Below are 57,671 nucleotides of genomic sequence, written 5' to 3'. Positions count from 1 at the left end.
GCGCCAGCCGCGGCATCGGCCACGCGACGGTTAAGCACTTCAACGCGGCTGGCTGGCGAGTCTTCACCGCCTCTCGCCAGGACCTTGGCGAAGGCTGCCCATGGGCTGAAGGCCTCGCAAACCACATTCACCTCGACCTGGGCAACATCGAGGACGTCCAGGCCAGGCTGCCGGAGATCCGCGAAAAACTGGGTGGCCGCCTGGACGCGTTGGTGAACAACGCCGGCATTTCACCCAAGGGCGAGCACGGCGAGCGCCTGGGTGTGCTGGAGTCCGACTACACCACCTGGCTGAACGTGTTCAACGTCAACCTGTTCTCCACCGCCCTGCTCGCCCGCGGGCTGTTCGAGGAACTGAAGGCTGCAAAGGGTTCGGTCATCAACGTCACCTCCATCGCAGGCTCCCGGGTACACCCCTTTGCAGGCGTTGCCTATGCCTGTTCCAAGGCGGCGCTGTCTGCACTCACCCGTGAAATGGCCCATGATTTCGGCCAGCACGGCGTAAGGGTCAACGCCATAGCACCCGGTGAAATCGACACGTCGATCCTGTCTGCAGGCACCGAGCTGATCGTTGAGCGTTCGATCCCGATGAAGCGCATGGGTAAACCGGAGGAAGTCGCAGCGCTGGTGCATTTCCTGTGTACCCACGGGGCGTCTTACGTGAACGGTGCAGAAATACATGTGAATGGTGGGCAACATGTTTGAGTTATTCGATAATCTGCCGTGGAAGGTTCCCCTCCGCCGCCGGTCCTGTGCCGTACACGAGTAAGCAATGAACTACCCCATCGAGAACCTGAAACACTCCTACTTGGGCAGCGGCATCTATGGCCTGTTACGCGAGGCGTTGATTACCGGTCGCTTCCAGCCCAACGACAGGCTGCGTATTCGCGACCTGGCCGAGCAACTGGGCACCAGCGTTACGCCGGTACGGGATGCGATTCTGCAACTGGCCAAGGAGCAGGCGCTGGTTCTCAAAACGCCCAGGGACATCCGCGTCCCGATGCTGACCTCCAAGCAGTTTCTGGAAATCCGCCGTATCCGCCTTTCCCTCGAAGGCCTGGCGGCCGAAACAGCAGCCGCGCACGTGACAACGCCACAGCTCGAACGGCTCGAAAGCTGTATCGAGGACAACCTGGCTGCGATCCAGGCCAACCACCTGGCGGCCGCACTTACCCACAACCATGAATTCCACTATGCGCTCACCGAAATAGCCGACATGCCGATGCTGTCCAGCCTGCTGGATGGCCTGTGGATGCGCACAGGGCCGTTGATTGCGCGGGCGTATGGCAGCTTCAATGAACGCATGGCCATCGACCATCACTGGGAAGTGCTGGCGGCGCTAAAGAACAAGGACGGGGCTGCCGCCCGGGAGGCGATCTGTGCGGATATTCTGGATGGGAGCCAGAAGATGCTGGAGTATGTGCAGCTTGAGCATGATTGATGGAAAGGTTTGCATGATGGCACAACCACGAAAACAGCCTTTCAACCCATCGCCTGACGCAACGTGCCTTAGCTTCAGAAAATCTGGCACCTGAGCCGTCTTACTAGTACCCCTTCAGTCCACACCTTGTAGGCAGGGGCAAACGAGCACTTCCCCCCATACTCGGAATCGCGCCCGAAGCCATGTCTCGACGCCTCTTCACTCTGCTGGTGCTTTACCTGTTCGCTACCGCCTCGCTCGGCCACGCCGACCCCGTCACACTGGACGGTACCGAACAATGGCAGATGCAAAGCGCCACTGGCCGTACGTATCGCATCATGATCAGCCTGCCCGAAGGCAATGTGCCCTACACCGGGGGCTACCCGGTGATCTACCTGCTCGACGGCAATGCCTACTTTCCCACCTTTCATGCTGCCAAACGGGCGCAAGCAAACTTACGCGGCGCTATCCTGGTTGCCATCGGCTATCCGAGCGATACGCCGCTGGACTTTACGCGCAGAGCCTTCGACCTGACGCCCCCCGCGCCGCCAGAACGCAATAACCCGCCCCAGGGTGGGCAGGACCTTTTTCTTGATTTCATCGAGCAACGGCTCATGCCCAAGGTGGCCGAACGCTTCAAGGTCGACCCCGACCAACGCAGCCTGGTCGGGCACTCGTTCGGCGGCATGCTCGGTATCTACGCGCTTTTCACCCGGCCCACGCTGTTCCAGCACGTGGTCGCGGTGAGCCCAAGCCTCTGGTGGCGCGACCAGCACTTGCTGGCGCCCGAGCGGGCCTTCACCCAACGTGCATTGGCAGGGCAACTCCTGCTGACCCAAACCAGCCTGAGCATCGTCATGGGCGAGCGTGACTCCGTGCAGATGATCGACCACGCTCAAGCCTTGTCCTACCGATTGCAGGCGTTATCCGCCACAGGGCTGCGCACAGGTTTTCGGGTCGAAGCCGGTGAAGACCATACCTCGGTGCCGTTTCGCATTCCTAACCAGGTACTTGGCGAGTTGATGAGCAACCGCCGTTATTAAGGGATTCGCCAACTATCGGAAGGGGGCGGCTGGGCCCTGCCACATAAGCGTAAATGATTCTCTTTTGTGCTATTTTCCTGCGTCTGCTCCCCGCGTAACAAGGCCGCTTTCATGTCCGGTTCAGATCTCAAAGCGTTGTACCTCGCCCATCGCGGCGAAATCCAGGACTACCTGGACCGCCGCTTGCGCTGTAAGGAAACCGCCGCCGATCTGACCCAGGACACCTTCATCCGCTTGTCCGAGCAGATGACCCGTACCCCCATCGGCAACTTCCGGGCCTACCTGTTTTCCGCTGCACGCAACCTGTTCATCGATCACACGCGGCGCCAGTCACACCGCAACGCCAAGCCGTTGGACGAGCAGGCTGCGGCGATCTCCGAGCCTGCCACCCCAACCCTTGAGCAGGCTGCAATTGCCCACCAGCAACTGGCCGCGCTGAGCGCGGTAATTGCCAACATGCCAGCCCCATGCCGCGAAGTGTTTCTGCTGGTACGCGTAGAGGGCTTGACCTACGCCGAAATCAGCCAGCGCCTGGGCATTCCTGCGCAAACCGCCTACAGCCGCATGGTGCGTGCGCTGGACCTGCTGAAAAGCGGAATGACCGAATGAGCATCTCGCCCTCCCAAGCTGCAGGCGCGCATCGCCGCGTTGCATTACACTCTGCCGCCCGTGCCTACCGCAGCCCATTGCCATCCCTATGAGCGCCGAACCACCCCAGGCTCCACCGCTGCATGCCGATGACATCAGTCACGAGGCAAGCCGTTGGTTCGCTCTGATACACGGCGGCGAGCCCACCGACACCGAGCGCGAGCGCCTGGGCGCCTGGCTTGATGCCGACCCCCGGCACCGCATCGCCTACGTTCAGCTCGAACAGCTATGGGCAGCGACCGCGCAACTCCAGCCACCCGTGCCACCGGTGCCCAAGCCAGCTGCGACGCTGTCACGGCGACGCTTTGTAGGCATGGGCATCGCCGCCAGCGCGGTGGCCGTCACAGCGCCGACTTCGGTATGGTGGTTTACCGGCGGGGGCTCGTTGTTTGCCGACGTTCGCAGCGGCATTGGCGAGCGCCGTAACCTCGCGCTGCCCGATGGTTCGACAGTGGAGTTGGCTGGCAACACCGCGTTGAACCTGGATTTCTCCGCCGGCAAGCGCTCGGTAGAGCTGTTACAGGGCGAAGCCTATTTTGCCGTGCAACCCAGCGCCAGCGGTGAGTTCAAGGTCAACACACCCTACGGCCAGGTGTTGGCCGCTGACGGCGAGTTCTGTTTGTCCTGCGACCCCTCGTCAGCGCTTCTGGCGGTCAGCCGAAAAACGGCCAGTGTAGTCACCGCCAACCAGCGCACGGACATTGGTGAAGGGTTGTCGCTGCGTTTCACTGATGACAACACAGGGCCCATCCAGCACGCTGAGCTGGAACAGATGCTCGCCTGGCGTAGCGGGCGCCTGGTGTTCTTCGATAAACCGTTGGCCAGTGTGGTCGAGCAATTGCAGCGCTGGCGCCATGGCCGCATCTTCATCATGGATGAGCAACTGGGAACGCGGCGGGTGAGCCTGATTCTCAACCTCGACAAACCCGAGCAGATGCTTGACGCCATGACCACTGCGCTGGCAATACGCACCCAGCGTTATACCGACCTGGTCACGCTGATCTACCCGGCCTGATCGCACCTTCGCAAAAATAACTCACCGAGCCTCCAGAAATAGCGCGCGGTCATGCGTCTTCGCCTGAGTGATTGGTATTCGCATTCTGCGCCCTACTCGAGGAACACCCGCAATGGCCCTGCACCACTCCCCCTTTTTCCGACCCGATGGCCGCTGGCAGCGCAGCGCTTTGAGCACGGCACTGGCATGCAGCCTGCTTGTGGGTACGGCGCATGCGCAGGGTACCAAGACACCGGCGGCCGCTACGGCGATGCAAAAGCTGGCAGTAGACATTCCGGCCCAACCGCTGCGCCAGGCACTGCTGGAATTCAGCCAGCAGTCGGGCCAGAACATCATGCTCGATGGCAACCTCGACGCTACGCTGCGCAGCCCACGCGTGGTGGGCCGGTATTCAGTCGAAGAAGCCCTGAGCCAGTTGCTGCAAGGCAGCGGCTACAACTTCTCACGCACCGACGCGGTGACCTTGTACCTGGTGCCGACTCAGGCCTCGAGCGCAGGCAACCAAGTCATGCTGGCCCCTACACAAATACAGCAACAGCTAGCCGGCAGCATCAGCCCGTCGCGTAGCTACCGGGGCGAAGCCGCTTCCAGCACCACCCGCCTGGGCCTGACCGATAAACAAACGCCGCAAGCCATCACGGTGGTGACCCGCGAGCAGATCGACGACTTCAAGCTCAACAGCGTCAAGGATGCGCTGCGTAACGCGCCCTCGGTCACCGTCGAGCAGTTCGAGACTGACCGTACAGCGTTCACCTCGCGCGGCTTCAAGATTGAGAACTTCGAGTTCGACGGCATGAGCCTGCCGTTCTCCGGCGGTGTGCTGGTCGGCGATCAGGACATGACCGAATTCGAACAGGTGGATGTGCTACACGGCGCCAATGGCCTGATGAGCGGCACGGGGGACCCGTCGGCTACGGTCAACTTGGTGCGCAAACGCCCTACTGACACTTTTCAGGCCCGTGTCGACTCAAGCATCGGTTCCTGGGACAACCGTCGATTGGCCCTGGACCTCTCCGGCCCGCTAACCGAAAGCGGCAATGTACGCGGGCGCTTCGTCACATCCCATGACAAAGGCAACTCCTACCTCGACCAATACGGCCACGAGGTCAACGTCGCCGCCGGCCTGCTGGCCATCGACCTGACCGACGCCGACACCCTGACGGTGGGTTTCACCCAGCAGAACAGCTATTCCAACGGCAGCACCTGGGGCGCCCTGCCAATCGCGGACTACGCGGGCAATCGCATCCATTACGGCAGCCGCAGCTCCAGCGTTGGGCAACCCTGGACCTACTGGGACGTACACACGCAGCGCGCATTCGCCGAGCTAACCCATGCCTTCGATAACGGTTGGAACAGCACGCTGACCTTGACCGGGATGAAGCAGGACTCCGATACCAAGATGCTCTATGCCATCCCGTTCACGCCGGACAGTGTGCTTGCCTATGTCAATCGCACCACGAGCACCGAGCATCAGGTGACCGGCGAAGCGAAGCTGTCCGGGCCTTTCGCGTTTCTAGGGCGTGAGCACGAGTTGACCGTCGGCGCCAACTATGGCCGCACCCATCATAATGAGCGCGGCCACTACTTCAGCCAGGCCGGCTACATAACCGCCAGCCTCGCCGATGCCCTGGCCGGAAACGTGGTGCAGCCAGCATTCGACTACACCGACGACGTCAACACCCAGCTGTTCACCGACCGGCAAAAGAGCCTGTTCGCCGGCGCACGCTTCAGCGTGGCCGATGACCTGCACTGGATAGCCGGCGCACGCATGCTTAGCGCAGATGGCGACGGCGCAGGCTACGGCTCGCCCCACGACACCCGCGTGCATGGCAAGGTCACGCCCTATACCGGCCTGGTCTACGACCTGACGCCACAATGGAGCCTGTACACCAGCTGGACCAAAATCTTCAAACCGCAGTACGTGCGCAGCACTAGCGGCGGTGTGGTCGAGCCACTCGATGGCAAAAGCCTGGAAATCGGGCTGAAAGGGTTGCTATTGGATGATCGCCTGACGTTGACGGCGGCGGCTTTCAAGACCGAGCAGGACAACGTGGCGGAGCTGACCGGCGAGATCGTGGGTGGTCAGTACCTGTACCGTGGCACCAACTTCAAGAGCCGCGGGGTGGAGTTGGGCGTTTCGGGTGAAGTGCTGACGGGTCTGGATTTGTCAGGCGGCTACACCTATGTGGATATCGAGAACGACGAAGGCGAACATGCCCGCAAATACATTCCTACCCATTCACTGCGCGGGAGCCTGACCTATCGCCTGCCGGCGCTGCCGAAGGCCAAAGTGGGCACGCGAGTTCAGTGGCAGAGTGGAACCGAGCTGGATACCAACAGCAGGGTTAACCAAGCGGCGTATGCGCTGGTGGACCTGATGGCGAGTTACGAGGTGGATGAGCATTGGAGTCTGGGTTTGAACTTGAATAACGTGACAGACCGGAAGTACCTGTTGTCGTTGTATCAGTCGGCAGGCTCTACGAACTATGGCGCGCCGCGGAATTTGATGGCGACCGTGAGCTGGAAATACTGAAGTATCCGCGAAGGTAAAGCCGTTGCCGCACGCGAAGTGGCGGCAACGGCTCTACTGAACGATGGAGCACCCGGATCAAGACTCCCGCGCTTCATCGAAGAGGCTGCTCAGCGCTGCCTAGCAGACCCCGGCAGCGCAGATGATGGTCGCTTAGCCGAGCACGTGGAAAAACGCGTCTTCGAAGCGGCGCATCTGCGCCTCATCACCTACGCTGACGCGGATCCACGTCGGCCAGCTCGGCCACACCCGTCCGACCAGCACGTTCTGCTCCTTGAGGGCCGCCACAATTGCCTCGGCGGGTCGGCGTATATCTACCATGAAACAGTTGGCCTGCGACGCCGTGCAGCACCAGCCGGCACCAGTCAGCCGCGCCACGGTGGCGTCACGAAGTTGCTGGTTACCCTGCTTGCGCCGTGCCACCAGGGTCGCGTCCTCAAGGCTGGCCAGCGCGCCACGCAAACTTGGCTCAGCGGCCACGTTGTAGCCGTCGAACTTCTCCAGCGCCTCCAGCAGAGGCGCCTGGCCGATGGCCAGACCGACTCGGGCACCGGCCATGCCGTACAGCTTGGAGAACGTGCGCAGCACCAGCAGGTTGGCGTGGGCTTTGACCAACGGGATGCAACTGGGCACATCGCTGAAATGGATGTACGCCTCATCGACCACTATCACACTGTCGGCCGGCGCCCTGCGCAACAGGCGCTCGATGTCTGCGGCAGGCGTAACGCTGCCGGTGGGGTTGTTGGGGTTGCACAGGTAGATCAGCCCAGGGTTCGGGTCGGCAGCCAGCATGGCGTCGACATCGTGCGCCTGCTGCGTATTCAGCGGCACGCTGTGCACGGTCGCGCCACGCGCTTCGGCGGTCTGTGTCGGGGCTTCGTAGGAGGGTTCAGGCACCACCAGGCTGCGTGGGCCAATGAAAGCATGCACCGCATTTTGCAACGCCAGCTTCGAACCGCAGAACACCTGCACCTGATCCTCGTCCACGCCCTGCTGGCGCGCGAACACTTCGATCAGCTGATATTGCAGGGGATACGGGTAGCGGCCACAGCCGGCGACCCCCTGATGCATCGCCGCCTGGACCGCCGCGCTGGGGCCGAACGGGCTTTCGTTGTAGTTCAGGCGCACCGGCGCCGCGGCGCCAGCAGCGGCTGCCGGCGCCGCCCAGCTCACTTGCCCGAGCAGCGGCAGCGCCGCGCCCAGGCCGACCAGACGACGGCGAGATAGACCTTCCATGACTCTGCGTCTCCTGAAATAGCTTCACTGGAGGACGCATTCGTGGCACCGGTGTTTAGGGTGGCATGGTGCCATGCCTTTGCCGGTCAAGCCTGGATGCACCAATGCAAAGCGAGACCGCCCCACAGCATCGCCGGCCAAGACATCCACCATTGCGTCATGCAGGTCTAAGACAAGCAACCGATTCATCGTTTTGGATTTGGAGAGGCATGAATGAGCGTCGACACAGGGTTGCGGTGAGCGCAACAGCTGAGAGGAGGTGCGTTACGAAGAAGGGAGCCAGTTAAGGCTCCCTCCGTCAGCGACAGTTTTAATTCTCAGAATCCACGTTTTATCCCAACAACCCCCCCATCACTCCACCGTCACCGACTTCGCCAAATTCCGCGGCTGATCCACATCAGTCCCCTTGAGCACAGCCACGTAATACGACAGCAACTGCAGCGGTATGGTGTACAGGATCGGCGCCAGGGCATCGGCGATGTGCGGTACCTGAACCACATGGGTACCTTCACCATTGCTCAGCCCGGCCTGCTCGTCGGCAAACACCACCAGCTCACCACCGCGGGCACGTACTTCCTGCAGGTTGGACTTGAGCTTTTCCAGCAGTTCGTTGTTCGGCGCAACGGTAACCACCGGCATGTCGTTGTCCACCAGCGCCAGCGGGCCGTGTTTCAGCTCGCCGGCCGGGTAGGCTTCGGCGTGGATGTACGAGATTTCCTTCAGCTTCAGTGCCCCCTCCATGGCAACGGGGTACTGGGCACCACGGCCCAGGAACAGGGTGTGGTGTTTGTCGGCGAACAGCTCGGCGATTTTTTCGACGGTAGCGTCCATGGCCAGGGCTTCACCCAGGCGGGCCGGCAGGCGACGTAGTTCTTCAACCAGCTCGGCCTCAACGCCGGCCGCCAGAGTGCCGCGCACCTGGCCCAGGGCCAGGGTCAGCAGCATCAGCGACACCAGCTGGGTGGTGAAGGCCTTGGTGGAGGCCACGCCGATTTCCGGGCCGGCCAGGGTCAGCAGGGTCAGGTCCGACTCACGCACCAGCGAGCTGATGCCGACGTTACAGATGGCCAGGCTGCCGAGGAAGCCCAGCTCTTTGGCGTTGCGCAGGGCCGCGAGGGTGTCGGCGGTTTCACCAGACTGGGAGATGGACACGAACAGCGTGTCGGGCTGCACCACCACCTTGCGGTAGCGGAACTCGCTGGCGACCTCTACCTGGCAAGGGATCCCCGCCAGGCTTTCCAGCCAGTAACGGGCAACCATACCTGCGTGGTAGCTGGTGCCGCAGGCCACGATCTGCACGTTGCGCACCTTGGCGAACAGCTCGGCCGCCTGTGGCCCGAAGGCCTGGACCAGCACGTGGTCAGTGCCCAGGCGGCCTTCGAGGGTGCGCTGTACCACGCGCGGTTGCTCGTGGATTTCCTTGAGCATGAAGTGGCGATACTGGCCTTTGTCAGCGGCTTCTGCCCCTTCGTGGTACTGCACGGTTTCGCGCTGAACCTCACGGCCACCCTGGTCCCAGATGCGCACCTGGTCACGGCGGATTTCGGCGATGTCCCCTTCTTCAAGGTACATGAAGCGGTCAGTGACCTGGCGCAGCGCCAGTTGGTCGGACGCCAGGAAGTTCTCACCCAGGCCCAAGCCGATGACCAGCGGGCTGCCGCTGCGCGCGGCCACCAGGCGGTCGGGTTGGTGGGTGCTGATCAGCGCCAGGCCATAGGCGCCATGCAGGCGCTTGACCGCTGCCTTGAGGGCGTCGGCCAGGTCCGGGAGGCTTTTGAGGGTGTGGTGGATAAGGTGGACGATGACTTCGGTGTCGGTCTGCGATGCGAACACATAGCCCAGCCCCTTGAGCTCTTCGCGCAGCGCTTCGTGGTTCTCGATGATGCCGTTGTGCACCACAGCCACTTCATGGCCAGAGAAATGGGGGTGTGCATTGCCTTCGGTAGGTGCGCCGTGGGTAGCCCAACGGGTATGGGCAATGCCCAGGCGCCCGGCAACCGGCTCGGCCGCCACAGCGGCTTCCAGCTCGCTGACCTTGCCAATACGGCGGCGACGCTGCAGCTCGCCGTCCTGTGTCAGCACGGCCAGGCCTGCACTGTCGTACCCTCGGTATTCCAGCCGCTTCAGGCCCTCGATCAGGATGGCGGTGATGTTGCGCTCGGCGACTGCACCCACGATTCCACACATGTCTATTTACTCCTGGCTGATCGCGGCGCAGATCAGGTTGACGCCGCGGGCTTGAATTTGTTGGCGTGCCTCACTGGGCAGGCGTTCGTCTGTGATCAGGGTGTGCACCCTGCTCCAGGGCAGTTCGAGGTTGGGGATCTTGCGCCCGACCTTGTCGGACTCGACCATCACGATCACTTCACGGGCGACTTCGGCCATCACCCGGCTCAAACCCAGCAGTTCATTGAACGTGGTGGTGCCACGGCTCAGGTCGATGCCGTCGGCACCGATGAACAACTGGTCGAAGTCGTAGGACCGCAACACCTGCTCGGCCACCTGGCCCTGGAACGATTCCGAGTGGGGGTCCCAGGTGCCACCGGTCATCAACAACACCGGCTCGTGCTCGATTTCGCTGATGGCGCGGGCCACGTTGAGCGAGTTGGTCATCACCACCAGCCCAGGCTGGCGCCCCAGTTCAGGGATCATGGCCGCGGTGGTGCTGCCACTGTCGATGATGATGCGAGCATGCTCGCGAATAAGGCCTACCGCCGCACGGGCAATTGCCCGCTTGTAGGCAGACACCGGCTGGGCCGGTTCCACCAGCAGCTCCTGCGGTACCGGTACGGCACCACCATAGCGACGCAGCAACAGCCCGTTGCTCTCCAGCGCGGCCAAGTCTTTGCGGATGGTCACTTCGGAGGTATCGAAACGCTTGGCGAGAGCATCGACCGTCACCTCGCCGTGCTCGCTGAGCAGAGCCAGGATGTTGTGCCGACGCTGAGGTGTGTTTCGTTTCGACATTGGGCTGTTAAGTTTCGTTTCGAAAGATAATGGTTGCAATCAAAACCTAAGCCAGCGCGATCGTCAAGGTGTGGATAAAATTTCCTGACCAAAAGTAATGCAGCACCCCAGAAATAAAAAAGCCGACTTATTCACATAAATCGGCTTTGGCGTAGAAGGCTGTGGATAACTCAGCTCTTCTTGATTTTCTCCGGCCGCTTCCAGCCGCTGATATTACGCTGTCGGGCACGTGCCACGGCCAATTCACCCGCCTCGACGGCCTGATTGATGGTGGAACCTGCCGCAGTGGTTGCGCCGGCTTTGATTTCCACCGGTGCCACCAGCGAATTGTTGGAGCCGATGAACACGTCCTCGCCCATCACGGTCTTGAACTTGTTGGCACCGTCGTAGTTGCAGGTGATGGTGCCGGCGCCGATGTTGGTACGCGCGCCAACCTCGGCATCGCCCAGGTAGGTCAGGTGGCCCGCCTTGGCGCCTTCACCCAGGTGGGCGTTCTTCAGCTCGACGAAGTTACCCACATGGGCCTTGGCCTCCAGCACACTGCCTGGGCGCAGACGGGCGAACGGGCCAGCATCACTGCCCTCGCCCATCACCGCGCCGTCCAGGTGGCTGTTGGCCTTGATGATCACGCCCTTGCGCAAGGTGCTGTCCTTGATCACGCAGTTCGGGCCAATCTGCACGTCATCCTCGATGACCACCTTGCCTTCAAGAACGACGTTGATGTCGATCAGCACATCCCGGCCCACGGTCACATCGCCGCGCACATCAAAGCGCGCCGGATCACGCAGGGTGACCCCTTGGGCCATGAGCCGACGGCCTTCTCGCAACTGGTAGTGACGCTCAAGCTCTGCCAGCTGGCGGCGGTCGTTGGCGCCCTGCACTTCCATGGGGTCGTGAGGCTGCTCGGTGGCCACCTCGAGGCCATCGGCCACGGCCATGGCGATCACGTCAGTGAGGTAGTACTCGCCTTGGGCGTTGTTGTTGGACAACCGGCCCATCCAGTCAGCCAAACGTGCGGCAGGCAGGGCCAGGATGCCGGTGTTGCCCTCGTTGATGGCCTTCTGCGCGTCGCTGGCATCCTTGTGCTCCACGATGGCCGTAACCTTGCCGTCAGTGTTGCGCACGATCCGGCCATAGCCGGTCGGGTCCTGCAGCGTGACGGTCAGCAGCCCCAGGCGCTGCTCACTGGCCTTGGCCAGCAGCCGTTGCAGGGTCTGCACTTCGATCAGTGGCACATCACCGTAAAGCACCAGCACCGTATCGGCAGTAAGGGCCGGCAGCGCCTGTGCCAGTGCATGGCCAGTGCCCAGTTGCTTGTCCTGCATGACGAAGTTCAGGTCGTCACTCGCCAGCCGTTGCTGCACCAACTCGGCGCCGTGGCCAACCACCACATGAATGCCTTGTGGCTGCAACTGCCGGGCGCTGTGGATAACATGGCCGAGCATGGAGTTGCCGGCTACCGGGTGCAACACCTTGGGCAGCGCCGAGCGCATGCGGGTGCCTTGGCCGGCGGCGAGAATAACGATATCGAGTGACATTGACTGGCTACCAATCCTGGGCGGTCAGTGAAATGACCGGAGGGGAATTCGGAAAAAGAAAAAGGGTAGCCGAGGCTACCCTTTTACTCAATCGCAACAGCAGTGATCAGCGTGGGCCGATTACTTGCCTCTGCGCATTTGCTGGACGGTACGCAGCTGCGCTGCGGCCTCGGCCAGACGTGCGGCGGCGGCACCGTAGTCGAAGTCCGCGCCTTTCAGATTCAGGGCGTTCTCGGCAGCCTTGAGGGCTTCCTGAGCCTGCGCTTCATCCAGGTCTGCAGCACGTTGCACGGTATCGGCAAGCACCTTGACCATGTTCGGCTGAACCTCGAGGAAACCACCAGAGATGTAGAACACCTCTTGGGCGCCACCCTGCCTGGTCAGCGTGATCGGACCTGGCTTCAGATTGGTGATCAGCGGCGCGTGGCCTGGAGCGATACCAAGATCACCCAGGTTACCGTGCGCAACCACCATCTCGACCAGACCGGAGAAGATCTCTCCTTCCGCGCTGACGATATCGCAATGGACTGTCATAGCCATCTGCTTGCCTCAACCTGATAGCGCCCCTTGCGGGGCGCAGGAATTACAGTTTCTTGGCTTTCTCGATCGCTTCGTCGATGCTGCCGACCATGTAGAACGCTTGTTCTGGCAGGTGGTCGTAGTCACCTTTGAGGATGCCGCTGAAGCCAGCGATGGTGTCTTTCAGGGAAACGTACTTGCCTGGCGAACCGGTGAAGACTTCGGCTACGAAGAACGGCTGCGACAGGAAGCGCTGGATCTTACGAGCGCGGGCTACCAGTTGCTTGTCGGTCTCGGACAGCTCGTCCATACCCAGGATCGCGATGATGTCCTTCAGCTCTTTGTAGCGCTGCAGAACATACTGAACGCCACGCGCGGTGTCGTAGTGCTCGTTGCCGATCACGTTCGGGTCCAGCTGGCGCGAAGTCGAGTCCAGTGGGTCGACCGCTGGGTAGATACCCAGGGAGGCGATGTCACGGGACAGAACGACGGTGGCGTCCAAGTGGGCGAAGGTGGTCGCCGGCGATGGGTCGGTCAAGTCGTCCGCAGGTACGTATACGGCCTGAACGGAGGTAATCGAACCTTCCTTGGTGGAGGTGATGCGCTCTTGCAGAACGCCCATCTCTTCAGCCAGGGTCGGCTGGTAACCTACTGCCGAAGGCATACGGCCCAGCAGTGCGGATACTTCGGTACCGGCCAGGGTGTAACGGTAGATGTTGTCGACGAACAGCAGAACGTCGTTACCCTCGTCACGGAACTTCTCAGCCATGGTCAGGCCGGTCAGCGCTACGCGCAGACGGTTTCCTGGTGGCTCGTTCATCTGACCGTAGACCAAGGCTACTTTGTCGAGAACGTTGGAGTCCTTCATCTCGTGGTAGAAGTCGTTACCCTCACGAGTACGCTCACCCACACCCGCGAACACGGAATAACCGCTGTGTTCCATGGCGATGTTACGGATCAGTTCCATCATGTTTACGGTCTTGCCGACACCGGCACCACCGAACAGACCAACCTTACCACCCTTGGCGAACGGGCAAACCAGGTCGATAACCTTGATGCCGGTTTCCAGCAGGTCGTTGCCGCCCGCCTGGTCAGCGAACGAAGGCGCTGGCTGGTGGATACCGCGACGCTCTTCTTCACCGATCGGGCCGGCTTCGTCGATTGGGTTACCCAGGACGTCCATGATACGGCCCAGGGTGGCCTTGCCGACTGGAACCGAAATGGCCGCGCCGGTATCGACAACGCCCAGACCGCGCTTCAGACCTTCGGTCGAGCCCATCGCAATGGTACGAACCACGCCGTCGCCCAGCTGCTGCTGAACTTCCAGGGTGGTTTCCGCGCCTTGTACTTTCAGCGCGTTGTAAACACTCGGCACGACGTCACGTGGGAATTCCACGTCGATGACGGCGCCGATGATTTGAACGATACGTCCGCTACTCATAGCTGGATCCTCTGAATATGTGAACCGTTAAACCGCGGCAGCGCCGCCGACGATTTCCGAGATCTCCTGGGTGATCGCAGCCTGACGCGCCTTGTTGTAGATCAACTGAAGCTCTTTGATCAAATCACCGGCGTTGTCTGTGGCGTTTTTCATGGCGATCATCCGGGCCGCTTGTTCAGCAGCGTTGTTCTCGACCACCGCCTGGTACACCTGCGACTCCACATAACGCACCATCAAGCCGTCCAGCAGCTCTTTTGCGTCGGGTTCGTACAGGTAATCCCAGTGGTGCTTGAGATCCTGATCCGGGGTTGCCACCAACGGTACCAATTGCTCGACCGTTGGCTTCTGGGTCATGGTGTTGATGAACTTGTTCGAAACCACCGAAAGGCGATCGATACGGCCGTCCAGGTAGGCGTCCAGCATCACTTTGACGGAGCCGATCAGGTCATTGATCGATGGCTCTTCGCCCAGGTGGCTGATCGCGGCTACAACGTTGCCGCCAAAGATGCGGAAGAAAGTCGCACCCTTGCTGCCGATCACGCACAGGTCGATTTCCACGCCCTGTTCGCGGTTTACGTTCATGTCCTTGACCAAGGCCTTGAACAGGTTGGTATTCAAGCCACCGCACAAACCACGGTCACTGCTCACCACGATATAACCAACGCGCTTTACAGGGCGCTCGATCATGAACGGGTGGCGGTATTCCGGGTTGGCGTTGGCCAGATGACCGATCACCTGGCGGATACGCTCCGCGTAAGGACGGCTAGCAGCCATGCGCATTTGTGCCTTGCGCATTTTGCTGACCGCCACTTTCTCCATGGCGCTGGTAATTTTTTGCGTGCTTTTGATGCTCGCAATCTTACTGCGAATCTCTTTTGCGCCTGCCATGTATCACCTATCAGGTTAGCAAGCGGGGGCCTGAGCCCCCGCTGCGGCTTACCAGGTCTGGGTGGCCTTGAACTTCTCGATACCGGCTTTCAGGCCTGCGTCGATTTCGTCGTTGAAGTCACCCTTCACGTTGATCTTCGCCATCAGTTCAGCGTGATCACGGTGGAAGAAGGCGATCAGTGCTTGCTCGAAGCTGCCGACCTTGGAGACTTCTACGTCAGTCAGGAAACCACGCTCAGCGGCGTACAGCGACAGCGCCATGTCCGCGATGGACATCGGTGCGTACTGCTTCTGCTTCATCAGCTCGGTTACGCGCTGACCATGCTCCAGCTGCTTGCGGGTCGCTTCGTCCAGATCGGAAGCGAACTGGGCGAATGCAGCCAGCTCACGGTACTGAGCCAGAGCGGTACGGATACCACCGGACAGTTTCTTGATGATCTTGGTCTGAGCGGCACCACCTACGCGGGATACCGAAACACCGGCGTTCACTGCAGGGCGGATGCCCGAGTTGAACATGGCCGATTCCAGGAAGATCTGACCGTCGGTGATGGAAATCACGTTGGTCGGAACGAACGCGGAAACGTCGCCAGCCTGGGTTTCGATGATCGGCAGCGCGGTCAGGGAACCGGTTTTGCCAGTCACTGCGCCATTGGTGAACTTCTCTACGTACTCTTCCGAAACGCGCGATGCACGCTCCAGCAGACGGGAGTGGAGATAGAACACGTCGCCTGGGTACGCTTCACGTCCTGGTGGACGGCGCAGCAGCAGGGAGATCTGACGGTAAGCAACGGCTTGCTTGGACAGGTCATCGTAAACGATCAGTGCGTCTTCGCCGCGGTCACGGAAGAATTCGCCCATGGTGCAACCGGCGTAAGGCGCCAGGAATTGCAGTGCGGCGGATTCCGAGGCGCTGGCAACCACCACGATGGTGTTTTTCAGTGCGTCGTTTTCTTCCAGCTTGCGAACGATGTTGGCAACGGTCGAACGCTTCTGGCCGACAGCCACATAAACACAGAAAATACCGGAGTCTTTCTGGTTGATGATGGCGTCGATGGCCATGGCGGTCTTGCCGATCTGACGGTCACCGATGATCAGCTCACGCTGGCCACGGCCGACAGGGATCATGGCGTCGACGGACTTGTAGCCAGTCTGTACAGGCTGGTCTACCGACTTACGCCAGATCACGCCTGGAGCAACTTTCTCGACCGCATCGGTCTCGGTGTTGCCCAGCGGGCCTTTGCCGTCGATCGGGTTACCCAGTGCGTCGACAACGCGACCCAGCAGTTCCTTACCAACCGGAACTTCCAGGATGCGGCCGGTGCACTTGGCGCTCATGCCTTCGGCGAGGGTGTCATAGGCACCCAGGATCACTGCACCCACGGAGTCTTGCTCCAGGTTCAGTGCCATACCGTAGACGCCGCCAGGGAACTCGATCATTTCGCCGTACATGACGTCGGCCAGACCGTGGATCCGCACGATACCGTCGGAAACCGAAACGACGGTACCTTCGTTACGGGCTTGGGAGCTCACATCGAGGTTGTCGATGCGGCCCTTGATGATTTCACTAATTTCGGAAGGATTGAGTTGCTGCATTGCTCTGCTGCCCCTTCAAACTCAAGATTTCAATGCTTCGGCCAGTTTCGCGATTTTGCCGCGAACAGAGCCATCGATTACCAGGTCACCGGCGCGGATGACGACGCCGCCAATCAGGCTGGCATCCTCCGACGCGTGCAGGCGCACTTCCTGGCCTAACCGTGCACTGAGAACCTTGGCGAGTTTGTCTTGCTGTTCTTGGTTCAACGCGAAGGCACTGGTGACTTCCACGTCCACGGATTTCTCTTGCTCGGCCTTGTACAGGTCGAACAGAGCGGCAATCTCCGGCAGAAGCAGGAGACGGTCGTTTTCCGCGGCAACATGAATGAAATTCTGTGCCTGTGCATTGAACTTGTCACCGCACACGTCAATGAACGTGGCGGCCTTTTCTGCGCTCGTCAGTCGCGGGGCCTTGAGCAGGCGCTGCATGGTGTCGTCTTGCGACACCGCAGCAGCCAGGCCGAGCATGGCTGACCAATTGGCCAGTTGCTGATGGGCCTGGGCATGCTCAAAGGCAGCCTTAGCGTAAGGTCGGGCCAACGTGGTCAGTTCTGCCATGATCGCCCTCGCTTAAATTTCAGCGGCCAGTTTGTTAACCAGCTCCGCATGCGCGTTTTGATCGATTGTGGCGCCAAGGATCTTTTCAGCACCGCCAACGGCCAGGGCACCCACTTGGGCACGCAGGGCGTCTTTAGCGCTGTTCAGTTCCTGTTCGATCTCGGCCAGAGCCTGAGCCTTCACACGGTCAGCTTCGACGCGGGCCTGATCACGGGCTTCCTCGACAAGCTGAGCAGCGCGTTTCTTGCTTTGCTCAATGATTTCGGCTGCCTGTGCTTTAGCTTCGCGCAGTTGCTGACCCGCTTTTTCTTGGGCCAGCTCCAGGTCACGAGCTGCGCGGTTGGCAGCGTCCAAGCCGTCGGCAATCTTCTTTTGGCGCTCTTGCAGAGCAGTGATGACCGGAGGCCATACGTACTTCATGCAGAAGAGTACAAAAATCAGAAAAGCAACGGATTGGCCAATCAGGGTTGCATTAATGTTCACGCCAACACCTCGCTCGGTCTTAATTCATACAGCCATCAACTCGTGAAGACGAGTGATTAGCCGGCGATCTGACCAACGAACGGATTCGCGAAGGTGAAGAACAGAGCGATACCCACACCGATCATGGTGACGGCGTCGAGCAGACCGGCAACGATGAACATTTTGACCTGCAGCATCGGAACCATTTCAGGCTGACGAGCAGCGCCTTCCAGGAACTTGCCGCCCAGCAGGCCGAAACCAATGGCGGTACCCAGAGCACCCAGGCCGATCAGCAGAGCAACAGCGATAGCGGTCAGACCAACTACAGTTTCCATCTTTCCTCCCGACTTTTACGTCGTATTGGTTAGGTTTTTAGTTTGAAGCGGTAAAACAAATCGTTTGGTACAGCATGCCCTTGCGGACTTTTTAAGCCCTCCCCCCAAACGAGCGGGGAAGGCTATCAGACACGCCAGGCGGTCTTAATGGTTATCTTCGTGCGCCATCGACAGGTAGACGATGGTGAGCATCATGAAGATGAAGGCTTGCAGGGTGATGATCAGGATGTGGAACACAGCCCACGCCCATTGCAGCACGATGCCGAGGCCGCTGAGCCACAGCAGGCCCGAGCCGAACATGACCGCGATCAGGATGAACACCAGTTCGCCGGCGTACATGTTGCCGAACAGTCGCAGGGCCAGGGAAATTGGCTTGGCGATCAGGGTGACGAATTCCAGCAGGAAGTTCACCGGGATCAGCAAGATCTGCACGAAGATGTTCTTGCTGCCGAACGGGTGCAGGGTCAGCTCACCAATGAAGCCGCCCAGGCCCTTGACCTTGATGCTGTAGAAGATGATCAGGGCGAACACGCAGAAGGCCATGGCCAGGGTCGCGTTCGGGTCGGTGGTGGACACGGCACGGAACGGAATGTGCGGGTCACCGGAAATCAGGATGGCCAGCTGAGGAATCCAGTCGACCGGTACCAGGTCGACAGCGTTCATCAGGAACACCCAGACGAAGATGGTCAGCGCCAGCGGGGCGATCACCGGGCTACGGCCATGGAAGGAGTCCTTCACGCTGCCGTTGACGAAGTCCACCATCACTTCCACGAAGTTCTGCAGGCCGCCGGGTTGGCCGGAAGTCGCCTTCTTGGCCGCCATGCGGAAGATGAACAGGAAGATCAGACCCAGCGCGACGGACCAACCCAGGGTGTCCAGGTGGAACGCCCAGAAGCCCATTGCCTTGGCTTCTGCAGCCGAATGGGCGAAGCCCCAGCTGCCGTCTGGTAGTTGACCGTAGGTCAGGTTCTGCAAGTGGTGCTGGATATAGCCCGAAGCGGTTTCTGCTGCCATGGTTGCCTCAAACGCCCTAAGGTCTCGAAAGTCTTTTATTCATCAGCAGGGGCGCGAACCAGCTGACCAAAAGGGTCAGCACGAAGACGCCGAATACTGCTAACGGCGCCAATGGCTTCACTCCTGCAAAGGTCAGTGCAAACAGCACTGCCGTCAAAATCATCTTGCCTGCCTCGCCCGCGTAAAACGACTTGACGATGGCTTGTGCCGCCCGTGCCCCGCTGAAGCGAAAAGCCTTCCAGGCGAAATACACATTGGGTAGCCACGCGATCAGGCCTCCACAAAGGCCCGAATAACCGCTGACCGCCCCTCCCCACTGCCACAACACCAATGCTGCCAGCAGCAGTACAACAAATTGAGCCAGCAGTACTGGAAAAACCGCCCAGCGATGGAAAGGCAAGCGGTTTGGCGTGCGTATTTCCATCACAACTGCTCCCCGAAAGTCGACCAACCCGTCAGCTATGACTTGGCATAATTTGTGCCGACAAAATGCGCGCAGAGTATAGGGGTGGATTAACCCCTATTCAACTCTTCGTAGTGATTTACGGCCGCACGCTACAACGGGAATTGTTTCAGCGGATGTGAGCAAGCACGCCCTGCAACTCGTCCAGCGAGTTATAACGAATGACCAGCTGCCCCTTGCCCTTGTTGCCATGGCGAATCTGCACCGCAGAGCCCAGCCGCTCTGCCAGCCGCTGTTCAAGGCGTGCGATGTCCGGATCAGGTTTGCCCGGTTCTACCGGATCAGGTTTGTCACTCAGCCACTGACGCACCAGCGCCTCGGTTTGGCGCACGGTCAGCCCACGTGCGACAACATGACGCGCCCCCTCCTCCTGGCGATGCTCTTCCAGGCCGAGCAGGGCACGGGCGTGGCCCATTTCCAGGTCACCGTGCGCGAGCATGGTCTTGATCGCATCGGGCAAGGTAATCAGGCGCAGCAGGTTGGCCACCGTCACCCGCGACTTGCCCACGGCGTCGGCCACCTGTTGCTGGGTCAGCTCGAACTCCTGCTGCAGGCGCTGCAAGGCGAGTGCCTCCTCCAGCGGGTTAAGGTCCTCGCGCTGGATGTTTTCGATCAGCGCCATGGCGATGGCGGTTTCGTCGGGCACCTCGCGGACCATGGCAGGGATGGTGTCCAGGCCGGCCTGCTGGGTGGCGCGCCAGCGGCGCTCACCGGCAATGATCTCGTAGCGGTTGTCGCCGATCGGACGCACCACAATGGGCTGCATCACCCCGTGGCTGCGGATCGAATGGGCGAGTTCTTCGAGCGCCTGTGGATCCATGTCGCGTCGCGGCTGGTACTTGCCGCGCTGAATCAACTCCACGGGCAGGTGTTGCAGTTCCTTCTGGTCGATCTTTACAGCCTGCTCTTCGAGCGCGCTGACGGAAGGACCGCTGAGCAGCGCATCCAACCCACGTCCGAGACCTCGTTTCTTGACGGCCATGCGGATTCCTTAAGTTGTTTGTGCAGTGCGGGTTTGACGACGCTGACGGCGAACCAGTTCGCCAGCCAGGGCCAGGTAGGCCAGCGCGCCACGCGATTGCTTGTCGTAGGCCAGCGCCGGCATGCCGAAACTGGGCGCTTCGGCCAAGCGGATGTTGCGTGGGATCACGGTGTCGTACAGCTGCTGGCCAAAGTGCTCCTTCAGCTGCGCAGAAACATCGTTGTTCAGGCTGAGGCGCGGGTCGTACATGGTCCGCAACAGGCCCTCGATCTTGAGCTCGGGGTTCAGCCGTGCAGCGATGCGCTTGATGTTATCCACAAGGTCGCTCAGGCCTTCCAGCGCGTAGTACTCGCACTGCATGGGGATGATCACGCCATTGGACGCAACCAGGGCGTTGAGCGTGAGCATCGACAGCGACGGCGGGCAGTCGATCAGAATGAAATCGTAATTGTCGCGGATGGGCGCCAGTGCATTGCGCAGGCGGCTCTCCTTGACCTGCATCTCCAGCAGCACCACTTCGGCTGCGGTCAGGTCACGGTTGGCCGGCAGCAACTGGAAACCACCATGCTCGGAATAGTGCATGGCCTGGGCCAGGTCACATTCGCCGATCAGCAGGTCGTACACCGAGTGCTCGAGCTCGTGCTTGTCCACCCCGCTGCCCATGGTGGCGTTGCCCTGCGGATCGAGGTCGATCAGCAGCACACGGCGCTTGGTCGCAGCCAGCGAGGCCGCGAGATTGATACAGGTGGTGGTCTTGCCTACACCACCTTTCTGGTTCGCGATTGCGAATACCTTAGCCATTGTTGCGTGTGTTCCCAGTCAAGCCTTGCGGCGCAGTATCAGCAGATGGCGCTGGCCCTGGCAACCCGGAACGGTCAGGGCCTGCTCGCTTTCCACTGTGAAGTCTGCGGGCAATGCTACCAGTTCATCGGCAGGATGCAGCCCCTTCATTGCAAGCCATTGCGTCCCGGTGTCGCCCAGGTGGCGGGTCCAGTTGGTGAAGTTCTCCATGCTGCTGAACGCACGGGAGACGATGCCATCGAACGGACGTGCAGGCTCGAACGCCTCCACGCGGCTGTGGATAACCGTGAGGTTGTCCAGCTTGAGCTCCATTTTCACCTGGGTCAGAAAGCGCGTTTTCTTGCCATTGGCATCCAGCACCGTCACACGCTTGTGCGGATGCAGAATAGCCAATGGCACCCCAGGCATGCCACCGCCGCTGCCCACGTCCAGCCATTCATGGCGTTCGCTGTGGATAAACGGCATCACGCTGAGGCTGTCGAGCAAGTGGCGCGAAACCATCTCGTCGGGGTCGCGCACAGCGGTGAGGTTGTAGGCTTTGTTCCATTTGATCAACAGAGCAAGGTAGCCAAGCAGCTTGTCGTGTTGCTCCGGGCTCAGTGGCACCCCCAGTTCGCGGGCACCTGTGGACAACTCTTCGGCATGTTGCGGGGTGACCAGGGCACTCAAGCGCTTTGCTCCAACTCGCGGCCGGCGCCGCGTTTTTTCAGGTGAATGAGCAACAGGGAGATCGCGGCCGGTGTAACACCGGGGATGCGCGAAGCCTGGCCCAGGGTTTCGGGGCGCGTCTGGCCCAGCTTGCCCTGAATCTCCTTGGACAAGCCAGAAATGCTCGAATAGTCGATATCCACAGGCAGGCGCGTGTCCTCGCTGGCCCGCAGGCGAGCGATCTCGTCCTGCTGGCGGTCGATGTACCCGGCGTACTTGGTGCGGATTTCCACCTGTTCGGCAACCTGCGGGTCAATCGGCTCACCGTTGGTGGCCTCAATCAGCCCGGCGTAGTCGATTTCAGGGCGCGCCAGCAGGTTGAGCAGGCTGTATTCATGGCTGAGCGGCGTGCCGAACTTATCCACAATGGCCTGACCTTGTTCAGTATTCGGCCGCACCCAGGTGGTTTTCAGGCGCTGCTCTTCACGCTCGATATCGTCGCGCTTGGTGCAGAACGCTGCCCAGCGCTGGTCATCGATCAGGCCCAGTTCGCGGCCTTTTTCGGTAAGCCGCAGGTCGGCGTTGTCTTCGCGCAGAATCAGGCGGTACTCGGCACGGGAGGTGAACATGCGGTACGGCTCCTGGGTACCCAGGGTAATCAGGTCGTCGACCAGCACACCGATGTACGCCTCGTCGCGCCGCGGGCACCAGCTGTCGCGGCCCTGGGCACGCAGTGCGGCGTTGGTCCCGGCCAGCAGGCCCTGGGCGCCGGCTTCCTCGTAACCCGTGGTGCCGTTGATCTGGCCGGCGAAGAACAAACCGCCGATAACCTTGGTTTCAAGGCTGTACTTCAGATCGCGTGGGTCGAAGTAGTCGTACTCGATGGCGTAACCGGGGCGAACGATGTGGGCATTTTCCATACCCCGAATCGACCGTACCAGCTCCAGCTGCACGTCAAACGGCAGCGAAGTGGAGATGCCGTTTGGGTAAAGCTCATGGGTGTTCAGGCCTTCCGGCTCGATGAATACCTGATGGCTTTCCTTGTCGGCGAAGCGGTGGATCTTGTCTTCGATCGACGGGCAGTAGCGCGGCCCAACCCCCTCGATAACCCCTGAATACATGGGCGAGCGGTCGAGGTTGGAAGCGATGATGTCGTGGGTCCGCGCATTGGTGTGGGTGATCCAGCAACTGACCTGGCGCGGGTGCATGCCCGCATTGCCCATGAACGACATCACCGGAATCGGGGTATCGCCGGGCTGCTCGGTCATCACCGAGAAGTCCACGGAGCGGCCATCGATACGCGGCGGGGTACCGGTTTTCAGGCGACCGACCCGCAGCGGGAGTTCACGCATGCGGTGTGCCAGGGCGATCGAGGGTGGGTCACCGGCGCGACCGCCGGAATGGTTTTGCATGCCGATATGGATCAGCCCGCCGAGGAATGTGCCAGTGGTCAGTACCACGGCATCGGCGAAGAAACGCAGGCCCATCTGGGTGACGACACCCTTGACCTCGTCCTGCTCGACGATCAGGTCATCGCAGGACTGCTGGAATATCCACAGGTTCGGCTGGTTTTCCAGGATCTCGCGGACCACTGCCTTGTAGATGGCGCGGTCTGCCTGTGCCCGGGTTGCCCGAACGGCTGGGCCTTTGCGGTTGTTCAGCACACGGAACTGGATACCGCTCTTGTCGGTAGCCAGGGCCATGGCGCCGCCCAGGGCATCGATCTCTTTGACCAGATGGCTCTTGCCAATACCGCCAATAGCGGGGTTGCAGCTCATGTGACCGAGGGTTTCCACGTTGTGGGTCAGCAGCAGGGTTTTTACACCCATGCGTGCAGACGCAAGCGCAGCCTCGGTACCGGCATGGCCGCCGCCGATGACGATCACTTCAAAACGGGAAGGGAAATCCACCACGCACCTCGTGCCTGTTTTTGCGAATAGAGAAGGTAAGCCGACAAGTATAGGGACTTCCCCCCCCTTAAAGGAACCGCCTGAGCAAATTTTGACCAGTCTGTGGATGAATGGCAGACAACAGAAATCAAAGAAGAGAAATTTATAAAAGCTTTGTTTTTATGTTTATTCTTATGCACAGCCTTATCTGTGGATAAGGTTCTGCACGCCTTTCAAATAGCCATGTACAGAGAAATTAAACCCTGTGGCCTAGTACCCATGAGGGCTATGGATAAGCGGTTTTAGCCTGTGCATAAAAGGTCTGTTTATCCACAGGGCAGTTTACCCTCAACAAAAACGCCTGCTTATCAACTGAGCTCATTGAGGGTTTTCCACAGGGCTCCTGATACCAATTGAGCCCGAGCCGGCCAAAAAAAGCGCAAAAAAAAGCCGCTCCATGTGGAGCGGCTGTGCCCGAGGCTGCGGTGAACTACTTGCCGATGCAAAAGCTCGAGAAAATTCGGCCCAACAGGTCGTCCGAACTGAAGGCACCTGTGATCTCGCCCAACGCTTGCTGCGCCTGGCGCAGGTCTTCGGCCAACAACTCACCGGCCCCCGCCAGTGTCAGTTGTGCCCGCCCATGCTCCAGGTGCTCACTGGCCTGGCGCAATGCATCAAGGTGTCGCCGGCGTGCGCTGAAGCCGCTTTCGGCGGTTTGCTCGTACCCCATGCAGGCCTTGAGGTGATCACGCAGCAACTGCAAGCCGGCATCGTTACCTTTGGCACTGAGGGTGAGGGTGACGTGGCCATCCGTACTCTGCTCAAGCGCAATACGTTCACCACTCAGGTCTGCCTTGTTGCGGATGAGTGTGACCTTGGACGGGTCAGGCCGCTGGTCGAGAAACTCCGGCCACAGGGCGAAGGGGTCACTGGCTTCAGGCGCCGTGGAGTCCACCACCAACAGCACACGGTCCGCCTCGCCAATGGCCTTGAGCGCGCGTTCAACGCCAATTTTTTCTACCTGGTCATCGGTTGCGCGCAACCCTGCGGTATCCACAACATGCAGGGGCATCCCGTCGATGTGGATATGTTCACGCAGGATGTCCCGGGTGGTGCCGGCGATATCAGTGACGATCGCCGCTTCACGCCCCGCCAGCTGGTTTAGCAGGCTCGATTTGCCGGCGTTGGGCCGACCCGCAATTACCACAGTCATGCCATCGCGTAGCAAGGCGCCCTGCCCGGCTTCGCGCTGGACTGTGGATAACGTTGCTCGCACAGCATCCAGCATCGACAGCACGTGGCCATCGGCAAGGAAATCAATCTCTTCCTCAGGGAAGTCGATTGCAGCCTCCACGTAGATGCGCAATGCAATCAAGGCTTCAGTCAGGCTGTGGACACGTTTCGAGAATTCCCCTTGAAGCGACCGCAGGGCATTGCGCGCGGCCTGGCTGGAACTGGCCTCGATCAGGTCGGCAATCGCCTCTGCCTGCGCCAGGTCCAGTTTGTCATTGAGAAATGCGCGTTCGCTGAATTCCCCTGGCCGGGCCAGACGGCAACCCAGTTGTACGCAACGCTGCAGCAACATATCCAGCACCACCGGGCCACCGTGGCCCTGCAGCTCCAGCACGTCCTCGCCGGTGAACGAGTTGGGGCCAGGAAAGAACAAGGCAATGCCCTCGTCCAGCACCAGCCCATCCTCACCTCTAAACGCGCCGTAATGGGCGTGGCGCGGGGTCAGGTGACGGCCGGTGATCCATTCGCCGGCCCTGCCTGCCAGAGGCCCTGACAGCCTGACGATGCCCACACCACCGCGCCCTTGGGCGGTGGCAATGGCGACGATGGTTTCACGCACAGTATTCATGCTCGAAAGCCTCTACGACAAAAACGACAGATAGCAAAAACGCCCCACTGGGGGGCGTTTTTATTCACAGGCTAGCGTAGTAGCCCGTCAGGCAGCAGCTTTTTTGCTGGCTGCTTCGATGCTGCGGGTGATGTACCACTGCTGAGTGATGGACAGGCAGTTGTTCACAACCCAGTACAGCACCAGGCCAGCCGGGAACCACAGGAAGAAGAAGGTGAAGATGATCGGCATCATTTTCATCACCTTGGCCTGCATCGGGTCCGGCGGGGTCGGGTTCAGACGCTGCTGGATGAACATGGTGGCGCCCATGATGATCGGCAGGATGAAGAACGGATCCTTGATCGACAGGTCGGTAATCCACAGCATCCAGGGGGCCTGGCGCATCTCGACGCTTTCCAGCAGCACCCAGTACAGGGCCAGGAATACCGGCATCTGCACCAGGATCGGCAAGCAGCCGCCCAGCGGGTTGATCTTCTCTTTCTTGTACAGCTCCATCATCGCCTGGGACATCTTCTGGCGATCGTCACCGAAGCGTTCTTTCAGCGCGGCCAGCTTGGGCGAAACGGCACGCATGCGCGCCATGGAACGGTAGCTGGAAGCCGACAACGGGAAGAACAGGCCTTTGATCAGCATGGTCAGCACGATGATCGACCAGCCCCAGTTACCTAGCAGGCTGTGGATATGTTGCAGCAACCAGAAAATCGGCTGGGCAATGAACCACAGGAAGCCGTAGTCCACCGTCAGTTCCAGGCCTGGGGACAACTCCTTGAGCTTGGACTGGATCTTCGGACCGGCATACAGCATGGCACTGGTTTCGGCCTTGCCGCCCGCAGGCACGCTGAGTGCCGGGCCGGTGTAGCCGATGATGTAGTTGCCCTGGCTGTCCTTGCGGGTCTGGACGACATTGTTGTCCGACTTGGCAGGGATCCACGCGGTTACGAAGTAGTGCTGCAGCCAGGCGACCCAGCCTCCAGACACATTTTCTTTCAAACTACCTTTGTCGATGTCCTTCATCGAGACCTTTTTGTAGGGCTCGGAAGGTGTCCACAGGGCTGCGCCCAGGTAGGTGGCGGTACCGGTAGCGGTGCTCGACGATGGATCGGAGCTGGCATCACGCTTGAGCTGGGCAAACATGTTGCCGCTCCAGGCCTGGCTGCTCTGGTTGTCGATCAGGTAGCTGACAGTGAGGTCGTATTCACCGCGCTTGAAGCTGAAGCGCTTGATGTAGTTGACGCCGTTGTCGCTGAACTTCAGGTCGACAACCAGTTGCTCCTGGCCGTCGGCCAGCTGATAGCTCTTCTGCTCGGCCGCATAGAGTGGGCGACCGGCCGAACGTGCATCAGGGCCGTTGGCGCCTGTCAGGCCGCTTTGTGCCAGGTAGACGCGTTCGCCACCGTTGTCGAACAGCTGGAACGGAATGTCCGGGTGATCCTGACGGCGCGGGTATTGCGGCAGGTTCAGCTGGACGATGTCACCACCGACCGGATCGATAGCCAGGTTCAGGACGTCGGTCTTGACCCGGATCAGGTCCTTGCTGACAGCGACCGGTGCGAGCTCGGCCTGGCTGGTCTCGGCGTTGGCGCTAGGCACATCGGCGCTGGCGCCGGCATTACCCGCCGGTACACCGTCAGGCAAGCCCGGGTTGGCAGTGCTGGCAGCAGTATTCTGAGTCGGCAGGGCAGCCTGGCCGTAGTCCTGGTTCCACTTGAGGACCATGACGTAGGACACGATTGCCAGGGCGACGATCAGGATCGTGCGTTTAATATCCATGATTACTCGGCTATCGAAGAAGTTCGGGAGGAAGGAGCGGGAGGAACGGGATCGAAACCGCCGTCGTTCCACGGATGACAACGCCCCAGGCGACGAACGGCTAGCCACCCACCACGCCAGAGGCCGTGGTTTTCGATGGCTTCATAGGCATAACAGGAGCAGCTGGGGAAGAAACGACAGTGGCTGGCCATCAGAGGACTAATGGCATAACGGTAAAACTGGATCGGAACGAGTGCCAGTTTACGCATCTTGGCTGTCTACCCCTACGGAATTGGCGGTGGCTGCTGGTGCCGGTCGGCTGCGCGCCAGGCGTTTCCAGAGCTTGCCAAAGTGTTGGTGCAATTCCGGGTTTTCCACTTCACCCAATCCCTTGCGCGCGACGATCACGATGTCCAGGCCGGCAAGCATTTGCTGGTTAAGACGAAAGGAATCGCGCATCAAGCGCTTGAGGCGGTTGCGTTGAACGGCGAGCTTGACGCTCTTCTTGCCGATCACCAGGCCAAGGCGCGGGTGATCCAGCCCGTTCTCGCGAGCAAGGATCAGCAGGTTTTTCCCTGGAACCTTGCCGGTTGGGGAGTCGAAGACCGCTTTGAAATGCCGGGGTGTAAGCAGTCGCTTTTCCCGACTGAAGTCCTGACTCACCACCTGTGCCGAAAAATCAAATGGCCAGACGCTTACGGCCTTTGGCACGACGACGCGACAGTACGGCGCGGCCGTTCTTGGTAGCCATACGAGCACGGAAACCGTGAGTGCGCGCGCGCTTGATGGTGCTTGGTTGGAAAGTACGTTTCATGGCGTGTTACCTGGGTTTGTCGACGACGGGCCGGGATGGCCCCCTTTTAAGAGACCGGCGATTCTAGAGAAAGCAAGCCCGTAGGTCAATTTCCAACCAGCCTTTCCTTATGTACGGCGGGATGAGTGGCAGCCCGCGGTGGACCAGCGTCGGCTTGATTGAGCAGTCAGATCACGTTCAACATGAAAAAAAAGAAGAGACATATAAAAAGCTTTTCTGAAGAACTTATAACTCTTAGGTGGATAACCTTCTGTGGATAACCCATCGAAGGCCTTGTAAAACGGGCTTTTCAGCGATTCAAAAGTCTGTTTCAAACCGGTGCTGCGCCTGTTTCGGGCCTGGAGAGAACGTGTGGATAAAATAGGCTGTTATCCACAGTAGAGTTATCAACAGACTTCGACCTAGGGTTGTGCATAGCCCTCAGGTTGCGTTATCCACAGGGTTTATTCACAGCTGCGTCAGGTCGTTTTAGTCGGTAAATGGCTGTTTTGCCATGGCTGCCGTGGTGTCCACATGTGGATAAGTTAACGCTCGACCGGTACAATGGCGGTTTGTTTCGGCCTTGTCCGGCTTTCAAACTCAGGGGATATCCGTGTCAGTGGAACTTTGGCAGCAGTGCGTAGAGCTTCTGCGCGACGAACTGCCTGCCCAACAATTCAACACCTGGATCCGTCCGTTACAGGTCGAAGCCGAAGGCGACGAGTTGCGCGTCTACGCGCCCAACCGTTTCGTCCTTGATTGGGTCAATGAAAAGTACCTGGGGCGTTTGCTGGAACTGTTGGGGGAAAATGGCAGTGGCATTGCGCCTGCTCTTTCGTTGCTGATTGGCAGCCGTCGCAGCTCAGCACCCCGTGCTGCACCCAACGCCCCGGTGAGTGCAGCCATCGCTGCCTCGCAGGCCCAGACCCAGGCGCAAAAAGCCGTGCCTGCTGCTGTGGCCGCCGAGCTTGCTGCGGTCGCCCCGGCCGAAGCTTCCACTGTTGAACAATCCGCTCAGCAGTCTTCAAGGGACAGCTTCGACGCCATGGCCGAACCTCCCTCGGCCCCCGTCGTCAATGGCCGGGCCGAGCAACGCACCGTGCAGGTAGAGGGCGCGCTCAAGCACACCAGCTACCTGAACCGCACGTTCACGTTCGATACCTTTGTAGAGGGCAAGTCCAACCAGCTGGCCAGGGCAGCGGCATGGCAGGTGGCCGACAACCCCAAGCACGGGTACAACCCGCTGTTCCTTTATGGTGGCGTGGGCCTGGGCAAGACTCACCTGATGCATGCTGTGGGTAACCACCTGCTGAAGAAGAACCCGAATGCCAAGGTGGTCTACCTGCATTCGGAGCGCTTTGTCGCGGACATGGTCAAGGCGCTTCAGCTGAACGCCATCAACGAGTTCAAGCGTTTCTACCGGTCTGTGGATGCATTGCTGATCGACGATATTCAGTTCTTCGCCCGCAAGGAGCGCTCCCAGGAAGAATTCTTCCACACCTTCAACGCCCTGCTCGAAGGTGGCCAGCAAGTCATCCTGACGTCCGACCGATATCCCAAGGAAATCGAAGGCCTTGAAGAGCGACTGAAGTCGCGCTTCGGTTGGGGCCTGACCGTGGCAGTCGAGCCGCCAGAACTAGAAACCCGTGTCGCGATCCTGATGAAGAAGGCCGACCAGGCCAAGGTCGAGCTGCCGCATGATGCCGCGTTCTTCATCGCCCAACGCATACGCTCCAACGTTCGTGAGCTGGAAGGTGCGCTGAAACGGGTGATCGCCCACTCCCACTTCATGGGGCGCGATATCACCATCGAGCTGATCCGTGAGTCGCTCAAAGACCTGCTGGCCCTCCAGGACAAGCTGGTGAGTGTGGATAACATCCAGCGCACGGTGGCTGAGTACTACAAGATCAAGATCTCCGATCTGTTGTCCAAGCGGCGTTCGCGCTCGGTGGCGCGCCCGCGGCAGGTGGCCATGGCCCTGTCCAAGGAGCTGACCAACCACAGCTTGCCAGAGATCGGCGACATGTTCGGTGGCCGAGACCATACGACCGTGCTGCATGCCTGCCGCAAGATCAACGAACTTAAGGAATCCGACGCGGACATCCGCGAGGACTACAAGAACCTGCTGCGTACGCTGACGACCTGATGGCCGTTGGCGCAGCCAGCTAATTGAAGGCAAGGGACTAGACCATGCATTTCACCATTCAACGCGAAGCCCTGTTGAAACCCCTGCAACTGGTCGCCGGTGTCGTCGAGCGCCGCCAGACCTTGCCGGTGCTGTCCAACGTATTGCTGGTCGTACAGGGCCAGCAATTGTCGTTGACCGGTACCGACCTGGAGGTCGAACTGGTAGGGCGCGTGCAACTCGAAGAGCCAGCCGAGCCTGGCGAAATCACCGTCCCGGCGCGTAAGCTGATGGACATCTGCAAGAGCCTGCCCAGCGATGTGCTTATCGACATCAAGGTGGACGAGCAGAAACTGCTGGTCAAAGCTGGCCGTAGCCGCTTTACCCTGTCGACGCTGCCAGCCAATGATTTCCCCACTGTGGAAGAAGGCCCAGGTTCGCTGACCTGCAACCTGGAACAGAGCAAGCTGCGCCGCCTGATCGAGCGCACCAGCTTTGCCATGGCTCAGCAGGATGTGCGCTACTACCTGAACGGTATGTTGCTCGAAGTCTCGCGCAACACGCTGCGGGCTGTTTCCACAGATGGTCACCGCCTGGCCCTTTGCGCCATGAGTGCACCTATCGAGCAGGACGACCGCCACCAGGTGATCGTGCCACGCAAAGGTATTCTGGAACTGGCCCGCCTGCTGACCGACCCTGAGGGCATGGTCAGCATCGTTTTGGGTCAGCATCACATCCGCGCCACTACCGGTGAATTCACATTCACCTCCAAATTGGTGGACGGTAAATTCCCAGACTACGAGCGCGTGCTGCCCAAGGGCGGTGACAAGTTGGTAGTGGGCGACCGTCAAGCCCTGCGCGAGGCCTTTAGCCGTACCGCGATTTTGTCCAACGAAAAGTACCGTGGCATCCGTCTGCAGTTGGCTGCCGGGCAGCTGAAAATTCAGGCCAACAACCCTGAGCAGGAAGAAGCCGAGGAAGAGATCAGCGTGGACTACGAAGGCAGCTCCTTGGAGATTGGCTTCAACGTCAGCTACCTGCTGGATGTGCTGGGGGTTATGACCACTGAACAGGTTCGCCTGATCTTGTCGGACTCCAACAGCAGCGCGCTGCTGCAGGAGGCAGGCAACGACGACTCTTCGTATGTTGTCATGCCGATGCGTTTGTAACCTGTAGCAGGCGACATGTCCCTTCGACGTATCATGGTCACCGCGGTGCGCAATTTGCACCCGGTGACACTCTCCCCCTCCCCCCGCATCAATATCCTGTATGGCGACAATGGCAGCGGCAAGACCAGCGTGCTGGAAGCCGTGCATCTGCTTGGGCTCGCTCGGTCGTTCCGCAGTACCCGCTTGAACCCGGTCATCCAGTATGAGCAGGCCGCCTGTACCGTGTTCGGTGAGGTGGAGCTAGCCGAAGGTGGGGCTTGCAACCTTGGGGTATCCCGTGAGCGGCAAGGGGACTTCACCATACGAATTGATGGGCAAAACGCGCGGAGTGCTGCTCAACTCGCGGAGTTGTTGCCCCTTCAGCTGATCAACCCCGACAGTTTCCGTTTACTGGAAGGCGCTCCGAAAATCCGTAGACAGTTTCTGGATTGGGGAGTGTTCCACGTGGAACCTCGGTTCATGCCTGCGTGGCAGCGCCTGCAGAAGGCGCTACGGCAGCGGAACTCATGGTTGCGGCATGGTACACTTGACGCTGCTTCGCAAGCCGCCTGGGACCGGGAGTTATGCCTGGCCAGCGCGGAGATAGATGAATACCGTCGCAACTATATCAAGGCCTTGAAGCCCGTCTTCGAGCACACCCTGAGCGAGCTGGTTGAGTTGGACGGGTTGACCCTTAGCTACTATCGAGGCTGGGACAAGGACCGGGAACTCCAAGAAGTACTCGCCTCCTCTCTCCTTCGCGATCAGCAGATGGGCCATACCCAGGCCGGCCCACAACGTGCTGATCTGCGTCTTCGCCTGGCTGCCAACAACGCAGCCGATATCCTGTCGCGTGGTCAGCAAAAGCTGGTGGTATGCGCATTGCGCATTGCCCAAGGCCACCTGGTCAGCCAGGCGCGGCGGGGTAGCTGCATCTATCTCGTGGATGACTTGCCATCCGAACTGGACGACCAGCATCGCCGCGCATTGTGCCGCTTGCTTGAAGAATTACGCTGCCAGGTATTCATCACCTGTGTAGATCAAGAATTACTGAGGGAAGGCTGGCAGACGGAAACGCCAGTTGCTTTGTTCCACGTGGAACAAGGCCGTATCACCCAGACCCACGACCATCGGGAGTGAAGGCATGAGCGAAAATCAAACGTACGACTCCTCCAGCATCAAGGTGCTGAAAGGTTTGGATGCCGTGCGCAAGCGCCCCGGCATGTACATTGGCGACACCGATGATGGTAGCGGCCTGCACCACATGGTCTTCGAGGTGGTCGACAACTCGATCGACGAAGCCCTCGCAGGTCACTGCGACGACATCACCGTCATCATCCATCCGGACGAGTCCATCAGTGTCCGCGACAACGGTCGCGGTATTCCGGTAGATGTACACAAAGAGGAAGGCGTGTCCGCTGCTGAGGTCATCATGACCGTGCTGCACGCTGGCGGTAAGTTCGATGACAACTCCTACAAGGTATCCGGCGGTCTGCACGGTGTAGGGGTATCGGTAGTGAATGCGCTTTCCGAGAAGTTGGTGCTGACCGTTCGCCGTAGCGGGAAAATCTGGGAACAGACCTACGTGCATGGCGTACCCCAAGCGCCAATGGAGATCGTCGGTGACAGCGAAACCACCGGTACGCATATCCACTTCAAGCCGTCTGCAGACACGTTCAAGAATATCCACTTCAGCTGGGACATCCTGGCCAAACGTATCCGTGAGTTGTCGTTCCTCAACTCGGGCGTTGGTATCCTGCTGAAAGATGAGCGCAGCGGTAAGGAAGAATTCTTCAAATACGAAGGCGGCCTTCGTGCATTTGTTGAGTACCTGAACACCAACAAAACCCCGGTTAACACCCAGGTATTCCACTTCAGCGTGCAGCGCGAGGATGGTGTAGGTGTTGAAGTCGCCCTGCAGTGGAACGACAGCTTCAACGAAAACCTGCTGTGCTTCACCAACAACATTCCGCAGCGCGACGGTGGCACACACCTGGTTGGCTTCCGTTCTTCCCTCACCCGTAGCCTGAACAGCTACATCGAGCAGGAAGGCCTGGCCAAGAAGAACAAGGTCTCTACTACTGGCGACGACGCCCGTGAAGGCCTGACCGCAATCATTTCGGTCAAGGTTCCGGACCCCAAGTTCAGCTCGCAGACCAAAGACAAGTTGGTGTCCTCGGAGGTGAAAACCGCCGTGGAGCAGGAGATGAACAAGTACTTCTCCGACTTCCTGCTGGAAAACCCCAACGAGGCCAAGGCCGTCGTCGGCAAGATGATCGATGCCGCCCGTGCCCGTGAAGCTGCCCGCAAAGCGCGCGAGATGACCCGCCGCAAAGGTGCGCTGGACATTGCCGGCTTGCCGGGCAAACTGGCTGACTGCCAGGAGAAGGACCCTGCCCTCTCCGAACTGTACCTGGTGGAGGGTGACTCCGCAGGTGGCTCGGCCAAGCAAGGCCGTAACCGTCGTACTCAAGCCATTCTGCCGCTGAAGGGCAAGATCCTGAACGTCGAGAAGGCGCGGTTCGACAAGATGATCTCGTCCCAGGAAGTGGGTACGCTGATCACCGCGCTGGGCTGCGGTATCGGCCGCGATGAGTACAACATCGAGAAGCTGCGTTACCACAACATCATCATCATGACCGATGCTGACGTCGACGGTTCGCACATCCGTACGCTGCTGCTGACTTTCTTCTTCCGCCAATTGCCAGAGTTGGTAGAGCGTGGCTACATCTACATCGCTCAACCACCGCTGTATAAAGTTAAGCGTGGCAAGCAAGAGCAGTACATCAAGGACGACGAGGCCATGGAAGAATACATGACCCAGTCTGCCCTTGAAGACGCCAGCCTGCACCTGGACGAGTCCGCGCCTGCGGTATCGGGTGTGCAGCTTGAGGCACTGGTCAATGAGTTCCGCAGTGTCATGAAGACGCTCAAGCGCCTGTCGCGCCTGTACCCGGAAGAGCTGACCGAGCACTTCATCTACCTGCCGGAAGTCACCCTGGAACAGCTGGGTGATCACGCCGTCATGCAAGCCTGGCTGGCCCAGTTCCAGGCGCGTCTGGATAACACGCAGAAGTCTGGCCTTGCCTACAAAGCCAGCCTGCGCGAAGACAAGGAACGTAACGTGTGGCTGCCGGAAGTGGAAATCATCTCCCACGGCCTGGCCAGCTATATCACCTTCAACCGTGACTTCTTCGGTAGCAATGACTACCGCACGGTGGTCAACGTGGGTAGCAAGTTGTCCAGCTTGCTGGGTGAAGGCGCCTACGTGCAGCGTGGCGAACGCCGCAAAGCCATCGTCGAGTTCAAGGAAGGCCTGGACTGGCTGATGAACGAGACCACCAAGCGCCATACCATTCAGCGATACAAAGGCCTGGGTGAAATGAACCCGGACCAGCTGTGGGAAACCACAATGGACCCAACGGTGCGCCGTATGCTGAAGGTCACCATCGAAGATGCCATTGCGGCTGACCAGATCTTCAACACCCTGATGGGTGATGCGGTCGAGCCACGCCGTGACTTCATCGAGAGCAACGCGCTGTCGGTTTCCAACCTGGACTTCTGATCGGGTAGTAAATAGCCCCGCAGCAAAAAGCCCGCATCAGCGGGCTTTTTGCTGTTTGAATAAAAGACAGATAACAGGTCACGTCGCGGGGTTAACCCCCAGCGCCTTCAACCGCCGATACAGGGTGCGCTCGCTTACGCCAAGGTGCCGTGCCAGTTCGCTGCGCGAGCCGTTGAAGTGCGCCAGCGCCTGTGCCAGATTCCCCAACTGGCCAGCTCCACTCCCATCCCGACTTCGGATGCCGATGTTCGAGCCGACGTCCTCAGGTAAATGCTCAGGCTTTATCACGCCGTCATCAGCAAACAACCTCGCCCGCTCCAGAATATTGCGCAGCTCACGGATATTGCCGGGGAACGGATGCAGCGCCAGTTGCTGCAATGCCGCCTCATCAACGCTGGCAGTGGGTGTGCCTGCCATGCGTTTTAACAAACTCTCGGTCAGCAGGGGCAAATCCTCTACCCGCTCCCTCAATGCCGGCAGGCGAATGGGGAAGCCGCTGATGCGGTAGTAAAGGTCTTCCCTGAATGTGCCGTCAGCCACCATCTGCTTGAGCGGTTTGTGCGTGGCCGATACCAGGCGAAAATCAGAGTGCACCGTACGCAGGCTGCCCACCGGGCGAAAGCTGCCTGTCTCGATCAGCCGCAACAGCTTTACCTGCATCGGCAACGGCACTTCACCGATTTCGTCCAGGAACAGCGTGCCGCCATGAGCCGCCTCGGCCAGGCCAATCTTGCGCTGGTTTGCCCCTGTGAAGGCGCCCTTCTCGTAGCCGAACAACTCGCTCTCAAACAGTGAATCGGTCAGGCCCGTGCAGTCGACTACCACCAACGGGCCGTTAGCTCTCGGGCTGCCCATATGCACGGCGCGGGCAAAAAGCTCCTTGCCGGTGCCCGACTCGCCCTGCAGTAAGACCGGGATCTGCGCCGGCGCTGCACGTTGCAGGCTGGCAAGGGCAGCCTTGAAGGCCGGCGCCCGGCCGACAAGCCCCTGCTCCTGCGGCTGCGCCGAGGCGAGGGCTATGCTGGTGAGGCGCTCGACAAACGCTACCACCCTGCCCTGCTCGTCGAGAATCGGCCGCAGCTCTACATCCACATGCTCCGGGCCCCGCGGCGTGTGGTGAATGTGCAGGACGCGCTCAGGCTGCTTGCTCCCCCAGGCTTTGCGCAGGGGGCAGTGCTCACCGGCCTTATCGCAGGGCACCGCATAGTGGTGAGATACCTTGTGACATTTCTCGCCCAGCGGCGCCTGGTCGTCGCGGCCAAACTGACGGCGGTAGGCAGCATTGGCAGCCAGAATGTTGTAGTCGGTGTCCAGAACGATGGTGGGCAGCGCATCGTGTTCCAGGTAAGACACCAAGGCCAGAATAAGCGGATGTGGTTCAGGCATGACGGCACCGGTCTGATAACCCGGTCGAGGGTAACAAGGACTGCCAAACACTGCCATCGGCTGACAGCCAGCCTGCCATTTCGGCTGCCAAAGGGTGACGAGGCCAATGACATCTGCCCTGAAGCAGCCTGTATTCGCTTCAAGGCGCCTGGCATGCATCTTGATAACCCTTCCCCACCACCCGTGTCCGTACGAGCCCGGTGGACAATTGGAGAACGTGATGATCATCGGTAACAACCTTCAAGTGGAAGCCTTCTTTGACAAGGCAACCTCGACCATCAGTTATCTGGTGATAGACCGCGAGACGCGCCAGTGTGCACTGATCGACAGCGTGCTGGACTACGACCCCAAGGCTGGCCGCACCAGCACTGCTTCTGCGGACCAGCTGATCGCGCGGGTCGAAGCTCTCGATGCCAAGGTGCAGTGGGTGCTTGAAACCCATGTGCATGCAGACCACCTTTCGGCAGCGGCCTACCTGAAAAGCAAGCTGGGCGGTTGTACGGCCATCGGCGCGCACATCACCCAAGTGCAGAAAGTGTTTGGTGCCCTGTTCAACGCGGAGCCCGGCTTTGCCCGGGACGGTAGCCAGTTCGATGCCCTGCTGGAGGATGAAGAAGGGTTTCGCATTGGCAACCTGCATGCTCGCGCCCTGCACACACCGGGTCATACACCCGCCTGCATGAGCTTCATGATCGAGGATGCCGGCGAGACAGTACTGTTTGTGGGGGACACCCTGTTCATGCCGGACTACGGCACCGCCCGTTGCGATTTCCCAGGCGCCGATGCACGTACGCTGTATCGCTCGATTCGCCGCCTGCTGGCCTTCCCCGACACCACCCGTTTGTTCATGTGCCACGACTACCTGCCTGAGGGCCGGGCCTTGCGGTACGTCACCACCGTAGCCGAGCAGCGTGCCCACAACATCCATATTCACCAGGGTGTCGACGAAGACAGCTTCGTTGCCATGCGCGAAGCGCGAGACAAAACCCTGGACATGCCTGTGCTGATCTTGCCGTCGGTGCAGGTGAACATGCGCAGCGGCCAGTTACCCGCGCCGGAAGACAACGGCGTGCGGTATCTGAAAATCCCGATCAACGCCCTTTAACCGCTTTGCCCCATAACCAGAACTCAGGATTCATTGCCATGCCTGCCTTGTTGTCCCCTGTCACCCGCACACACCATCAGGTGCTGATTGTCGGCGCCGGTGCCGCCGGCATCGCCACTGCCTCGAGCCTTATCAGCCGCGACCCGTCGCTGGATGTGGCGTTGATCGACCCTGCCGAGGTGCATTACTACCAGCCAGGCTGGACCATGGTTGGTGCCGGTGTATTCGATGCACCCAGTACTGCCCACACCATGGCGTCCACCATTCCTCGCGGCGTGCGCTGGCTGCAAGCCCGGGTCACGGGCTTCGACCCGGTCAGCCGGCACGTGGTGCTGGAAGGCGAGCGGACCATCAGCTACGAGCAACTGGTGGTGTGCCCAGGGCTCAAGCTGGACTGGGCTGCCATCGATGGCCTTGAAGACACCCTTGGCCGCAATGGCGTCACCTCCAACTATCGCTACGACCTGGCACCTTACACGTGGGAGCTGGTGCAAAACCTCAAGCAGGGCCGCGCGCTGTTCTGCCAACCGCCCATGCCGATCAAGTGTGCCGGCGCGCCACAAAAGGCGTTGTACCTGTCGTGCGACCACTGGCTGCGTCATGGCCGATTGGGCGCGATCAAGGCGAGTTTCTACAACGCCGGCGGCGTACTGTTCGGTGTGCCTGACTATGTGCCTGCGCTGATGAAGTACATTGAGAAATACAACGTCGACCTGCATTTCTCCCAGCGCCTGGTAGCCGTGGATGGCCCGAACAAGCGCGCCACATTCGTGCGAACACTGCCTGATGGCAGCAGCGAGCGCCACACCGAACCTTTCGACATGCTGCATGTGGTGCCACCACAAGTGGCGCCGGACTTCATTCGCAACAGCCCCCTGGCTGACAGCAACGGCTGGGTGGATATAGACCCCCATAGCCTGCGCCATCGTACTTACGCCAATGTGCATGCCTTGGGCGACGTCGCCAACACCACCAATGCCAAGACTGCTGCCGCCGCCCGCAAGCAGGCGCCGGTGGTCGCCAACAATGTGCTGGTAGCGTTGGGCAGGCGCACGGGCCTGGCCAGGTATGACGGTTATGGCTCATGCCCGCTCACCGTCGAGCGCGGGAAGATTGTGCTGGCTGAATTCACCTACGGCGGCAAGCTGGCGCCCAGCTTCCCCACATGGCTACTCGACGGCCGGCAGCCGACCCGCCTGGCCTGGTTGCTCAAAGCCCGTGTACTGCCACCGTTGTATTGGCAAGGCATGCTCAAAGGTCGCGAATGGCTAGCCCGGCCGGCACCGCTGGCCACCGAGGGCGCGCAGTGATCGAGCATCAGCTGCTGGGCGCAGGCCTGGGCGCGATCATTGGTGCGGTGCTGGCACTGACCGGTGCCGGGGGCGGTATTCTTGCTGTGCCTCTGCTGGTGTTCGGCCTGGGGCTGACAATGGTTGAAGCTGCCCCCATCGGCCTGCTGGCCGTTGGGTTGGCAGCAGCTGTGGGGGCAATTATTGGCTTGCGCCAAGGGGTAGTGCGCTACCGTGCCGCATTGCTCATCGCAGCGGTGGGCGTGCTGTTCGCACCATTGGGGCTCATGCTGGCCCATCACTTACCCAACACCCCACTGCAGTTGCTGTTCGGCGGTGTGCTGGTCTACGCCTGCCTGCGGATCTGGCGCAAGGCTGCCCGCGAGCTGAAGGGTGAAACCGCGGGTGCACACCGGCTGATCGAGCCCTGTGTGCTCAACCCGCTGCAGGGCCGGCTGCGCTGGACGCTGCCCTGCGCACGGGCGCTCGCCGGGACGGGGGCGTTGTCCGGTCTGCTTTCAGGGCTGCTGGGTGTGGGCGGTGGTTTTGTCATCATCCCTGCCCTGAACCGCTATAGCAACCTGCGCATGGCCAGCATCGTTTCAACATCGCTGGCGGTGATCGCGCTGGTATCGGCTGGCAGCGTTATCAGCGCCACCCTGGCAGGTGTGATGCACTGGCAGGTGGGCGCGCCGTTTGCCCTGGGGGCAGTGATCGGGTTGTTAATGGTGCGGCCCCTGGCAGCAAGGCTGGCGGGGCCACGCTTGCAGCAACTGTTCGCGCTAGCCGGTTGGGCCGCAGCGCTGATGCTGATGGGCAAGGCTTTACTGGGCTAGCAGTTCGTCCTGCTCTGCAGCGCACAATGCCAGCAGGTAATCCCAGACCACCCGCAGGCGTACCGACTTGTGCAGTTCGCGGCGTGTACAAATCCAGTAGCTGCGCTGGATGGTTTCGCCCGGCAGTACGCGCACCAGGGTTGGATCATGGCGGGCCATGTAGTTGGGCAGTACGGCGATGCCCAGCCCGGCCCGCGCCGCCACCTGCTGGGCGATCACGCTGGTGCTGCGAAACACCACGTTAGGTGAACGGCAAAAGCTGTTGAGAAACAGCAGTTCCTGGCTGAACAACAGATCGTCCACATACCCGATCCAGCTATGCCGGGCCAGGTCTTCGCGGGTGCCCAACGGCGCCGAGCGGTCCAGGTAGGCCTGGCTTGCGTACAGTGCCAGGCGGTAGTCGGTGAGTTTGCGGGTAATCAGCAGATCGGCGCTGGGCCGCTCCAGGTGAATACTGATTTCGGCCTCGCGGTTCAAGATGCTCACAAAGCGCGGTACCGCCACCAGTTCAACCTCAAGGCCTGGGTAGCGTTCGAACAGGGCGTTCATGCGTGGCGTGAAGAACATGATGCCGATGCCCTCGGTTACCCCCAGACGAATCTTGCCAAGGGGGGCAATGGCCTGGGTGATTTCTTCCTGCGCCAGCAGTGCGACGTTTTCCATGGCCTCTGCATGCTTGAGCAGCGCATGCCCCGACGGGGTCAGTTCATAGCCTTGGGCATGCTGGACAAACAACGCGGTGCCCAGGCTCTGCTCGATGCTCTCGATGTGCCTGGCGACGGTGCTGTGGGTGGTGTTAAGCCGCTTGGCTGCCGTCAGCAGGCGGCCACTGCGCTGCAACTCCAGGAAAAACCGCAAATCGTTCCAGTCGAACATGCTGATCCCTGTACGTTCGAACGCCCACTCAGCCTGGGCGTTGCCATGGTTACCGTTGTGCTAAAACGCACAGCGGCTGCGTGAAATCTCGTCTTTATTCCACGAAATTACTCACTAAGCTGGATCAGGACAAGAATAAAAACGGTTTAGAGGTCGCCAATGCCATCAACCGATTCTGCCTTTGACTACGTGGTCGTGGGCGCTGGCCCTGCGGGTTGCCTGCTTGCCAACCGGCTGTCTGCCGACCCTTCCAGCCGTGTTCTGCTGTTGGAGGCCGGGGGCCGTGACAACTACCCCTGGATTCATATTCCCGTCGGCTACCTTTACTGCATCGGCAACCCGCGCACCGACTGGTGCTTCAAGACCGAAGCCCAGCCAGGGCTGGCTGGCCGAGCATTGGGTTACCCTCGGGGCAAGGTGCTGGGTGGCTGTTCCTCCATCAATGGCATGATCTACATGCGCGGCCAGGCCGCCGACTATGACGGTTGGGCCGAGCAAGGCAATGCAGGCTGGGCCTGGAAGGACGTACTGCCGCTGTTCAAGACCAGTGAAAGCCACTTCGCTGGCGCCAGTGAGTTCCACGGCGCCAGCGGCGAGTGGCGGGTGGAGCGCCAGCGCTACAGCTGGCCGATCCTCGACGCCTTCCGCGATGCCGCTGAGCAGGTTGGCATCGGCAAGGTGGATGACTTCAACACAGGCGACAACGAAGGCTGTGGATATTTTCAGGTGAACCAGCGCAGTGGTGTGCGCTGGAATGCTGCCAAGGCATTCTTGCGCCCGATCCGGCACCGGCCCAACTTGACGGTGCTGACCGGTGTGCAGGTGGACCAAGTGCTGCTGAACAATACCCGCGCGCGGGCGGTGAAGGCGTTCTGGCAAGGTGGTTGGCACGAGTTTGCGGCGCGCCGTGAAATCATTCTGTGTGCGGGGGCGGTGGGTTCACCCGGTATCCTGCAGCGCTCCGGGGTGGGCCCGAGCCAGTTGCTGACCCGCCTGGGCATCGGTGTGCGCCATGCCATGCCTGGCGTTGGCGGCAACCTGCAGGACCACCTGCAACTGCGCCTGATCTATCAGATCGGCAACACCCGTACCCTCAACCAGATGGCCAACAGCCTGTGGGGCAAGATGGGCATGGGCCTGCGTTACCTTTACGATCGCAGCGGCCCGCTGGCCATGGCTCCCAGCCAGCTGGGGGCGTTTGTGAGGTCGAACGCGCAGCAGGCCAGTGCCAACCTGCAATACCATGTACAGCCTTTATCACTGGAACGCTTCGGCGAGCCTCTGCACACATTCCCCGCCTTTACCGCTTCTGTGTGCAACCTGCGCCCGGCCAGCCGTGGGCGTATCGATATCCGTGACACGGACATGAACAGTGCACCGCTGATCGACCCCAATTACCTCAGCGACCCGCAGGACCTGCGTGTGGCTGCCGAAGCCATTCGCCTTACCCGCCGTATCGTTCAGGCCCCTGCCCTCGCCGCCTTCGCGCCGAAGGAGTACCTGCCAGGTGCGGCCCTGCACAGCGAAGCAGACTTGTTCGAGGCGGCTGGCAAGATCGGCACCACCATCTTCCACCCCAGCGGCACCTGCCGCATGGGCGGTGGCACGCTGGACGTTGTGGATAACCAGCTGCGTGTGCATGGCATCCCCGGGCTGCGTGTCGCGGATGCCTCGATCATGCCGCAAATCACCTCCGGCAATACCTGCTCACCCACCTTGATGATCGCCGAGAAAGCGGCGCAGATGATTCTCAAAGGAGCCAATACCCCAACCTACGTAAGCGAAAACGCACTACCGACGCCCTGACCAGGGTGCGTGCAACACCGGTAGCTTGCGGTCGAAAGCTGCCGACAGTGGAACAACAAGAATAATCACTGTGGCCCTGCGGGCCGAGGACAGCAACGATGTCGGACTACATTCAAGAGCAGGACGCGCCGGCCAGCAGCCCCAGCCGTCGTGAAGAACGCAAGATCATTTTCGCGTCATCCCTCGGGACGGTTTTCGAGTGGTATGACTTTTTTCTCTATGGCGCGCTGGCAGCCGTCATCAGCAAGCAGTTTTTCGCCGGCGTCAACGACACCACCGCCTTCATCTTTGCGCTCATGGCATTTGCTGCAGGCTTCCTTGTGCGGCCCTTCGGGGCACTGGTGTTTGGCCGGCTAGGTGACATGATCGGCCGCAAGTACACCTTCCTGATCACCATCGTGCTGATGGGGCTGTCCACCTTCGCCGTGGGGCTGTTGCCCACCTACGCCAGTATCGGTATAGCCGCGCCCATCATTTTGGTGGTGTTGCGCATGCTGCAGGGGCTGGCCCTGGGTGGTGAGTACGGGGGCGCGGCCACTTATGTAGCCGAGCATGCACCGCCCGGCAAGCGCGGTTTCCATACCGGGTTCATTCAGTCCACGGCCACCCTCGGCCTGTTGCTGTCATTGCTGGTGGTGCTGGGTAGCCGGTACATCAGTGGCGACCAGTTCGAAACCTGGGGCTGGCGCTTGCCGTTCCTGCTTTCGATCGTGCTGCTGGGCATATCGACCTGGATCCGCATGAGCATGCACGAGTCGCCCGCGTTCGTGAAAATGAAGGCCCAGGGCAAGGTCAGCAAGTCGCCTATTCGTGAATCGTTCACGTCCTGGCCCAACCTTAAAGTGGTACTCACGGCGCTGTTCAGCATCAACGCCGGGCAGGCGGTTACGTTCTATACAGCGCAGTTCTACGTGCTGTTCTTCATGACCCAGATGCTGAAGATGGACGCTGCCCAGGCCAATACCCTGCTGATCATCAGCGTGGTGATTGGCGCGCCCTTCTTCGTGTTCTTCGGCTGGCTGTCGGACAGAATCGGCCGTAAACCCATCTTGATGCTCGGGTTGCTGCTGGCCACGGTGCTGTACTTCCCGCTGTTCAAAGCCTTGAGCTTTTACGCCAACCCTCAGATCGACAACGCCAGCCGACAGGCGCCGATCGTCGTGACCGCAGACCCGAAAGGCTGTACTTTCCAGTTCGACCCTGTGGGCAAGGCACGCTTCGACAGCCCCTGCGACAAGGTCAAGACATTCCTGGTGAAACAGGGCCTGCCCTACAGCTCTGTGGCAGTGGCCGGTAGCGACGTGGTGGTGAACATCGGTGACAAGACCATCAATGGCTATGATGAAACGGCCATGCGCGCCGCCGTTGAACAAGCGGGTTACCCTGCCAAGGCTGACCCTGCCGAGGTGAACCAGGTAATGGTGGTGGTGTTGATCGTAGCCATGATCCTGATCGCTACCATGACCTATGGCCCGCTGGCCGCAGTGATGGTGGAACTGTTCCCCACCCGCATCCGCTACACCTCGATGTCGCTGCCCTACCACATTGGCAACGGCTGGTTCGGCGGGTTTCTGCCGACGGTTTCGTTTGCGTTGGTGGTGTATACCGGCGATATCTTCTATGGGCTGTGGTACCCAGTGCTGATTACTGGCATCAGCCTGGTGGTGGGTATCTTCTGCCTCAAAGAAACCAAGGATGTAGATATCGACAAGGTGTGAAGGCTGACCACACTAAATGGGGCTGCAGCGCAGCCCCTGTCACCTCAGACTGGCTCAGGACCTAACGGCCAGTTTTTTTATGCCCTAAAAAAACTTATGCACGATTTTCCCGAAAAAACCATACAAGGAAATATGTAGCTAATTCAGCAGGTTATGTTCGATTTGCTGCAATTGATCCATAAATTGCACACATGTTATCCACAGATCAGGAGGCACTATTTACCTGAGCGTTTTCCTCAACAGGCGGCAGCGATCCCAGCGCCCGTTGCGTCGCTTCGTTCCAGGCAGCGGCGCGGTCGTTCAGCTCCGCAATGGCTCGCGGGCCCGTGCCGTTGGCATACATGGGCTCGCCAATCACCACCTCGATGGTGCCAGCACGTTTGCCCCAGCCTGTCTTGGGCCAGTATTTACCTGCGTTGTGGGCAATCGGCAGTACCGGCAACCCAGCATTGACTGCCAAGGCTGTACCTCCCCGGGAGAATTTGCCGACGGTGCCAAACGGCACACGCGTACCCTCCGGGAAAATCAGCACCCAGGTTTTCTGCTTGAGCAATTCATCGCCTTTGCTGGCGACCTGCCGCAACGCTTCCTTGGGGTTGTCGCGGTTGATTGCGATGGGCCTAAGCATGGCCATGGCCCAGCCAAAGAACGGCACGTACAACAGCTCGCGCTTGAGCACCTGGCTCAGGGGCGAAAAATACTGGGACAGGAAAAACGTCTCCCAGGTGCTCTGGTGGTTCGACAGGATCACGCAGGGCACAGCCGGCACGTTCTCGGCGCCTGTGATCTTGTAATCGATACCAACCATCACGCGGGCGAGGAACACCGCGCAGCGGCACCAATACACGTTGATGAACCGGTAGCGCTTGGGGAACGACAGAAACGGCGCGATGAAGAAGCTCAGCGAGCACCACAGCAACGAACTGGTGCCCAGCAGCAGGTAAAAAAGAAAGACTCTGATCGCCTGCAGGATCGACATAGTGGTTTGTACCATTGCGGGGCCTGCCCGCTGCATGAAAATGCGCCTGGCGGCGCACTGTTTAGATTAGTTCTCTGGCGATAGCCGCCAGGTCGTCGAAAATCAAAGTGGATTCTGGAACGCCCTTCGCCAGGGTTCGTTCACCTTTGCCGGTTTTCACCAGCACAGGTTGGGCACCCACGGCCAGCGCGGCCTGAAGGTCACCGGTGCTGTCGCCAACGAACCACACGCCCTGAAGGTCGGCCTTGTAGTGGCTGGCGATGGCCCGCAGCATGCCCGGCCTGGGTTTGCGGCAGTCGCAACCCTCGTCGGGCCCGTGCGGGCAATAAACAATGTGGCCCACCCCGCCACCCTGCTCGGCCACCAGCGCGCGCAGGCGCGCGTGCATGGCCTCGAGGGTGGCGACGGTGTAATAGCCACGGGCGATACCGGACTGGTTGGTGGCCACGGCCACCGTCCAGCCCGCCTTGCTCAGCTGCGCGATCGCCTCGATCGAGCCTGGGATGGGTACCCACTCGTCCAGCGTCTTGATGTAGGCGTCGGAGTCATGGTTGATCACCCCGTCACGATCGAGTATCAGCAGCTTCACGGCTTACCCCAGCAGCGAAATATCAGCCACGCCCAGGAACAGACCGCGCAGGCGGCTGAGCAGGGCATATCGGTTGGCACGCACCTTGGCATCTTCGGCATTCACCATGACCGCCTCGAAGAAGGCGTCGACCGGATCACGCAGGGCCGCCAGGCGGGCCAGCGACTCGCTGTACTGGCGCGCTGCAGCCATCGGTTGCACGGCCTGGTCGGCCTGCTGGATGGCCGAGTACAGGGAGAACTCGTTGGCGTTGTCGAAGTACTTGGGCTCGACCTGTTCGGCGATGGCGCCTTCGGCCTTGCTCAGCAGGTTCGACACACGCTTGTTGACGGCAGCCAGTGCTTCGGCTTCGGGCAACTTGCGGAACGCCTGCACGGCTTGGACACGCTGGTCGAAGTCCAGGGCCGAACCTGGCTGCAGGGCGCGTACCGAGAGGTAAGTGGCAACATCGATGCCTTCATCTTCGTAGCGCGCACGCAGGCGGTCGAAGATGAATTCCAGTACCTGTTCGGCCAGCCCGGCAGTTTTGACCTTGGCGCCGTACTGCTTGACCGCGAACTGCACTGCACCGGTCAGGTCCAGGTCCAGCTGTTTCTCGATCAGAATACGCAGCACACCCAGCGCTGCACGGCGCAGGGCGTACGGGTCTTTGCTGCCGGTGGGCAGCATGCCGATACCGAAGATACCCACCAGCGTGTCGAGCTTGTCGGCGATGGCCACGGCAGCACCGGTGAGGGTCTGCGGCAGCTCGGCACCCGCGCCGCGGGGCATGTACTGCTCGTTCAGCGCCAAGGCGACGTCTTGTGGCTCACCGTCGTTGAGTGCGTAGTAGTAGCCGGCAACGCCCTGCATCTCGGGGAACTCGCCGACCATTTCGGTGGCCAGGTCGCACTTGGACAGCAGCCCGGCACGGCCAGCGCGCAGGGCATCGCCACCGATCAGCGGGGCAATGAAAGCTGCCAGTTTGGAAACGCGCTCAGCCTTGTCGTAGACCGTACCCAGCTGGGCCTGGAATACCACGTTCTTGAGGCGTTCGTTGAAGGTTTCCAGCGGCTGCTTCTTGTCTTGCTTGAAGAAGAACTCAGCGTCGGTCAGGCGTGGGCGGACCACTTTTTCGTTACCCTGCACGATCTGCTTGGGGTCACGGCTCTCGACGTTGGCCACGGTGATGAAGCGCGGCAGCAACTTGCCTTCGCTGTCCAGCAGGCAGAAATACTTCTGGTTGTCCTGCATGGTGGTAATCAGTGCTTCCTGTGGCACTTCGAGGAAGCGTTCCTCGAACGAGCACACCAGTGGCACAGGCCACTCGACCAGCGCGGTCACTTCGTCCAGCAGCGCCGGCGGCACGATGGCAGTACCTTCCTGCTGCATGGCCAATTCGGCGGTGCGCTTGGCGATCAGGTCGCGACGCTCGGCGAAGTCTGCCAGCACATGGGCCTTGCGCAGGTCTTCGACGTAGTTGGCCGGGGCAGTGATGGCGACGTTTTCCGGGTGATGGAAGCGGTGGCCACGGGAATCACGGCCGGCTTTTTGCGACAGGATGGTGCAGTCGACCACCTGATCGCCCAGCAGCATCACCAGCCACTGGGTGGGGCGCACGAACTCTTCACGGCTTGCCGCCCAGCGCATGCGCTTGGGAATGGGCAGGTCGTTGAGCGAATCTTCGACGATGGTCGGCAGCAGGCCTGCGGTCGCCTTGCCCGGGATGTGCTGGGAGAAGCGCAGTTTCGGGCCGCTCTGGTCGATATCGGCCAGCTCCACGCCGCACTTCTTGGCAAAGCCCAGGGCGGCCTGGGTAGGTTCGCCTTCGGCGTTGAACGCTGCCTGCAGGGGCGGGCCGTCGATGTTGATGCTGCGGTCGGGCTGCTGCACGTCCAGCTGGCGAATCAGCACGGCCAGGCGGCGCGGCGCGGCGTACATGGACTTGCCGGTGTAGTTCAGGCCGGCGGCCTGCAGGCCCTTTTCGATGCCTGCCAGAAACGCCTCGCCCAGGCTGGCGAGGGCCTTGGGTGGCAGCTCTTCGGTGCCCAGTTCTACCAGGAAATCTTGAGCACTCATTGTGCAGCCTCCAGCTTAGCCAACACTTCGTCACGCAGTTCAGGGGTGGCCATCGGGAAGCCCAGGCGTGCGCGGGCTTGCAGATAGCTTTGCGCCACGTCCCGGGCCAGGGTACGCACACGCAGGATGTAGCGCTGGCGCTCGGTCACCGAGATGGCGCGGCGGGCGTCCAGCAGGTTGAAGGTGTGAGAAGCCTTCAGCACCATTTCGTAGGTCGGCAGCGGCAGCTCCAGCTTGATCAGGCGGTTGGCTTCGCTTTCGTAGAAATCGAACAGCTCGAACAGTTTTTCCACATTGGCGTGTTCGAAGTTGTAGGTGGACTGCTCCACTTCGTTCTGGTGGAACACGTCGCCGTAGCTGACCTTGCCGAACGGGCCGTCGGCCCAGACCAGGTCGTACACCGAATCCACACCCTGGATGTACATGGCCAGGCGCTCGAGGCCGTAGGTGATTTCACCGGTAACCGGGTAGCACTCGATGCCGCCTACCTGCTGGAAGTAGGTGAACTGGGTGACTTCCATGCCGTTGAGCCAGATTTCCCAGCCCAGGCCCCAGGCGCCGAGGGTTGGCGATTCCCAGTTGTCCTCGACGAAGCGGATGTCGTGCACCAGCGGGTCCAGGCCGATGGCTTTCAGCGAGCCGAGGTACAGCTCCTGGAAGTTGGCCGGGTTTGGCTTGAGCACTACCTGGAACTGGTAGTAGTGCTGCAGGCGGTTGGGGTTCTCGCCATACCGCCCGTCGGCAGGGCGACGGCTAGGCTGCACGTAGGCGGCGTTCCAGGTTTCTGGGCCGATGGCGCGCAGGAACGTGGCGGTGTGGAAAGTGCCGGCGCCTACTTCCATATCGTAGGGCTGAAGCACCACACAACCTTGCTCGGCCCAGTAGTTCTGCAGGGCGAGGATCAGGTCTTGGAAGGTACGCACGGCTGGCGTAGGCTGGCTCACGAAATTCACCTGTATCTGGGGATGCGGATGTAAAGAGCGGGAGTATAACCTGATTCGCCTCGCCCTCTACTCATTGGAGCCTTATGCCACGCTGCTTTTGGTGTACCGACGACCCGTTGTACCAGGCTTACCACGACCAGGAATGGGGGACACCCCAGCGTGACCCGGCGTTGCTCTTCGAGATGCTTTTGCTCGAAGGGTTCCAGGCTGGCCTTTCGTGGATCACCGTGCTGCGCAAGCGCGAGCGTTACCGCGAGGTGCTGTATGGCTTCGACCCGGTGAAACTGGCGGCCATGGACGACGACCGCATCGACGTACTGATGCAGGACGCCGGCATCATTCGTAACCGCCTCAAGCTCAAGGCCGCCCGGCGCAACGCTCAGGCCTGGCTGGCTGTGGATAACCCCGGCCAATGGCTATGGTCGTTCGTGGGCGGTGAACCGAAAATCAACCATTTCACCGGGCGCAGCGACATACCTGCCGTGACCGAGGAAGCCAAAGCGATGAGCAAGGCGCTACAGAAAGCCGGCTTCACGTTTGTCGGGTCCACCATCTGTTACGCCTTCATGCAGGCCACCGGCATGGTCATGGACCATACCACCGACTGTGATCGCTACCCCGCCTTGTGCCGCTGAAGGGTTACAATGCGCGCCTTGCTGAAATAAGGAATTAGCCTGTGGAAAAGTTCAAGGGCGCCCTGATGGTCGGGGTGCTGCGCCTGTTCGCCAAGCTGCCCTGGGGCGCCGTGCAGCGCGTGGGCGCTGGTATCGGCTGGCTGATGTGGAAAGTGCCCAACGGTTCGCGCAACGTGGTGCGCATCAACCTGGCCAAATGCTTCCCGGAAATGGACCCGGTTGCCCGTGAGCAACTGGTTGGCCAGGCACTGCGTGACATCGGCAAGTCCTTCGTCGAAAGCGCCTGTGCGTGGATCTGGCCACCGCAGCGCTCCCTGGACCTGGTGAAAGAAGTGCATGGCCTGGAAGTACTGCAGCAGGCCCTGGCTTCGGGCAAAGGGGTGGTTGGCATCACCAGCCATCTGGGCAACTGGGAGGTGCTCAACCACTTCTATTGCAACCAGTGCAAACCGATCATTTTCTACCGCCCGCCCAAGCTCAAGGCGGTGGACGACCTGCTGCGCGAGCAACGGGTGCAGATGGGCAACCGCGTGGCGCCGTCAACCAAGGAAGGCATCCTGAGCGTGATCAAGGAAGTGCGCCGTGGCGGCCAGGTAGGCATCCCGGCCGACCCGGAGCCTGCGGAATCGGCAGGCGTGTTCGTGCCGTTTCTCGGCACCCAGGCGCTGACCAGCAAGTTTGTGCCGAACATGCTGGCCGGCGGCAAGGCGGTGGGGGTGTTCCTGCATGCGCTGCGCCTGCCTGACGGCTCGGGCTTCAAGGTATTCCTGGAGGCAGCCCCGCAGGACATGTACAGCACCGATGTGAACGTGTCGGCGGCGGCGATGAGCAAGGTGGTGGAGCGTTATGTGCGCGAGTACCCCAGCCAGTACATGTGGAGCATGAAGCGCTTCAAGAAGCGCCCGGAAGGCGAACCGCGCTGGTATTGAGCCAGCCTGCTATAGCCGATATCTAGTGGGAGCGGGTTTACCCGCGAATGCAATGTTGGCTTTACCGACGCATTCGCGGGTGAACCCGCTCCCACTGGGGCCGCGTTAACCCGCTGCTTTATCGAGTTTCTTCAGGAACACCGTCATCTCTTTCTCGGCCTGCTTGTCCCCATGGGCCTGTGCCGCCACCATCCCGTCCTCCCAGGCCTTGCGCGCCGCCGGCAGGTCGCCCTGCAACTGGTACGCCTTGCCCAGCAGCTTCCAGGCTGCGGAGTACTTCGGGTCCTGCTGCACACACCGCGCCAGGTGAACGGACGCTTCAGCGCCGTTGCCTTCATCCAGCCAGGCCTTGCCCAGGCCAAACCTCAGCAGCGGGTTATCCACACCCTTGGCCAGCATCTTTTCCAGTGACTCACGCATGCGCCCTGCTCCTAGAAGAAACTCAAGCCGACGTGGAACAGCTTCTCCACATCGCGAATATGCTTTTTATCCACAACGAACAGGATCACATGGTCCCCGGACTCGATCACCGTCGCGTCATGGGCAATGAGCACGCCTTCGTCACGGATGATGGCGCCAATGGTGGTACCGGGCGGCAGGTCGATGGCTTCGATGGCCTTGCCAACCACCTTGCTCGATTTGGAATCACCATGGGCCACCGCCTCGATGGCCTCGGCAGCGCCACGGCGCAGGGAGTGTACGCTGACGATGTCGCCCCGGCGCACATGGGCCAGCAAGGTGCCGATGGTGGCCAGCTGCGGGCTGATGGCGATGTCGATTTCACCGCCCTGCACCAAGTCGACGTAGGCCGGGTTGTTGATGATGGTCATCACCTTGCGCGCGCCCAGGCGCTTGGCCAGCAGCGACGACATGATGTTGGCTTCGTCGTCGTTGGTCAGGGCCAGGAAAATATCCGCATCGGCGATGTTTTCTTCCAGCATCAGGTCTTTGTCAGAGGCGCTGCCCTGTAGCACCACGGTACTTTCCAGGTTGTCGGACAGGTACCGGCAGCGGGCCGGGTTCATCTCGATGATCTTTACCTGGTAACGGCTTTCGATGGCCTCGGCCAGGCGCTCGCCAATCTGCCCGCCGCCCGCAATGACCACGCGTTTGTTGGTTTCATCGATACGTCGCAGCTCGCCCATCACGGCGCGAATGTCTTTTTTCGCGGCAATGAAGAACACCTCGTCGTCGGCCTCGATCACCGTATCGCCTCGCGGTGTGATCGGCCGGTCGCGGCGGAAGATGGCCGCCACCCGGGTGTCGACGCTGGGCATGTGGGCGCGAATCTGGCGCAGTTGCTGGCCTACCAGCGGCCCGCCGTAGTAGGCCTTCACTGCCACTAACTGCGCTTTGCCTTCAGCGAAGTCGATCACCTGCAGGGAGCCCGGGTGCTCGATCAGGCGCTTGATGTAGTTGGTAACCACCTGTTCGGGGCTGATCAGCACATCCACCGGGATGTGGTCGTTGTCGAACAGCTCCTCGCGGGTGAGGTAAGCCGTTTCACGCACCCGGGCGATCTTGGTGGGGGTGTGGAACAGCGAGTAGGCCACCTGGCACGCCACCATGTTGGTTTCGTCGCTGTTGGTGACCGCCACCAGCATGTCGGCATCGTCGGCGCCAGCCTGGCGCAGCACCGTGGGCAGCGAGCCGCGGCCCTGTACGGTGCGGATGTCCAGGCGGTCGCCCAGGTCGCGCAGGCGGTCACCGTCGGTGTCCACCACGGTGATGTCGTTGGCCTCGCTGGCCAGGTGCTCGGCCAGGGTACCGCCTACCTGGCCAGCGCCGAGGATGATGATCTTCATCCGCTACTCCCTACCCGTTGTGCTTAACCGCGCGCGGCGGCGATCTTGATCAGCTTGGCATAGTAGAAGCCATCGTGGCCGCCTTCCTGGGCCAGCAACTGGCGGCCGTGTGGCTGGCGCAGGCCGGCTTCGGTGGCCAGGTCCAGCTCGCGGGCACCCGGGGTACGCGCCAGGAAGGCGTCGATTACCTCGGTGTTCTCGGTCGGCAAGCTGGAGCAGGTGGCGTACAACAGCATGCCCCCCACTTCCAGGGTGGGCCACAAGGCGTCGAGCAGCTCGCCTTGCAAGGCGGCCAACGCCGGAATGTCATCGGCCTGGCGGGTGAGCTTGATGTCCGGGTGGCGGCGGATCACGCCGGTGGCCGAGCACGGTGCATCCAGCAAGATGCGCTGGAACAGCTTGCCGTCCCACCAACTGGCCGTGTCGCGGGCATCGCAGGCGATCAGCTCGGCCTGAAGTTGCAGGCGCTCGAGGTTTTCTCGCACGCGCGTCAGGCGCTTGGCTTCCAGATCGACGGCTACCACGTGGCCCAGCCCGGCCTCGGCTTCCAGCAGGTGGCACGTCTTGCCGCCCGGGGCGCAGCAGGCATCGAGCACGCGCTGGCCTGGGGCCAGTTCCAGCAGGTCGGCGGCCAGCTGTGCAGCTTCGTCCTGTACGCTCACCCAGCCCTCGGCGAAGCCTGGCAGGCTGCGCACGTCGCACGCTTCGGCCAGCACGATACCGTCACGGCTGTACACGCAAGGGCTGGCGCTGATGCCAGCTTCACCCAGCAATGCCAGGTACGCGTCGCGGCTGTGGTGGCGGCGGTTGGCCCGCAGGATCATCGGCGGGTGGGCGTTGTTGGCGGCGCAGATGGCCTCCCATTGCTCAGGCCAGAAGGCCTTCAGGGCCTTTTGCAACCAGCGCGGGTGCGCGGTACGCACCACCGGGTCGCGCTGCATGTCAGCCAGCAGTGCTTCACCTTCGCGCTGTGCCCGGCGCAGCACGGCATTGAGCAGTGCCTTGGCCCAAGGCTTTTTCAGCTTGTCGGCGCAGCCAACGGTTTCGCCAATGGCCGCGTGGGCGGGAATACGGGTATGGAACAGCTGATACAGGCCCACCAGCAACAGGGCCTGCACATCGGCATCGGCGGCCTTGAAGGGCTTTTGCAGCAACTGGGCGGCCAGCAGTTCCAGCCTGGGCTGCCAGCGTGCAGTGCCGAATGCCAGGTCCTGAGTCAGCCCGCGATCGCGCTCATCCACCTTGTCCAGCTGGGCCGGCAGTGAGCTGTTGAGCGAAGCCTTGCCGCTGAGTACAGCGGCCAGCGCACGGGCGGCGGCGAGGCGAGGGTTCATTGGCCCAGCACCTTGCCGGCGGCGAACTTCTCGCGGCGGCTGTTGAACAGGTCGCTGAAGTTCAAGGCCTTGCCACCCGGCAGCTGCACGCGGGTCAGGCTCAGGGCCTGGTCACCGCACGCAACGACGAGGCCATCCTTGCTGGCGGACAGGATCTCGCCCGGGTTGCCCTGGCCTGTGGATAAATTGGCGGCCAGCACCTTGAGGCTTTCACCATCCAGGGTGCTGTGGCACACCGGCCAAGGGTTGAACGCGCGCACCAGGCGCTCCAGCTCGACGGCTGGGCGGTGCCAGTCGATACGCGCTTCGTCCTTGTTCAGCTTGTGCGCGTAGGTGGCCTGTGCATCGTTCTGCACTTCACCCTGCAGCGAACCGTCGGCCAGCCCGGCAATGGCCTGAATCACGGCAGGCGGGCCCATCTCGGCCAGTCGGTCATGCAAGCTGCCGCCGGTGTCTTCAGGGCTGATCGGGGTGGCGACCTTCAGCAGCATTGGCCCGGTGTCCAGGCCGGCCTCCATGCGCATCACGGTCACGCCGCTTTCGGCATCGCCGGCTTCCACGGCGCGCTGGATTGGCGCTGCACCGCGCCAGCGTGGCAGCAGCGAGGCGTGGCTATTGATGCAGCCCAGGCGCGGAATATCGAGCACGGCCTGCGGCAGGATCAGGCCATAGGCAACCACTACCATCAGGTCGGGCTTCAGTGCCGCCAGCTCGGCCTGGGCCTCGGCATTGCGCAGCGTCGGCGGCTGGAACACCGGGATGTCATGGGCCACGGCCAGCGCCTTCACCGCGCTGGGCATCAGTTTCTGCCCACGGCCTGCAGGGCGGTCAGGTTGGGTGTAGACGGCCACGATCTCGTACGGGCTGTCGAGCAGGGCCTTGAGGTGTTCGGCAGCAAACTCGGGAGTGCCTGCAAAGACGATGCGCATGGAGTTCTCGCTTCAAAAAGAAAAAGGCTTGCCGGAGCAAGCCTTCTGCAAGGTGGGGGTCAGGCCTGCTGGCGGTGCTGTTTTTCGAGCTTTTTCTTGATCCGGTCGCGCTTGAGCTGCGACAGGTAGTCGACGAACAGCTTGCCGTTGAGGTGATCGAATTCATGCTGTACGCAGACCGCCAGCAGGCCTTCGCACTCCAGCTCGAACGGTTTGCCGTCCCGGTCCTGCGCCTTGATGCGCACCCGCAGCGGGCGGTCGACGTTCTCGTAGAAGCCCGGGACCGACAGGCAGCCTTCCTGGTACTGGCCCATGTCGTCGGTCAGTTCTTCGACCGACGGGTTGATGAAGACGCGCGGTTCGCTACGGTCTTCGCTGAGGTCCATCACCACCACCTGCTGGTGCACGTTGACCTGGGTGGCAGCCAGGCCGATGCCAGGGGCTTTGTACATGGTTTCAAACATGTCATCGATCAGCTGGCGCAGGGCGTCGTCGAACGCCGTCACCGGTTTGGCGATGGTGCGCAGGCGCGGGTCCGGGAATTCGAGAATGTTCAGAATGGCCATAAGGTCAGGCAGTCACTGTGCGTTTGGTTGAAAACTGAGCACACATAATAAAGGGAAACGCGGATTTCGGCACCTGGCAAGCTCGACTAGGGTGACTATTGGCTCGATAGCCCCCAGCCAATGGACAGCTTTTCAAAGTATTACCCACAGAGTTATCCACAGGTTGTGGTGGGTAGATAACCTGATTCAGATCAAGGACGATCCCTATGCCAGTTTGCCATTCTCCGCTCTGCCCACCCGCCGAGCTCGAGGCGCGTTTGCGCCTGCATCGCTTGCCCGACACAGGGCTGCGCCGCTTCAAAACCCTGCTCGACGCATTCGGCAGCGCCTCCTGCGCCTTGAGTGCGCCGGGCTCTGCCTGGCGCTCACTGGGCATCCCCCAAGCCAGCATCGACGCCAGGCGCAGCGCCGAGGTGCGCGAGGGCGCACATGCCGCAATGGCCTGGCTGGAGCGGCCTGGGCAGCATTTGCTGATGTGGGATGGCGACGGTTATCCGCCGCTGTTGGCCGAAATCGACGATGCCCCGCCGCTGCTTTTTGTCGCTGGAAACCCATGTTTGCTCGGCCGCCCACAGCTGGCGATTGTGGGCAGCCGCCGTGCCACGCCCCCTGCTGTGGATACGGCGGGGGCCTTTTCCAGGTACCTGGCGCAGGCAGGTTTTGTGATTACCAGCGGGTTGGCCGTTGGCATCGACGGTGCCGCTCATCGGGCTGCGTTGCAGGCCGGGGGCGCCACTATCGGGGTACTGGGCACGGGCTTGCAAAAACTTTATCCACAGCGGCACGTACAGTTGGCACAGGCGATGATTGAGGGCGGCAGTGCACTGGTTTCTGAGTACCCCCTGGACGCCGGGCCGCAGCCCAGCAACTTTCCCCGTCGCAACCGCATCATCAGCGGTTTGTCGTTGGGGGTACTGGTGGTGGAGGCCAGCCTGGCCAGTGGCTCGCTGATCACTGCCCGCCTTGCCGCGGAACAGGGGCGGGAGGTGTACGCCATACCGGGGTCGATTCACCACCCCGGTGCCAAGGGCTGCCATCAGCTGATTCGCGACGGCGCGCTGTTGGTGGAGAATGTGGAGCAGATCATGGACAGCCTCAATGGCTGGCAGAACCTGCCACCGGCAGTGACGAACGCATTTGACCACCCGCTGCTGGCATTGCTGCACGCCGCCCCGCAAACCACCGAAAGCCTGGCCCATTGCAGCGAGCAGGCCCTGGCCGATGTGCTGGCGCAGCTTACCGAACTGGAGCTGCAGGGGCGGGTCAGCAATCAAGCCGGGCGTTGGTTTGCCCGCGTGGGCTAAGTACACTGCTCGCAAGCAAGGTTCCTAGGTGGAGAAACATCAATGGTGAGCAGTTTTCGTGTGCAACAAGCCGCACGTGAGATCCGGGCGGGCGCAGTGATCGCCTACCCGACGGAGGCGGTCTGGGGCCTGGGCTGCGACCCGTGGAACGAGGACGCGGTGTATCGCCTGCTGGCGCTCAAGTCACGGCCTGTGGATAAAGGGCTGATCCTGATCGCTGACAACATCCGCCAGTTCGATTTTCTGTTCGAAGACTTTCCTGAAGACTGGATTGACCGAATGGCCAGTACCTGGCCTGGGCCCAACACCTGGCTGGTGCCCCATCAGGACCTGCTACCCGAGTGGGTGACGGGCCAGCACGACACCGTTGCCCTGCGGGTCAGCGACCACCCGGTAGTGCGTGAATTGTGCGCGTTGGTCGGGCCTTTTATCTCCACTTCCTGCAACCCTGGCGGGCGCCCCGCCGCGAAAACCCGGTTGCGGGTGGAGCAGTATTTCCACGGCCAGCTGGACCTGGTGCTGGGTGGTGCGTTGGGGGGGCGGAAGAACCCGAGTGTGATTCGTAATCTGGCGACCGGGGAAGTTGTTCGGCCAGGGTGATGCCGGAGGTGCCCGGTTTGATGGTGTTTTCGCCTGTGAGATCGATCGTCAGGGTTTTCTGATTCTTACCCAAATGGCTGTCCGGCTAGCCATTTAGGAAATACCCTACGACCCGCGTCCCCTGCCATCACCTTTTCAGTGGGAACCGTCACCCATAGGCTTCAGCCGTCGCCGAATAACTTGGCGATCGGGTGTGGTAACCCGGATGTACCTGGGGCGTCACAGCTATGGCAGCTGTGCGCGGGAGGCGTCATGCCTGCCGGGATCGCTCTAGCCCGGTTTACCACCTCGCGTACAGCTGCCGCCTTAACCATGTGGTAATGGCTTGGCGCCAGCTTCATCGTCTGGAGCAAACCATGAAGAAGATTGTCCCCGATCCACCCCTCCCCTGCACCTCCACCCACGCATTTGGCCGCTGCGACGCCGGCCATGACCACCTCTTCACCGTAAACCCCAATATCTCTGCCGAAGACGCCTTGGTTCATGTAGCCCTGTACCTGCGCGGCGCCTATGAAACCGGCTACAAAGCCTTGGATTACCTGCGCGAAGAGGGCCGAGGCCTGTTCTGGGCGAACCTGCATGCGATTGAAATGGCAGAGGGAGTAATCGAGGCGATCCTCGATGGCATCGAGTCGCCGACGGGTTTACGAGAGAGGGAGTGAGGGCATACAGGTGCACGCCTTGATGATGGTTTCGCCTGTAAGACCGAGCGCCGCCCGCGCGGCGCATCGCGAGCTTTGCTCGCTCCTACGT

At 60.8% G+C, this 57,671-nt stretch carries 53 protein-coding genes (1 of these 53 running past the window's edge); 20 read left to right on the top strand and 33 right to left on the bottom strand.

Annotation, left to right across the window (positions count from 1 at the left end; translation table 11 throughout):
- The 6 genes from IAE38_RS06545 to IAE38_RS06520 form a co-directional block, all read left to right on the top strand.
- Positions 1-704, top strand: the 3' portion of a protein-coding gene (locus IAE38_RS06545) for an SDR family NAD(P)-dependent oxidoreductase (protein ID WP_201162544.1). 31 nt of this gene lie to the left of the window's left edge; 704 of the gene's 735 nt are visible here — the last part of the coding sequence; its start codon lies off the left edge, out of view; it ends in the stop codon at positions 702-704.
- 67 nt (positions 705-771) lie between these two features.
- Positions 772-1,440 (top strand): GntR family transcriptional regulator, encoded by a 669-nt coding sequence (locus IAE38_RS06540; protein WP_060480952.1) that lies wholly within the window; start codon positions 772-774, stop codon positions 1,438-1,440.
- Positions 1,441-1,622: 182 nt separating this feature from the next.
- Positions 1,623-2,462, top strand: coding sequence for an alpha/beta hydrolase (locus IAE38_RS06535; RefSeq protein WP_201162543.1), 840 nt, complete (start codon positions 1,623-1,625; stop codon positions 2,460-2,462).
- Positions 2,463-2,573: 111 nt separating this feature from the next.
- On the top strand, positions 2,574-3,071 hold the full coding sequence (locus IAE38_RS06530) for an RNA polymerase sigma factor (RefSeq protein ID WP_201216677.1): 498 nt from the start codon (positions 2,574-2,576) through the stop codon (positions 3,069-3,071).
- A gap of 88 nt (positions 3,072-3,159) precedes the next feature.
- A complete protein-coding gene (locus IAE38_RS06525; protein WP_201162541.1) occupies positions 3,160-4,125 on the top strand; it encodes a FecR family protein in 966 nt (321 codons plus the stop codon).
- Between the two features lie 112 nt (positions 4,126-4,237).
- Positions 4,238-6,658 carry a TonB-dependent siderophore receptor gene (locus tag IAE38_RS06520; RefSeq protein ID WP_201216674.1) on the top strand — a complete coding sequence of 807 codons (2,421 nt, stop codon included), beginning with the start codon at positions 4,238-4,240 and terminating at the stop codon, positions 6,656-6,658.
- Positions 6,659-6,808: 150 nt separating this feature from the next.
- Here IAE38_RS06520 and ptaA read toward each other — a convergent pair whose 3' ends face one another.
- From ptaA to rpmH, 22 genes are all read right to left on the bottom strand, one after another.
- Entirely contained in the window at positions 6,809-7,891 is a 1,083-nt protein-coding gene (gene ptaA, locus IAE38_RS06515) for a pyoverdine biosynthesis transaminase PtaA (protein WP_201216672.1), read from the bottom strand.
- 351 nt (positions 7,892-8,242) lie between these two features.
- Positions 8,243-10,078 carry a glutamine--fructose-6-phosphate transaminase (isomerizing) gene (glmS, locus tag IAE38_RS06510; protein WP_201216670.1) on the bottom strand — a complete coding sequence of 612 codons (1,836 nt, stop codon included), beginning with the start codon at positions 10,076-10,078 and terminating at the stop codon, positions 8,243-8,245.
- A 6-nt stretch (positions 10,079-10,084) separates the two neighbouring features.
- Positions 10,085-10,858 carry a DeoR/GlpR family DNA-binding transcription regulator gene (locus tag IAE38_RS06505; RefSeq protein WP_060480963.1) on the bottom strand — a complete coding sequence of 258 codons (774 nt, stop codon included), beginning with the start codon at positions 10,856-10,858 and terminating at the stop codon, positions 10,085-10,087.
- Positions 10,859-11,028: 170 nt separating this feature from the next.
- On the bottom strand, positions 11,029-12,396 hold the full coding sequence (glmU, locus tag IAE38_RS06500) for a bifunctional UDP-N-acetylglucosamine diphosphorylase/glucosamine-1-phosphate N-acetyltransferase GlmU (RefSeq protein WP_201216669.1): 1,368 nt from the start codon (positions 12,394-12,396) through the stop codon (positions 11,029-11,031).
- A gap of 120 nt (positions 12,397-12,516) precedes the next feature.
- On the bottom strand, positions 12,517-12,936 hold the full coding sequence (locus IAE38_RS06495; RefSeq protein ID WP_028632808.1) for a F0F1 ATP synthase subunit epsilon: 420 nt from the start codon (positions 12,934-12,936) through the stop codon (positions 12,517-12,519).
- 43 nt (positions 12,937-12,979) lie between these two features.
- Positions 12,980-14,356, bottom strand: coding sequence for a F0F1 ATP synthase subunit beta (gene atpD, locus IAE38_RS06490; RefSeq protein WP_028632807.1), 1,377 nt, complete (start codon positions 14,354-14,356; stop codon positions 12,980-12,982).
- A gap of 27 nt (positions 14,357-14,383) precedes the next feature.
- Positions 14,384-15,244 carry a F0F1 ATP synthase subunit gamma gene (gene atpG, locus IAE38_RS06485; RefSeq protein WP_028632806.1) on the bottom strand — a complete coding sequence of 287 codons (861 nt, stop codon included), beginning with the start codon at positions 15,242-15,244 and terminating at the stop codon, positions 14,384-14,386.
- A 48-nt stretch (positions 15,245-15,292) separates the two neighbouring features.
- Positions 15,293-16,837 carry a F0F1 ATP synthase subunit alpha gene (gene atpA / locus IAE38_RS06480; RefSeq protein ID WP_201216666.1) on the bottom strand — a complete coding sequence of 515 codons (1,545 nt, stop codon included), beginning with the start codon at positions 16,835-16,837 and terminating at the stop codon, positions 15,293-15,295.
- Positions 16,838-16,858: 21 nt separating this feature from the next.
- A complete protein-coding gene (locus tag IAE38_RS06475) occupies positions 16,859-17,395 on the bottom strand; it encodes a F0F1 ATP synthase subunit delta (protein ID WP_003253191.1) in 537 nt (178 codons plus the stop codon).
- A 12-nt stretch (positions 17,396-17,407) separates the two neighbouring features.
- Complete coding sequence (locus tag IAE38_RS06470) at positions 17,408-17,878, bottom strand: F0F1 ATP synthase subunit B (RefSeq protein ID WP_003260032.1); 471 nt, start codon at positions 17,876-17,878, stop codon at positions 17,408-17,410.
- 56 nt (positions 17,879-17,934) lie between these two features.
- Positions 17,935-18,192 carry a F0F1 ATP synthase subunit C gene (gene atpE, locus IAE38_RS06465; RefSeq protein WP_003097235.1) on the bottom strand — a complete coding sequence of 86 codons (258 nt, stop codon included), beginning with the start codon at positions 18,190-18,192 and terminating at the stop codon, positions 17,935-17,937.
- A 144-nt stretch (positions 18,193-18,336) separates the two neighbouring features.
- Positions 18,337-19,206: a F0F1 ATP synthase subunit A gene (gene atpB, locus IAE38_RS06460; RefSeq protein WP_028632803.1), complete on the bottom strand. Its 870-nt coding sequence runs from the start codon at positions 19,204-19,206 to the stop codon at positions 18,337-18,339.
- A 16-nt stretch (positions 19,207-19,222) separates the two neighbouring features.
- A complete protein-coding gene (locus tag IAE38_RS06455; RefSeq protein WP_028632802.1) occupies positions 19,223-19,630 on the bottom strand; it encodes a F0F1 ATP synthase subunit I in 408 nt (135 codons plus the stop codon).
- 148 nt (positions 19,631-19,778) lie between these two features.
- A complete protein-coding gene (locus IAE38_RS06450; RefSeq protein ID WP_028632801.1) occupies positions 19,779-20,651 on the bottom strand; it encodes a ParB/RepB/Spo0J family partition protein in 873 nt (290 codons plus the stop codon).
- A 9-nt stretch (positions 20,652-20,660) separates the two neighbouring features.
- Positions 20,661-21,452, bottom strand: a complete 792-nt coding sequence (locus tag IAE38_RS06445) for a ParA family protein (RefSeq protein ID WP_201216664.1) — start codon at positions 21,450-21,452, stop codon at positions 20,661-20,663.
- 18 nt (positions 21,453-21,470) lie between these two features.
- Complete coding sequence (gene rsmG, locus IAE38_RS06440) at positions 21,471-22,121, bottom strand: 16S rRNA (guanine(527)-N(7))-methyltransferase RsmG (RefSeq protein ID WP_028632799.1); 651 nt, start codon at positions 22,119-22,121, stop codon at positions 21,471-21,473.
- The gene (gene mnmG / locus IAE38_RS06435; protein WP_201216662.1) at positions 22,118-24,010 is read right to left on the bottom strand and encodes a tRNA uridine-5-carboxymethylaminomethyl(34) synthesis enzyme MnmG; all 1,893 of its coding nucleotides are present in this window, start codon (positions 24,008-24,010) and stop codon (positions 22,118-22,120) included. Before mnmG ends, rsmG begins: the two co-directional genes overlap by 4 nt.
- A gap of 469 nt (positions 24,011-24,479) precedes the next feature.
- Positions 24,480-25,850: a tRNA uridine-5-carboxymethylaminomethyl(34) synthesis GTPase MnmE gene (gene mnmE / locus IAE38_RS06430; protein ID WP_201216659.1), complete on the bottom strand. Its 1,371-nt coding sequence runs from the start codon at positions 25,848-25,850 to the stop codon at positions 24,480-24,482.
- An 87-nt stretch (positions 25,851-25,937) separates the two neighbouring features.
- On the bottom strand, positions 25,938-27,620 hold the full coding sequence (gene yidC / locus IAE38_RS06425) for a membrane protein insertase YidC (RefSeq protein ID WP_201216657.1): 1,683 nt from the start codon (positions 27,618-27,620) through the stop codon (positions 25,938-25,940).
- Positions 27,621-27,622: 2 nt separating this feature from the next.
- Positions 27,623-27,868 (bottom strand): membrane protein insertion efficiency factor YidD, encoded by a 246-nt coding sequence (gene yidD, locus IAE38_RS06420; protein WP_075046823.1) that lies wholly within the window; start codon positions 27,866-27,868, stop codon positions 27,623-27,625.
- Complete coding sequence (rnpA, locus tag IAE38_RS06415) at positions 27,861-28,265, bottom strand: ribonuclease P protein component (protein WP_201162637.1); 405 nt, start codon at positions 28,263-28,265, stop codon at positions 27,861-27,863. Before rnpA ends, yidD begins: the two co-directional genes overlap by 8 nt.
- A gap of 13 nt (positions 28,266-28,278) precedes the next feature.
- Positions 28,279-28,413, bottom strand: a complete 135-nt coding sequence (gene rpmH / locus IAE38_RS06410; RefSeq protein WP_003253163.1) for a 50S ribosomal protein L34 — start codon at positions 28,411-28,413, stop codon at positions 28,279-28,281.
- Positions 28,414-29,005: 592 nt separating this feature from the next.
- Here rpmH and dnaA point away from each other — a divergent pair.
- From dnaA to gyrB, 4 genes are read left to right on the top strand one after another with little or no spacing between them, the layout of a single operon-like run.
- Positions 29,006-30,538 carry a chromosomal replication initiator protein DnaA gene (gene dnaA / locus IAE38_RS06405; RefSeq protein ID WP_201216655.1) on the top strand — a complete coding sequence of 511 codons (1,533 nt, stop codon included), beginning with the start codon at positions 29,006-29,008 and terminating at the stop codon, positions 30,536-30,538.
- A gap of 44 nt (positions 30,539-30,582) precedes the next feature.
- Positions 30,583-31,686 carry a DNA polymerase III subunit beta gene (gene dnaN, locus IAE38_RS06400; protein WP_028632793.1) on the top strand — a complete coding sequence of 368 codons (1,104 nt, stop codon included), beginning with the start codon at positions 30,583-30,585 and terminating at the stop codon, positions 31,684-31,686.
- Between the two features lie 15 nt (positions 31,687-31,701).
- Complete coding sequence (gene recF / locus IAE38_RS06395; RefSeq protein ID WP_201216653.1) at positions 31,702-32,805, top strand: DNA replication/repair protein RecF; 1,104 nt, start codon at positions 31,702-31,704, stop codon at positions 32,803-32,805.
- Between the two features lie 4 nt (positions 32,806-32,809).
- Entirely contained in the window at positions 32,810-35,230 is a 2,421-nt protein-coding gene (gene gyrB / locus IAE38_RS06390) for a DNA topoisomerase (ATP-hydrolyzing) subunit B (RefSeq protein WP_201216649.1), read from the top strand.
- Positions 35,231-35,308: 78 nt separating this feature from the next.
- Here the strand turns inward: gyrB and IAE38_RS06385 are convergent, their stop codons facing one another.
- A complete protein-coding gene (locus tag IAE38_RS06385) occupies positions 35,309-36,616 on the bottom strand; it encodes a sigma-54 interaction domain-containing protein (RefSeq protein WP_201216646.1) in 1,308 nt (435 codons plus the stop codon).
- Between the two features lie 220 nt (positions 36,617-36,836).
- On the opposite strand from IAE38_RS06385, the gene IAE38_RS06380 reads away from it, so the two are divergent.
- From IAE38_RS06380 to IAE38_RS06370, 3 genes are read left to right on the top strand one after another with little or no spacing between them, the layout of a single operon-like run.
- Entirely contained in the window at positions 36,837-37,721 is an 885-nt protein-coding gene (locus IAE38_RS06380) for an MBL fold metallo-hydrolase (protein WP_201216643.1), read from the top strand.
- Positions 37,722-37,759: 38 nt separating this feature from the next.
- Positions 37,760-39,031, top strand: a complete 1,272-nt coding sequence (locus tag IAE38_RS06375; protein WP_201216641.1) for an NAD(P)/FAD-dependent oxidoreductase — start codon at positions 37,760-37,762, stop codon at positions 39,029-39,031.
- A complete protein-coding gene (locus IAE38_RS06370; protein WP_201216638.1) occupies positions 39,028-39,846 on the top strand; it encodes a sulfite exporter TauE/SafE family protein in 819 nt (272 codons plus the stop codon). Before IAE38_RS06375 ends, IAE38_RS06370 begins: the two co-directional genes overlap by 4 nt.
- On the opposite strand, the gene IAE38_RS06365 is transcribed toward IAE38_RS06370, so the two are convergent.
- A complete protein-coding gene (locus IAE38_RS06365; RefSeq protein ID WP_201216636.1) occupies positions 39,835-40,722 on the bottom strand; it encodes a LysR family transcriptional regulator in 888 nt (295 codons plus the stop codon). The genes IAE38_RS06370 and IAE38_RS06365 overlap by 12 nt on opposite strands.
- A gap of 159 nt (positions 40,723-40,881) precedes the next feature.
- Here IAE38_RS06365 and IAE38_RS06360 point away from each other — a divergent pair, with 159 nt between their 5' ends.
- Together IAE38_RS06360 and IAE38_RS06355 are read left to right on the top strand one after the other, a co-directional pair.
- Positions 40,882-42,528 carry a GMC family oxidoreductase gene (locus tag IAE38_RS06360; RefSeq protein WP_201216634.1) on the top strand — a complete coding sequence of 549 codons (1,647 nt, stop codon included), beginning with the start codon at positions 40,882-40,884 and terminating at the stop codon, positions 42,526-42,528.
- 98 nt (positions 42,529-42,626) lie between these two features.
- Complete coding sequence (locus IAE38_RS06355; protein ID WP_201216632.1) at positions 42,627-44,246, top strand: MFS transporter; 1,620 nt, start codon at positions 42,627-42,629, stop codon at positions 44,244-44,246.
- A gap of 205 nt (positions 44,247-44,451) precedes the next feature.
- On the opposite strand, the gene IAE38_RS06350 is transcribed toward IAE38_RS06355, so the two are convergent.
- From IAE38_RS06350 to glyQ, 4 genes are read right to left on the bottom strand one after another with little or no spacing between them, the layout of a single operon-like run.
- A complete protein-coding gene (locus IAE38_RS06350; protein WP_201162491.1) occupies positions 44,452-45,240 on the bottom strand; it encodes a lysophospholipid acyltransferase family protein in 789 nt (262 codons plus the stop codon).
- Positions 45,241-45,286: 46 nt separating this feature from the next.
- A complete protein-coding gene (gmhB, locus tag IAE38_RS06345; protein WP_028633185.1) occupies positions 45,287-45,814 on the bottom strand; it encodes a D-glycero-beta-D-manno-heptose 1,7-bisphosphate 7-phosphatase in 528 nt (175 codons plus the stop codon).
- Between the two features lie 3 nt (positions 45,815-45,817).
- Positions 45,818-47,872 carry a glycine--tRNA ligase subunit beta gene (gene glyS / locus IAE38_RS06340; RefSeq protein ID WP_201216629.1) on the bottom strand — a complete coding sequence of 685 codons (2,055 nt, stop codon included), beginning with the start codon at positions 47,870-47,872 and terminating at the stop codon, positions 45,818-45,820.
- Positions 47,869-48,816, bottom strand: a complete 948-nt coding sequence (gene glyQ, locus IAE38_RS06335) for a glycine--tRNA ligase subunit alpha (protein ID WP_028633183.1) — start codon at positions 48,814-48,816, stop codon at positions 47,869-47,871. The genes glyS and glyQ overlap by 4 nt, the downstream gene beginning before the upstream one ends.
- Before the next feature lie 83 nt (positions 48,817-48,899).
- On the opposite strand from glyQ, the gene IAE38_RS06330 reads away from it, so the two are divergent.
- Both IAE38_RS06330 and IAE38_RS06325 read left to right on the top strand, forming a co-directional pair.
- Complete coding sequence (locus tag IAE38_RS06330) at positions 48,900-49,451, top strand: DNA-3-methyladenine glycosylase I (protein ID WP_201216627.1); 552 nt, start codon at positions 48,900-48,902, stop codon at positions 49,449-49,451.
- 41 nt (positions 49,452-49,492) lie between these two features.
- Positions 49,493-50,380: a lysophospholipid acyltransferase gene (locus IAE38_RS06325; RefSeq protein ID WP_028633181.1), complete on the top strand. Its 888-nt coding sequence runs from the start codon at positions 49,493-49,495 to the stop codon at positions 50,378-50,380.
- A 105-nt stretch (positions 50,381-50,485) separates the two neighbouring features.
- Here IAE38_RS06325 and IAE38_RS06320 read toward each other — a convergent pair whose 3' ends face one another.
- The 5 genes from IAE38_RS06320 to def are packed head-to-tail and all read right to left on the bottom strand — an operon-like array spanning position 50,486 to position 55,014.
- On the bottom strand, positions 50,486-50,800 hold the full coding sequence (locus IAE38_RS06320) for a tetratricopeptide repeat protein (protein ID WP_201216625.1): 315 nt from the start codon (positions 50,798-50,800) through the stop codon (positions 50,486-50,488).
- Positions 50,801-50,811: 11 nt separating this feature from the next.
- Positions 50,812-52,185 carry a Trk system potassium transporter TrkA gene (gene trkA, locus IAE38_RS06315; protein WP_060480975.1) on the bottom strand — a complete coding sequence of 458 codons (1,374 nt, stop codon included), beginning with the start codon at positions 52,183-52,185 and terminating at the stop codon, positions 50,812-50,814.
- Positions 52,186-52,208: 23 nt separating this feature from the next.
- On the bottom strand, positions 52,209-53,519 hold the full coding sequence (gene rsmB, locus IAE38_RS06310; RefSeq protein ID WP_201216623.1) for a 16S rRNA (cytosine(967)-C(5))-methyltransferase RsmB: 1,311 nt from the start codon (positions 53,517-53,519) through the stop codon (positions 52,209-52,211).
- Positions 53,516-54,448 (bottom strand): methionyl-tRNA formyltransferase, encoded by a 933-nt coding sequence (gene fmt / locus IAE38_RS06305; protein ID WP_028633177.1) that lies wholly within the window; start codon positions 54,446-54,448, stop codon positions 53,516-53,518. Before fmt ends, rsmB begins: the two co-directional genes overlap by 4 nt.
- A gap of 59 nt (positions 54,449-54,507) precedes the next feature.
- Positions 54,508-55,014 carry a peptide deformylase gene (gene def / locus IAE38_RS06300; RefSeq protein WP_201216620.1) on the bottom strand — a complete coding sequence of 169 codons (507 nt, stop codon included), beginning with the start codon at positions 55,012-55,014 and terminating at the stop codon, positions 54,508-54,510.
- A gap of 206 nt (positions 55,015-55,220) precedes the next feature.
- On the opposite strand from def, the gene dprA reads away from it, so the two are divergent.
- The 3 genes from dprA to IAE38_RS06285 all read left to right on the top strand — a co-directional run bounded on the left by dprA (position 55,221) and on the right by IAE38_RS06285 (position 57,580).
- A complete protein-coding gene (gene dprA / locus IAE38_RS06295) occupies positions 55,221-56,318 on the top strand; it encodes a DNA-processing protein DprA (RefSeq protein ID WP_201216618.1) in 1,098 nt (365 codons plus the stop codon).
- A 42-nt stretch (positions 56,319-56,360) separates the two neighbouring features.
- Complete coding sequence (locus IAE38_RS06290) at positions 56,361-56,918, top strand: L-threonylcarbamoyladenylate synthase (RefSeq protein WP_028633174.1); 558 nt, start codon at positions 56,361-56,363, stop codon at positions 56,916-56,918.
- A gap of 356 nt (positions 56,919-57,274) precedes the next feature.
- Complete coding sequence (locus IAE38_RS06285) at positions 57,275-57,580, top strand: hypothetical protein (protein WP_060480979.1); 306 nt, start codon at positions 57,275-57,277, stop codon at positions 57,578-57,580.
- Positions 57,581-57,671 lie beyond the last annotated feature (91 nt).

The organism is Pseudomonas sp. S32, from assembly GCF_016648095.1.
Lineage (GTDB): Bacteria > Pseudomonadota > Gammaproteobacteria > Pseudomonadales > Pseudomonadaceae > Aquipseudomonas > Aquipseudomonas parafulva.
This window is presented reverse-complemented; position numbering and strand designations above follow the sequence as displayed.

Coding starts and splice junctions, on each gene's coding strand:
- glmU (WP_201216669.1), bottom strand. CDS start 12,396: ATGTCACTCGATATCGTTATTCTCGCCGCCGGCCAAGGCACCCGCATG.
- glmS (WP_201216670.1), bottom strand. CDS start 10,078: ATGTGTGGAATCGTGGGTGCAGTCGCCGAGCGCAACATCACCGCCATC.
- IAE38_RS06385 (WP_201216646.1), bottom strand. CDS start 36,616: ATGCCTGAACCACATCCGCTTATTCTGGCCTTGGTGTCTTACCTGGAA.
- fmt (WP_028633177.1), bottom strand. CDS start 54,448: ATGCGCATCGTCTTTGCAGGCACTCCCGAGTTTGCTGCCGAACACCTC.
- IAE38_RS06445 (WP_201216664.1), bottom strand. CDS start 21,452: ATGGCTAAGGTATTCGCAATCGCGAACCAGAAAGGTGGTGTAGGCAAG.
- dnaN (WP_028632793.1), top strand. CDS start 30,583: ATGCATTTCACCATTCAACGCGAAGCCCTGTTGAAACCCCTGCAACTG.
- IAE38_RS06330 (WP_201216627.1), top strand. CDS start 48,900: ATGCCACGCTGCTTTTGGTGTACCGACGACCCGTTGTACCAGGCTTAC.
- IAE38_RS06450 (WP_028632801.1), bottom strand. CDS start 20,651: ATGGCCGTCAAGAAACGAGGTCTCGGACGTGGGTTGGATGCGCTGCTC.
- IAE38_RS06350 (WP_201162491.1), bottom strand. CDS start 45,240: ATGGTACAAACCACTATGTCGATCCTGCAGGCGATCAGAGTCTTTCTT.
- atpD (WP_028632807.1), bottom strand. CDS start 14,356: ATGAGTAGCGGACGTATCGTTCAAATCATCGGCGCCGTCATCGACGTG.
- trkA (WP_060480975.1), bottom strand. CDS start 52,185: ATGAAGATCATCATCCTCGGCGCTGGCCAGGTAGGCGGTACCCTGGCC.
- mnmE (WP_201216659.1), bottom strand. CDS start 25,850: ATGAATACTGTGCGTGAAACCATCGTCGCCATTGCCACCGCCCAAGGG.
- IAE38_RS06530 (WP_201216677.1), top strand. CDS start 2,574: ATGTCCGGTTCAGATCTCAAAGCGTTGTACCTCGCCCATCGCGGCGAA.
- IAE38_RS06540 (WP_060480952.1), top strand. CDS start 772: ATGAACTACCCCATCGAGAACCTGAAACACTCCTACTTGGGCAGCGGC.
- def (WP_201216620.1), bottom strand. CDS start 55,014: ATGGCCATTCTGAACATTCTCGAATTCCCGGACCCGCGCCTGCGCACC.
- IAE38_RS06285 (WP_060480979.1), top strand. CDS start 57,275: ATGAAGAAGATTGTCCCCGATCCACCCCTCCCCTGCACCTCCACCCAC.
- IAE38_RS06380 (WP_201216643.1), top strand. CDS start 36,837: ATGATCATCGGTAACAACCTTCAAGTGGAAGCCTTCTTTGACAAGGCA.
- atpA (WP_201216666.1), bottom strand. CDS start 16,837: ATGCAGCAACTCAATCCTTCCGAAATTAGTGAAATCATCAAGGGCCGC.
- IAE38_RS06360 (WP_201216634.1), top strand. CDS start 40,882: ATGCCATCAACCGATTCTGCCTTTGACTACGTGGTCGTGGGCGCTGGC.
- atpB (WP_028632803.1), bottom strand. CDS start 19,206: ATGGCAGCAGAAACCGCTTCGGGCTATATCCAGCACCACTTGCAGAAC.
- recF (WP_201216653.1), top strand. CDS start 31,702: ATGTCCCTTCGACGTATCATGGTCACCGCGGTGCGCAATTTGCACCCG.
- yidC (WP_201216657.1), bottom strand. CDS start 27,620: ATGGATATTAAACGCACGATCCTGATCGTCGCCCTGGCAATCGTGTCC.
- IAE38_RS06535 (WP_201162543.1), top strand. CDS start 1,623: ATGTCTCGACGCCTCTTCACTCTGCTGGTGCTTTACCTGTTCGCTACC.
- rpmH (WP_003253163.1), bottom strand. CDS start 28,413: ATGAAACGTACTTTCCAACCAAGCACCATCAAGCGCGCGCGCACTCAC.
- ptaA (WP_201216672.1), bottom strand. CDS start 7,891: ATGGAAGGTCTATCTCGCCGTCGTCTGGTCGGCCTGGGCGCGGCGCTG.
- gyrB (WP_201216649.1), top strand. CDS start 32,810: ATGAGCGAAAATCAAACGTACGACTCCTCCAGCATCAAGGTGCTGAAA.
- IAE38_RS06505 (WP_060480963.1), bottom strand. CDS start 10,858: ATGTCGAAACGAAACACACCTCAGCGTCGGCACAACATCCTGGCTCTG.
- atpG (WP_028632806.1), bottom strand. CDS start 15,244: ATGGCAGGCGCAAAAGAGATTCGCAGTAAGATTGCGAGCATCAAAAGC.
- IAE38_RS06525 (WP_201162541.1), top strand. CDS start 3,160: ATGAGCGCCGAACCACCCCAGGCTCCACCGCTGCATGCCGATGACATC.
- IAE38_RS06475 (WP_003253191.1), bottom strand. CDS start 17,395: ATGGCAGAACTGACCACGTTGGCCCGACCTTACGCTAAGGCTGCCTTT.
- IAE38_RS06495 (WP_028632808.1), bottom strand. CDS start 12,936: ATGGCTATGACAGTCCATTGCGATATCGTCAGCGCGGAAGGAGAGATC.
- yidD (WP_075046823.1), bottom strand. CDS start 27,868: ATGCGTAAACTGGCACTCGTTCCGATCCAGTTTTACCGTTATGCCATT.
- rsmB (WP_201216623.1), bottom strand. CDS start 53,519: ATGAACCCTCGCCTCGCCGCCGCCCGTGCGCTGGCCGCTGTACTCAGC.
- glyS (WP_201216629.1), bottom strand. CDS start 47,872: ATGAGTGCTCAAGATTTCCTGGTAGAACTGGGCACCGAAGAGCTGCCA.
- atpE (WP_003097235.1), bottom strand. CDS start 18,192: ATGGAAACTGTAGTTGGTCTGACCGCTATCGCTGTTGCTCTGCTGATC.
- IAE38_RS06320 (WP_201216625.1), bottom strand. CDS start 50,800: ATGCGTGAGTCACTGGAAAAGATGCTGGCCAAGGGTGTGGATAACCCG.
- IAE38_RS06290 (WP_028633174.1), top strand. CDS start 56,361: ATGGTGAGCAGTTTTCGTGTGCAACAAGCCGCACGTGAGATCCGGGCG.
- IAE38_RS06355 (WP_201216632.1), top strand. CDS start 42,627: ATGTCGGACTACATTCAAGAGCAGGACGCGCCGGCCAGCAGCCCCAGC.
- IAE38_RS06375 (WP_201216641.1), top strand. CDS start 37,760: ATGCCTGCCTTGTTGTCCCCTGTCACCCGCACACACCATCAGGTGCTG.
- dprA (WP_201216618.1), top strand. CDS start 55,221: ATGCCAGTTTGCCATTCTCCGCTCTGCCCACCCGCCGAGCTCGAGGCG.
- IAE38_RS06365 (WP_201216636.1), bottom strand. CDS start 40,722: ATGTTCGACTGGAACGATTTGCGGTTTTTCCTGGAGTTGCAGCGCAGT.
- IAE38_RS06455 (WP_028632802.1), bottom strand. CDS start 19,630: ATGGAAATACGCACGCCAAACCGCTTGCCTTTCCATCGCTGGGCGGTT.
- IAE38_RS06520 (WP_201216674.1), top strand. CDS start 4,238: ATGGCCCTGCACCACTCCCCCTTTTTCCGACCCGATGGCCGCTGGCAG.